The sequence below is a fragment of the Clostridium sp. AF02-29 genome, from assembly GCF_934835585.1.
Lineage (GTDB): Bacteria > Bacillota > Clostridia > Lachnospirales > Lachnospiraceae > Otoolea > Otoolea fessa.
Map to the genome: position 1 here is coordinate 57672 of NZ_CAKVZK010000002.1, position 56376 is coordinate 114047.

Here is a 56376-nt window from a genome sequence, read left to right on the forward strand (position 1 = left end):
GCGTCGATGTGGTGGAGTCCGAAGAGGCAGACGCAGTTGGCGACCTTGGGACCGATGCCATAGAGGCTGGTAAGTGCGGTCATGGCTTTGTCCGGCGGCAGGGCTGCGAGGGATTCTAAGGATACGGTTCCGGCGAGGACATCCTGGATGAGGCGGTGAATGTATTTGGCGCGGTAGCCGAGTTTTAAGGTTAATAGGTCGTCCAGGCTGGCAGATGCCAGTTCTTCGGGCGAGGGAAAAGAATAGTAGGTGCGGATGGAACCGTCGGACAGGGCGGCGGTTCTCTTCGCACCGTATTTTTTTGCCAGAGCTTCGACGGCTTCGCGGATCTTTGGGATGGTTTTCTGCTGGGAGATCAGGAAGGTGATCATCATTTCCCAGAGATCCTGACGGAGAATCCGGATGCCGGAACCGGCGTCTGCCGCCGCTGCGAGGTAGGCATCGTCTGCGCGGATGGAGGCGATGAAAGAACCGTAATCGGTGCCGAGATCGAAGTATTGTTTCCAGAAAGGAAGCGCTTCGTCCGGGCAGTCGAAGAAGAAACCGTCCGGCGTCCCGGAAATTTCCAGATAGTGCGTCCCGCTGATGAGTGACCAGATCCCCGGTTTTTCCGGAACCGGAAGCATACGGAAACATTGACCGGAGGCGGCGATCTGTGCGAGGTTCAGGTTCAGGCAGGAGATGATGTGGGAGTTGGGGAAAGTGTGTGTTTCGATTGCAGGCAGGTTTGTTGTATGTGTGTTCATGGCAGGGCATCCTCTTTTTTTAAAATATTCGTAACTGTTCAGTACCTTCACAGTCACGCGCAAAAATTCATTAAAAATTGCCTACGGCAATGGAATTTTTGCCTGCTGACCCATGTTTTCGTACGGTCAGCGCAGTAAATGCGCAGACCTACTGAAGAGTTACAAATATTCTTTGCTTATATCTATGGAATATCAAGTTATAAAACCTTGAATCATAAAGTATCAAATCATGTAATTCTTATGAGACGTATCATAGCATAGAAGACCTTTGCTTGCAAACGGTTACCTTTTATCAGAAAGGAATTGGTTACTGTACACGCATACGTGCCCAGTAACGGAATTTGCCGTGGCTTCGCATTTCAATACGGCAAATTCCTGCTGCCACCACGTTTTCTTACGGCACTTTCGGTTCCAAAAGTGCCTACCCGTGAACAGAAACGCATCAGAATTGCATCAGAGCGTAAAAAAATCTTGCGAAAGACGCGCTACTTAGGTATGATGTATATATGTGCGCACTCGCGCGAGGAGGAATCATGTCGCAAGCGACCGCGCTCAGCGCGAGAATGTGCCAGGGCACATTCTTTGTTCTATGGCAGGAGGGGAGACGGATGTTTTTTATCGGTGGCATCAGTTTCGGCGTGAAGCCGCTGGAGTACCTGAAAACAGTGATCTGCGGGCGCTGCGGCGCTTATGGGCGGTATCAGGTGTACATGACCTATATGTATTTTAGTTTCTTTTTTATCCCGATTTTTAAATGGAACCGGCGCTTTTTCGTAGAAATGTCGTGCTGCGGTGCGGTCTATGAGCTGGATCCGGAGGTGGGAAAGAGGCTGCTTCGGGGCGAGGAGGTCGAGATCACGGAAAGCGATCTGACACTTCGGCAGGATGGAAATGGAAATCCGTGGACGGGAAGTGATGCATCACACCGTCATAAGGTCTGTCCGTCCTGTGGATTTGAGACGGATGAGGATTTTTCGTACTGTCCAAAGTGCGGCAAACCGCTGTAAGGCGGGGAAGTACAGACGGATACCGCTAAAAGAGTGATGGCGGCTGTGGAAGCAAGGGACGGTTACAAAAATTTGATACAGCGCAGATTTTGGCGCAAAAAAAGAAAGAGAGGCAGACAATATGTTAGAAGCTGGTATCAAGGGAAGACAGGAAGTTATGGTTACGGATGAAAATTCCGCAGCAGCAGTGGGAAGCGGTCTGTTACCGGTGTTTGCAACTCCGGCGATGGTTGCACTGATGGAGAAAACCGCGTGGATGAGCGTGGCTCCGTACTTAAACGACGGTGAGGGAACCGTTGGTACAAAGCTGGAAATTGCCCATAATGCAGCGACCCCGGTCGGCATGCAGGTTTGGTGCGAGAGTGAGCTGGTAGAAGTAGACGGCAGACGTCTCGTATTTAAGGTAGAGGCATTTGATGCGAAAGGTTCCATCGGCGGCGGCACACATGAGCGTTTCATCATCAAAAATGAGAAATTCTTAGCAAAAGCACAGAGCAAGAAAGAAAACTAAAGGTTGCGAAGAGAGCACAGCCGGCTGAAAGCGCTGCGAGTATCGTATGCGGGATACTTTTGGCTGGCTGTTGTTTCGTGTAATAGGAAATTCCTTGAAATTTCCTATTACACAAAAAGGCACTAACGTGCCAATGATGCGCACTCGCGCGAAGCAGAAACATGTCGCAAGAGACTGCGCTCGGCGCGAGAATGTGCCAAGGCACATTCTTTTTCATTATAGAAGGGAATTTATTCGTTTGAAAATCACATATATTCATCACAGCTCGTTTTCAGTTGAGCTTGAAAATGCCGTGATTCTGTTTGATTATTTTAAGGGAACTCTCCCGGAGTTTCCGGCAGGGAAGCCCCTCTTTATCTTTGCGAGCCATTTCCATGCCGATCATTATGCTCCGGTAATCTTTCAGCTGGGAGAGAAACGGGAAAATGTTTTTTATATTCTCTCAAAAGAGATTGGGAAAAAGATACCGGAGGAATATCGTAAACGATATAAAGACAGGATACGGCTGGTAAAGGCAGGAGAAAGATTTTGCCTGAATATTTCTGAAGAAAGCCTTATCGTCGAGACGTTCCATTCCACCGACGAAGGCGTCGCCTTCTGGCTCTCCTGCGAAGGAAAGGAGATTTATCACGCCGGTGACTTAAATAACTGGTGGTGGGAAGGCGAAGATATGGCATGGAACCGGAATATGGCTGCTTCTTATAAACAGGAGATGAAAAAGCTTTCCGGGCGCACGGCGGATCTGGCATTTATCCCGGTCGATCCGAGGCAGGAACAGTGGTTTTATCTGGGCGTTGCCGGTTTTATGGAGCAGGCGGACACAAAATGGATTTTCCCGATGCATTTCTGGGAAGATTATACGATTATACCAAAATTAATCGAACATCCATTCAGTGAAGGCTGGCGGGATCGGATTGTAGAGATTCACAAGGAAGGAGAGGAGTTTATCCGATGAAATTTACATTTGCACACAACAATTTCAATGTCATCGATCTGGACAAGTCACTGAAATTTTATGAGGAAGCACTGGGGCTTAAGGAGGTACGCCGCAAGGAGGCGGCAGACGGAAGTTTTATCCTTGTTTATCTGGGCGACTCCACGACCGGCTACCAGCTGGAGCTGACCTGGCTGCGCGACTGGGAGAAGGACTCCTACAACCTGGGCGACAATGAGTTCCATCTGGCATTTGAGACGGAAGACATGGAGGCGGCACATGCCAAACATAAGGAAATGGGATGCATCTGTTTTGAAAATCCGGCGATGGGTATTTATTTCATTAACGATCCGGATGGATACTGGCTGGAGATCGTGCCGGCGAAGAGGAGTTAAGGGCTGAGTTTGTCTGAAAAAATGTTTTGACGTGACTGTGAAGGTACTGAACAGTTACGTCAAAACATATGAGTTAAAAAGGGGTTAGAATGGTAAAAATAATTAAAAACGGCAGAGTCATCGATCCGGAGAGCAGATTCGACGGAAGGGCAGATTTGTGGATTGAAAATGGGAAAATCCAGAAAATCGTGAAAAAAGATACAAAAGCAGAATCAGATGGGGTATCTGACGCACCGTCCATCCCGGCAGATGCCGAGGTGCTGGACGCAGAAGGGTTGATTGTCGCGCCGGGACTGGTGGACGTCCACGTGCATTTCCGCGATCCGGGTCTGACCTACAAGGAGGACATCGAGACGGGCGCGGCGGCTGCGAAGGCGGGCGGCTTTACGACGGTGGTCTGTATGGCAAACACGAAACCGGTTGCCGATACGCCGGAGATTGTCCGGTATATTCTGGAAAAGGGCGCGAAAACGGGAATCCATGTGGAAACCTGCGCGGCAGTCTCGAAGGGATTTCAGGGAAAAGAACTGACCGATATGGACGCCCTCAAAGAAGCGGGTGCGATCGGATTTACGGATGATGGAATCCCGCTGATGAGCGAAAAATTGGTCAAAGAGGCGATGGAGACGGCGAAACGCCTCAATGTGCCGCTCAGCTTCCATGAGGAGGATCCGGCATTTATTTTCAACAACGGCATCAATCGCGGTCCGGTGTCCGAGCAGCTGGGAATCGGTGGTTCCCCGGCGCTGGCGGAGGATTCGATGGTGGCGCGCGACTGCATGATCGCGCTTCACACGGGCGCAGATGTGGATATCCAGCACATCAGTTCCCGCAATGCGGTGCAGATGGTCGGTCTGGCGAAAAAGCTGGGCGCGCATGTCTGGGCGGAGGTAACACCGCATCATTTTACACTGGACGAGACGGCGGTTCTGGAGTACGGAACACTGGCGAAAATGAATCCGCCGCTGCGGAGTGCTGCGGATCGCGAGGCGTTGATTGAGGCAATCAAGGACGGCACGATTGATATGATTGCGACGGATCATGCACCGCACAGCGCCGAGGAGAAGGCAAAACCGCTGACCGAGGCGCCGAGCGGCATCATCGGGCTGGAAACCTCTCTGCCATTGGCGGTTACCAGGCTGGTAAAAGCTGGTCACATTGATTATCTGACTCTGTTTGAGAAAATGTGCCTGAATCCGGCGAAGCTGTACCGGATGAAGGAGGCGGGGCGCATCCGCGAGGGCGGCGCGGCGGATCTGGTTCTTTTTGACGACCAGACACCATATACCGTAGAAAAATTCCATTCCAAGGCGTCCAACTCCCCGTTTGTGGGAGCGAAGCTCTATGGAAGGGTTCACTATACCATCTGCAGCGGTGAGACAGTATATCGGGCAGAATAGGAGGAAACGAAGCGATGAAGACAATGTTAAAACGCGGCGCAGGCGTACTGATGCCGATTTTCAGCCTGCCGTCGCCGTATGGAATCGGTACGTTCGGACGGGCGGCGTATGAGTTTATTGATCAGTTAAAACGCGGACGCCAGACGTACTGGCAGGTGCTTCCGATGGGACCGACCTGCTACGGGGACAGCCCGTACCAGTCCTACTCTGCATTTGCGGGAAATCCGTATTTTATTGATCTGGATACGCTGAAAGACGAGAAACTTCTGACCCAGGATGAGATAGACGCCTGCTGGTGGTGCGACAAGCAGGATCAGGTCAAATATGACGCGCTGTATTATTACCGTTTTCCGCTTCTGCGCAAGGCGTATGAGCGGAGCAGCCATAAGGAAAGTGTGGAATATCAGGCATTTCTGGAAGAAAATGAAGAATGGCTGGACGACTATGCGCTCTACATGGCAGTCAAGGGTAAATATGAAGGAAAAGGCTGGATGGACTGGGACGAGGACATCCGGTTCCGCCGTTCGGAGGCGCTTTCGGCATGCCGCGAAGAGCTGGCAGAAGAAATAAATTACTGGAAGTTCTTACAGTTTAAGTTTTTTGAACAGTGGAAAAAATTAAAACAGTATGCAAAAGAAAAAGAACTTCAGATCGTCGGCGATATTCCGATTTACGTGGCGCTCGACAGCGCGGATGTCTGGAGCCACCCGGAGCTGTTCCAGCTCGACGAGGAAAATCTGACGCCGCTCAAGGTATCGGGTGTGCCGCCGGATGCATTTTCAGAGGATGGACAGCTCTGGGGCAACCCGCTTTACGACTGGGAGAAAATGGAACAAACCGATTTCGCCTGGTGGCGAAGCCGGATGAAAGCGTCCGCGAAGCTCTACGATGCGGTGCGGATCGACCATTTCATCGGCGTGGTGCAGTATTATGCAATCCCGTATGGCGCTGTGACTGCGAAAGACGGCGAGTGGGAGAAAGGTCCGGGCAAAAAGCTGACCGACGCACTTGACGAGGCGGCAGGCGAGACGAAGATCATCGCGGAGGATCTGGGTGTCTTCTGTCAGGAGGTCAAGGATCTGCTGGCAGAGACGGGCTATCCGGGCATGAAGATCATTGAGTTTGCGTTCAGTGGCGACCGTTTCAACGAGCATCTGCCGCACTGCTATGACCCGAACTCCGTAGTCTACGGTGGAACGCACGACAATGAGACGCTGGCGGGGTATTTTAAACCGGAAAAGCGTCAGTGGTGGGAACTTCAGTACATTGCCGATTACCTCGGTGCAGCACACCAGAGTGAGGTGGTAGACCGCGTGTTCCGCGCGGCATACGGTTCAGTCGCGAGCGTCGCCATTTTCCAGATGCAGGATGTGTTGAAACTCGATAACTGGGCGCGCATGAATACGCCGGGAACCCTCGGGGAAAACTGGCGCTGGCGTCTGGTTCCGGGGCAGTTTACGGATGAGCGGGCGGATTATTTGTCCTGGCTGGTGGATACGTTCGGAAGATTTTAGTTTTTGGCGTATTTAAATGCGAAGCCACGGCAAATTCCGTTACTGGGCACGTATGCGTGAACAGTAACTTGGTTTTTGTCGGATGGGAATAAAAACCCGTAAAATGCTTGCAAATTCGGGAAAAACCTGTAAAATATACATGGATTGCACCCGCCCGGGGCAAAGATGCACCTGGGGAGTATGAACGATTTGAACAGTATGAAAGGAAATTGCCATGATTAGTACAAGCAATGTAACACTGCGAGTAGGAAAGAAGGCGTTATTTGAGGACGTAAGCATTAAATTTATCGAGGGAAACTGCTACGGACTCATCGGTGCCAACGGTGCCGGAAAGTCTACCTTTTTACGAATCCTGTCCGGACAGCTGGAACCGACCAATGGTGAGGTTATCATCACACCGGGACAGAGACTTTCATTCTTACAGCAGGATCACTTTAAATATGACGCATATCCGGTACTTGATACCGTTATTATGGGAAATGCGAGACTCTACGAGATCATGAAAGAGAAGGAAGCCATCTACATGAAGGAAGACTTCTCCGAGGAGGACGGCGTCAAGGCTGCCGAGCTGGAGGGCGAGTTCGCCACGATGAACGGCTGGGAGGCAGAGTCCGACGCGGCGAACCTTTTAAATGGTCTGGGAATCGAGACGGATCTCCACTACAAACAGATGGCAGATCTGACCGGTGCCCAGAAGGTCAAAGTTCTTCTGGCACAGGCACTGTTCGGAAACCCGGACATCCTGCTTCTCGACGAGCCGACAAACCACTTGGATCTCGATGCGATCGCATGGCTCGAGGAGTTCTTGATCAACTTTGAGAATACGGTTATCGTGGTATCCCATGACCGTTACTTCTTAAATAAAGTCTGCACCCAGATCGCAGATATCGACTATGGCAAGATTCAGCTCTATGCCGGAAACTACGATTTCTGGTACGAGTCCAGCCAGCTGATGATCAAGCAGATGAAGGAAGCCAACAAGAAGAAGGAAGAGAAGATCAAGGAGCTGCAGGAGTTCATCCAGCGATTTTCTGCCAATGCTTCCAAGTCTAAGCAGGCAACCTCCAGAAAACGTGCTCTGGAGAAGATTGAGTTAGATGAGATCAAACCGTCCAGCCGTAAGTACCCGTATATCGACTTCCGTCCGGAACGTGAGATCGGTAATGAGGTATTAAGCGTAGAGAACCTGTCTAAGACTATCGATGGTGTGAAGGTTCTTGATAATATTTCCTTCATTCTCGGACGCGAGGACAAGGTAGCATTTGTAGGACCGAACGAGCAGGCAAAGACCGTTCTCTTCAAGATTCTTTCCGGCGAGATGGAGCCGGATGAGGGATCCTATAAATGGGGTCTGACCACCAGTCAGGCATATTTCCCGAAGGACAATTCGAAAGAGTTCGATAACGACGACACGATCGTAGACTGGCTGACCCAGTACTCTCCGGTTAAGGATGTGACCTATGTCCGCGGATTCTTAGGACGTATGCTGTTTGCCGGTGAGGACGGCGTGAAGAAGGTCCGCGTTCTTTCTGGTGGTGAGAAGGTGCGCTGCATGCTTTCTAAGATGATGATCTCCGGTTCCAATGTCCTGATTCTGGACGAGCCGACCGACCATCTGGATATGGAGTCCATTACCGCTCTGAACAACGGTATGATCAAGTTCCCGGGTGTGCTGTTATTCTCATCCCGTGACCACCAGATCGTTGAGACGACCGCAAACCGTATCATGGAAATCGTAAACGGCAAGCTGATCGATAAGATTACTACTTACGATGAGTATCTGGCAAACGATGAGATGGCGAGAAAACGTCAGGTATTTACTGTTACGGATAGTGAGGAAGAGGACGACTAAGAGCTGGAATCAAAGTGATTTAGACAAAAGTCTGAAAGATAAAAGACAGCCCCAGACGCTGCATGTGAGCGATGCCTGGAGCTGTCTTTTGCATATCTATGGTATCAATGTCCCGTTTTCACCGCGATCAATCCTTCTTATGGCGTGATTCCAGATAAACCAGGTAATTGATGTATTCGATCAACTGCTTTTTCGTGGAAGTCTGGAATGATGAGATACGCCCATTGACCTCTCCATAGGTGACATTTTTAAGAAATGGTTTCGCCATTTCGGGCGGATTCTTCGGGTAGGAGGTTCGACCGAGAATATAATCGGCGCTGACCTGGTAATAATCCGCCAGTTTTATCAGATGCCGAAGAGGCAGATCCGTCCGGTTTGTTTCATAGCGGGAATAGATTTGCTGAGTTGTACCCAGCAGACTGGAAATTTCCGCCTGCGTTTTTCCTTTGTCCTCCCGTAAATCACGGAGCCGGTCACCAGCAGCAATCATTTAAAGCACCTCCCGCATACATCAAATATTTGTGAAAACAATCTATCATACAAGTATGCGCAGAACTAAAAGATACAATTAACTGGTGTAGAAACAGTAAAAAATACATTTATAAAAATGTAAACAAAAAAAGAATATCCGCTCTATGGAATAAAACGGCAGCCGGGTTTTTGTTTTACTGTTTACAGTCTGCCCGAATTAGTTTAAAATAAAAGGAAACAGGCAATTCTGCTTTGAATGAAAACGGGCAGGATTGTGGATAAGAAACAGAAAGCGAGGACAATTTTCATGAGTCAGAAGCCAGTTCTGGTAATCATGGCGGCTGGTATGGGCAGCCGGTATGGCGGCTTGAAGCAGATTGATCCGGTCGATCGGGAAGGAGATCTGATCATCGATTTTTCGATCTTCGACGCAGTCGAGGCTGGATTCGAAAAGGTCGTATTTATTATCAAGAAATCGATTGAGAAAGAGTTTAAGGAACATATCGGAAACCGCATGGAAAAGCACGTGCAGGTGGAGTATGTGTATCAGGAAAATGACCGCCTTCCGGATGGATTTGAGGTTCCGGAGGGACGCGTCAAACCATGGGGAACCGGTCATGCGATTCTCTGCTGCAGCGAGGTGATCGACGGACCGTTTGCGGTGATCAACGCGGATGATTACTATGGAAAATCGGCGTTCAAGGCGATCTATGATCGTCTGGCATCCTGCGGTGATGATGACAAATATCAGTATGCGATGGTTGCCTATCATCTCTACAACACATTGACGGAAAACGGGCATGTGGCGCGCGGCGTCTGTACGGTGGATGCGGATGGACATCTGGCGGATATCCACGAGAGAACGCGCATCGAGAAGCACGGCGATCAGGCGGAATATACCGAGGATGACGGCGCAACCTGGGAGCAGCTGGGGGAGGATACGCTTGTATCGATGAACCTCTGGGGCTTTACTTCCAGCATCTTAAAGGAGTTAAAGGCGCGCTTTGTTCCATTTTTGGAGAAAAACCTGTCGGTAAATCCACTCAAATGTGAGTATTTCCTCCCGTTTGTGGTGGATGAACTTCTGAAAGAGGGGAAAGCCGAGGTGACCGTGTTAAAGAGCGTGGACCGCTGGTACGGCGTGACCTACAAGGAAGATAAGAAGATGGTGACAGACGCGATCCAGGGGATGAAGGACGGCGGTCTGTATCCGAAAAAACTTTGGGAAGAGTAAGAATGAAGAGATAGGTATCAGGAAGGAAAAATGGGTATGAGCAAGTTGATGAAAAGCCTGCCGTTTCGGCTGGCGCTGGGTGTAGCGATCGGTATTATTGCCGGTCTTATAGCAAATGAAAGTTTTATGAATCTCGTTGTGACGCTGAATTATATTTTTGGGCAGATTATTTCGTTCTGTGTACCGCTGATCGTCATCGGCTTTATTGCCCCGTCGATCACGAAGCTTGGAAAGAATGCCTCCAGATTGCTTGGAGTAGCGCTGATTCTGGCGTATACATCGTCTCTTGGCGCGGCGCTGTTTTCGATGGCAGCCGGATATACGCTGATTCCGCATATGTCGATTCAGTCGGCAGTCGATGGACTGCGCAGTCTGCCGGAGGTTGTCTTTAAATTGGACATTCCGCCGATCATGGGCGTCATGAGTGCGCTGGTATTTTCCGTTATGATTGGTCTGGCAGCGACCTGGACCAAGGCGGTGACGGTAACGAAACTCTTAGACGAGTTCCAGAAGATCGTTCTGGAGATAGTACAGAAGATTGTCATTCCGATTCTTCCGATTTACATCGCATTTACGTTCTGTTCCCTGGCATATGAGGGAACCATCACAAAACAGGCTCCGATCTTCATTTCGGTTATCCTGATTGTTATGGCAGGCCACTATATCTGGATGGCGCTGCTGTATACACTGGCTGGTATTTACTCTGGCCGTGACCCGAGAGGCGTTATTAAGCATTATGGTCCGGCATATCTGACGGCAGTCGGTACGATGTCTTCTGCGGCGACCCTGGCAGTGGCGCTCAGTTGTGCCAAAAAGGCAGAGCCGCTTCGTGACGATATGGTTGATTTCGGTATTCCGCTGTTTGCGAATATCCATCTGTGCGGTTCGGTTCTGACCGAGGTATTCTTTGTCATGACGGTATCCAAGATTTTGTACGGCGCTCTCCCGGATATGATGACGATGGTTCTGTTCTGTGTTCTTTTAGGTGTATTTGCCGTAGGTGCACCGGGGGTTCCGGGCGGTACGGTTATGGCATCCCTGGGACTGATCACCGGTGTCCTCGGTTTCGATGCGACTGGAACGGCGCTGATGCTGACGATCTTTGCGCTTCAGGACAGTTTTGGTACTGCCTGTAACGTAACGGGTGACGGTGCGCTGACCCTGATGCTGACGGGATATGTGGAGAGACATGGGATTAAACATCAGAATTTACACGTAGATTTATAAAAATGAGAGAGGTGGGGCAGGCAGCAGCCGCCCCGAAACAGGTCTGTGAATGCGCCGCTGGCTCTTCGCACTATCGTTGTCCGCTTGCTTTCACTACACTTGTTCGTCTGTGTCGGACTTGCGTCCGCCCCATTCGGATAAGCGTGTTCAAGATGCGTACAACTGATAGGCGAAAGCCTGCTCTGCATCCACAGACCTGTTTCGGAGCGGCTGCCACCTGCCTGCTGTCTTTTTATGTATCGGAAAAACCTTATTTGATAAAAAGGAGAGATAGAATGAAAAAAATGATTTCCTGGAACGTAAACGGCTTGCGGGCGTGTGTGGGAAAGGGATTTCTGGATGTATTTCATGAGCTGGATGCGGATATTTTCTGTATTCAGGAGAGCAAGCTGCAGGAAGGGCAGATTGATCTGGAGCTTCCGGGGTATTATCAGTATTGGAGCTATGCGGAGAAGAAAGGATATTCGGGAACGGCGTTGTTTTCGAAGGAGGAGCCGCTTAGCGTGAGCTACGGTCTTGGTATTGAGAAGCACGATCATGAAGGGCGCGTTATTACGGCGGAGTACCCGGATTATTATGTGGTGACCTGCTATACGCCGAACTCCCAGAATGAGTTGGCGAGACTTCCGTATCGGATGCAGTGGGAGGATGATTTCCGCCAGTTTTTGAAGAAGCTGGAGGAGAAAAAGCCGGTTATTTTCTGTGGGGATCTGAATGTGGCACACACGGAGATTGACCTGAAAAATCCAAAGACGAACCGGAAAAATGCCGGATTTACGGATGAGGAGAGAAGCAAGTTTACGGAGCTTCTGGACTCTGGATATATCGACACGTACCGCTATTTTTACCCGGATAAAGAGGGCGTTTATTCCTGGTGGTCGTACCGGTTTAAGGCACGCGAGAAGAATGCTGGGTGGCGGATTGATTATTTCTGTGTTTCCAAGAGCCTGAAGGACCGGCTGGCGGGCACGCAGATTCATACGGAGATACTGGGTTCGGATCACTGCCCGGTAGAATTACAGATAAAGGATCGGGATGAGACATGAATTTACTGACAGCAGAACATCTGAAAAAATCATATACGGAACGGCTGCTTTTTGATGACGTGGCATTTTCCATCGGTGAAGGTGATAAGATTGGTCTCATCGGCATCAACGGAACCGGAAAATCTACTCTTCTAAAGATTGTAGCCGGTCTGGAAGAGCCGGATGAGGGTACGGTGGTAAAGGGACGAAATCTCTATATCCGTTATCTGCCTCAGAATCCGGAGTTTGAACCGGGACGGACCGTCTTAGACTGCGTGATCCGGGAAAATATGGCGCATGAGCACGCCTGGGATCTCGAGGGCGATGCGAAATCCATGCTGAATAAGCTTGGAATCACTGATTATAGTGCCAAGGTGGAGACACTTTCGGGCGGACAGAGAAAGCGCGTTGCGCTCGCAGCGGTGCTGTTATCGACGGCGGATCTGTTGATTTTAGACGAGCCGACGAACCATCTGGACAGTGCGATGGCGGACTGGCTGGAAGAGTACCTGAAAAAATTCCGCGGCGCGCTTCTGATGATCACGCACGACCGGTATTTCCTTGATAACGTGACGAACCGCATCGTCGAACTGGACAAGGGAAAGCTGTACAGTTATCAGTCCGGTTATGAGGGCTATCTGGAATTAAAGGCAGAGCGCGAGGCGATGGCGGTGAGCTCGGAGCAGAAACGGCAGAATATCCTGCGGACGGAGCTGGCGTGGATCCGGCGCGGCGCACAGGCACGCAGCACGAAGCAGAAAGGGCGTATTCAGCGCTTCGAGGCGTTGAGTGCGGTGGAAGCGCCGAAAGTAGATGGAAATGTGGAGATGAGCTCGATTTCCAGCCGTCTCGGACGGACCACGGTCGAGGCACACCATCTTCATAAGGCGTATGGTGACCGCCTCCTGATCGATGATTTTTCCTATATCTTCTTGAAGGATGACCGCATCGGCATCATCGGACCGAACGGCAGCGGCAAATCGACGCTGATGAAGATGATTACCGGCTGGGTGAAACCGGATTCGGGCGAGACGATCATCGGCCAGACCGTAAAAATGGGTTATTTTTCACAGGAAAACGAAGATATGGATCAGTCGATGCGCGTGATCGACTACATTAAAAATGTGGCAGAGTACGTGCGGACGGCGGACGGGCTGGTATCGGCATCCCAGATGTTGGAACGGTTCCTGTTCCCGTCCCATATGCAGTACACGCTGATCGGCAAGCTATCGGGCGGCGAGCGGCGCAGGCTCTATCTGCTCCATATCCTGATGGGCGCGCCAAACGTCCTTCTGCTCGACGAGCCGACCAACGACCTCGATATCGGCACGCTGACGATTCTGGAGGATTATCTGGATCATTTCCAGGGGATCGTGATTACGGTATCGCATGACCGGTATTTCCTTGACCGCGTAGTGCGCCGGATCTTCGCCTTTGAGGGCGGCGGCGCGATCCGTCAGTATGAGGGCGGCTATACCGACTATCAGGCAGCCTGCGGGGAACGCATAGCGGCAGAGATGGAGGCATCTGGGACGGCATCCGGTCAGGAACGCGGCAGAGGCCAGAAGGCCGGAGGCGCTTCTGGTGCGGGAACGTCAGATGCAGCGGAGACGGCAAAGGATAAAAACCGCGGCCGCCAGCGCGAGAAAAAGCTCAAATTCAGCTATATGGAGCAGAAAGAGTGGGAGACGATCGAGGATGATATCGCGGCGCTGGAAGAGGCAATCGCGGATCTGGAGCAGCAGATGCAGGACTCTGCCCGCGATTATACGGCTCTGAACGGCATCATAAAGGAAAAAGAGGAAAAAGAAGCTCTTTTGGAAGAAAAGATGGACCGCTGGATGTATCTGAACGATCTGGCGGAGAAAATAGAAGCGCAGGCGGCTGCTCACAAATAGGCACTTTTGGAACCGAAAGTGCCGTATGAAAACGTGGAGGTGGCGGATTTTGCCGATTTGGAATGCGAAGCATCGGCAAAATCCTGTTACAGTCTGCATATGTGTGGACTGTAACAGGCGCAGGCGGCTGCTCACAAATAGGCACTTTTGGAACCGAAAGTGCCGTATGAAAACGTGGAGGTGGCGGATTTTGCCGATTTGGAATGCGAAGCATCGGCAAAATCCTGTTACAGTCTGCATATGTGTGGACTGTAACAGGCGCAGGCGGCTGCTCACAAATAGGCACTTTTGGAACCGAAAGTGCCGTATGAAAACGTGGAGGTGGCGGATTTTGCCGATTTGGAATGCGAAGCATCGGCAAAATCCTGTTACAGTCTGCATATGTGTGGACTGTAACAGGCGCAGGCGGCTGCTCACAAATAGGCACTTTTGGAACCGAAAGTGCCGTATGAAAACGTGGAGGGGATACAGGTGAAAGCAGAAAAAATCGTGAGACAGAAGATAAGAACCCCTGATTTTACACCGGGAATCAAGCGGACAGAGACGGGAATGCACTTGTGCGTCGAGGCACCGGGGACATTCTGCCGTCTGGCAATTTATGAGACAGGTAAAAAACAGGGTGTCCGGATCCCATTTTCCCCGGAAGAACGGGTGGGGGATCTCTGGATGATGGAGCTTGCGGGCGATGATTTTTCAGGACTGGAATACACGATCGAGACTGAGCAGGGGGAGCTGCCGGATCCGTGCGGGCGCATCTATACAGGACATGAGCGCTGGGGCGATTTAAAAGCGGCGCTCCGTCCGGTGCGCTGCCGTTTCCCGGAAGAAACGTATGACTGGGAAATGGATCAGCCGCTGAAACATCCGTATGATGAGACGATCCTGTACCGGCTGCATGTGCGTGGATTTACCCGTCATACTTCTTCCGGCACCGGGGAGCGGGGAACGTTCCGTGCGCTGACGGAGAAAATTCCCTATTTAAAGGAATTGGGTATCACAGCAGTTGAATTAATGATGCCGAATGAATTTCAGGAAGTGATGATGGAGGATGGGGCAGACGGGAATCCGTATGCGACCGGGACACCGACCGGACGGCTCAATTACTGGGGCTATGGGGCGGGATACCTGTTTGCGCCGAAAGCTTCGTACACATCCGGGAAAGAGAAAGAACCGGAGCGGGAATTTAAGGATCTGGTGAAAGAATTTCATAAAAATGATATTGAAGTTCTGGTTGAGCTTTATTTTACCGGCGAGGAGAGCGCGGCACTGGCGCAGGAGGCGGTTCGTTTCTGGGTTTACGAGTATCATGTGGATGGCGTGCACCTGTCCGGGTTTGCGCCGGCCGAACTGCTGGCGTCGGATCCGCTGTTAGCCGATACGAAGCTATTAGCTGGTTCCTGGGATGGCGTGCGTGTGCCAAAAACGGCAGCGGCACCGAAGTCGCGGGAGCGCCGCTGGCATCTGGGCGAGTACAATGAAGGATTTTTGATCGATATGCGCCGGGTATTAAAGGGCGATGAGGATCAGGTCGGCCGTCTCATTTACCAGACACGCCGGAATCCGGACGCGTATGGAGTGATCAACTATATGGCGGCGACAAATGGCTTTACGATGATGGATATGGTTTCCTGTGAGCAGAAGCACAACGAAGCGAACGGGGAGAATAACCGGGACGGAAGCGATTATAATTATACGTGGAACTGCGGCGTCGAGGGCACGACGCGGAAAAAGAAGATTGTGCAGATGCGGAAAAAACAGCTCCGCAACGCATTTTTGTTGCTCTTTCTGAGCCAGGGAACGCCGATGTTTTTAGCGGGCGATGAGTTCGGCAATTCCCAGAACGGCAACAATAATGCTTACTGTCAGGACAATGAGATTTCCTGGCTCAACTGGCATCAGCTGGAGACAAACCGGGATATTTACGAATTTGTAAAATATATGATAGCGTTCCGCAAAGCGCATCCAGTGTTCCATCTGCCGGTGGAGCCGAAAAATATTGATTACCTCGTCTGCGGACACCCGGACGTTTCCTACCACGGCGTCAAAACATGGTGCCCGGAGTTTGAAAACTTCCGCCGCCAGCTCGGCATTCTCTACTGCGGCGAGTACGGGCGAAGAGCGGACGGCACCAGCGATGACTATTTCTTTGTCGCCTACAATATGCACTGGGAGCCGCATGAATTTGATCTTCCGAAACTTCCGAAGGGAATGCAGTGGACTCTGTGCATCAACACAGACGATGCAGACAATAACGGAATCTGTCCGCCGGAAAGCCTGGAGGCAGGGCAGGAGCCGCAGGAAGAGCTTCGTCAGTATATGGTTCCGCCGCGGAGTATTCTGGTATTTCGCAGCTTTAAGCCAATTTCCGGTCCGGCATCCGAAAAGGATGGCAAGAAAGTCGGGAAAGTGGTAAAATCGGTAAAACGGCAGAATGTCAGAAAAGAACCGGCAAAGGAAGCGGAGACTGTGGTTGCGGCAGTGCGCGAACTGTAAGAACGGAATTGAAAGAGGATAAAGCAAGTTGAAAAAGAAACTTTTTAGAGGGCTGGCAGCCGCCCTGTGTGCTGCCATGATGGCAGGGAGCGTGGCGCTTCCGGCATATGCGGCGGGTCCGTCACGGGAGTCGGTTCCCTATGCGGATTCCTATGCCTCCTATCAGTGGGCTTTTTTAAATACAGGTGAACTGCGTCTGGTGCCGAGCCATACGGCGGCAGTGGATGCAGCGATTGGGGCGATTACCGGCAGCCCGGCGCTCTCAGCAGATGGAACGGTCCGTTCTCTGGAAGGGATCGATATGAATATTGTCCCGGCATGGAAGAAATATGACGCGAAAAGTGGAAAACGTCAGGTGATTGTGGCGCTGATTGATACGGGGGTTGACATAACTCACCCGGAGCTTAGCGGTTCGATCTGGACGAATACGGGGGAAATTCCGGGCGATGGCATTGACAATGACGGAAATGGTTATATCGATGACGTTTACGGCTGGAATTTCTATGATAATAATGCCCAGGTATTTACCGGGACGGATGACAATCATGGTACCCACTCGGCGGGCACGATCGCGGCGGCGAGAAATGGAGTCGGAACGGTTGGAATCTGCGATCCGGCGTATGTGAAGGTCATGGTGATCAAGACGCTTGGAACATCGTCCGGTGTCGGAACCGTCAGCAACGTGGTTAAGGCGATCCGGTATGCGCAGGCGAACGGCGCGTCGATCTGCAATCTGAGCTTTGGCACGATGAAATATAGCGAGGAGCTGTATCAGGCGATCAAGGATTCGGGGATGCTGTTTATTGTGGCGGCTGGAAACGGCGACGCCTCCGGCAATGGCTACAGCATCGATGAGCAGCCGATGTACCCGGCAAGCTTTGAACTGGACAATATCATTTCCGTGGCAAACCTGCGCTTTGACGGTCAGCTCGACCGTGCGTCCAATTACGGAGTGAGAAGCGTGGATCTGGCAGCGCCGGGCAATTATATCCTGAGTACGATCACGGGCAATGACTATGCCTACATGAGCGGCACGTCGATGGCGGCACCGATGGTAACCGGAACGGCGGCAATGCTGTACTCCTGCGATGCGTCCCTGTCGCTTATGGATGTGAGAAACCGTATTCTGCAGTCGGCGCGGCCGCTTGAGAGTCTGTCCGGCAAGGTGGCAACCGGAGGTATGCTGGATGCCGGGGCGGCGATGCCGTAGATGAGAAAAACGAAAAGAAAGATTGTTAAAAAAATATTGAAATTCTCGTTTGTATGTGATACTATGACCGGGTGAGATAATTACTCCACAGATTCATATGTTTATATGTATGAAGACGGAGTAATTACCATGATTTCTTCGGGGCAGGGCGAAATTCCCTACCGGCGGTATAGTCCGCGAACCGCGACGGCGGCCGATTCGGTGAGATTCCGAAACCGACAGTATAGTCTGGATGAGAGAAGAGGCAGGAGTCAGAGAGTGTACCGCTTGAGCGTAAGCAGGCTGGTGTACATCGGCTAAGTTGTGATTTATCATCCCAGGTCCCGAACGACCGGGATTTTTTAGTTTTACAAATGCAGCTAGTCCGGCACTTGATTCATACTCCTCCTTCGGAGAAATGAGTTTTAAAACCGAAAGGAGATTTAAGATGAAGACAGGAAAATGGAGTATTCAAAAATTGATTTATACGGCGATGCTGGCAGCGGTTGCTGGCGTGCTGATGTCATTGGAATTTTCGGTTCCGATGATGCCGCCGTTTTATAAGGTGGATTTCAGTGATGTACCGTCTGTGATTGCCGTGTTTCTGATGGGACCGGTATCCGGTATCTGTGTAGAAGTCATCAAGCTGTTAATCAAGCTGATTACTGTCGGAACTAACACGATGTACGTCGGTGAGCTGGCCAATCTGATTGCGGCGTTCCTGTTCGTATGGCCGCTGTGGTTCCTCTATCAGAAGCTGGGCGCTAACCGTAAGGCAGCTGTAGAAGCACTTCTGCTCAGTATCGTGATCCGCACCGCGTGTGCATGCTTTATCAATGCGAATATTACACTTCCGTTATATGCGAAAGCGATGAGCCTGCCGCTGGATGAAGTGATCCGCATGGTAGCGTCGGTCAACCCGGCGATCAAAGACCTGAATGGATTTATCATCCTGGCGACGATCCCATTCAACGTATTGAAAGTGGGACTCAACTATATCGTTGGACAGCTTTTGTTTGTACGCCTGCGTGCGGCGAAGATTGTGCCGAAAGCAGTATAAAATGAAATAAGAGGAATGGTTTGACGGATTTGGCTGTTTGCTGTGAAACGGCAGAACCATTTCATAGAAAGGATTGTCGGGAAACCGCTGGGAAAGCTGCCTGGGGGAGAATCCCGGACAATCCTTTTTGTTTGATGGAACGTGCAAAGACATATCTGTTTTTATAAGAGGAGGAGATACTATGATACGTAACTATAGAGATTTGACAAGATGGGAAATGGAGCAGGTGGACCGTGAGAACACGATTGTCCTGATTCCGCTCGGGGCTCTGGAACAGCACGGCAATCAGGCACCACTGGGAACGGATGATATTATCGCGGAGGCGATGAGTCAGGAGATCAAAAAGGCGCTGGAGGCAGAGGGGGAAGAAGACTTCCCGATGCTGCTGTTTCCGGTGATTCCGGTGGGCTTAAGTACAGAGCATAAGAATTTCTGCGGTTCGGTTACAGTCCGGCCGGACACTTACTATCATCTCTTATATGATATATGCGTCAGCCTGGCGCATCACGGTTTTAAGAAGCTGGCTTTTTTGGTATGCCATGGTGGGAATGCGCCGATTGCGCAGGTTTTAAGCCGGGAACTTCGGAGTGAGCTGGGGATTGCACCGTTTATCCTTTCAGCGGGGGCATTTGGTCATCCGGATGTAAAAGCAACGATTTCAAAGGGGAATATCTGGGATTTCCACGGTGGAGAGATGGAGACATCGATGGTAATGGCGGTCGATGAGAGTCTTGTGAAGCTGGAACTTTCGGAAGCGGGAGAGCCGACGGCGTTTGAGAAGACCCGCGCCCTGAAGCCATACGGTCCGGTTTCGATCGGCTGGGTGTCGGAGGACTGGAAAACAAAAGACGGATCGCCGATTGGAATTGGGGGAGATCCGTCTGGTGCAAGCGCCGAGAAGGGGCGAATTATATTAGAGACGAGTGCGCGGGAACTGGTCCCGGGGCTGTTAGATATCCGGGATTGGAATGAATAGGAATCAAACTTAAAAACGGGGTGCCTATGTCATCCGAATACCAGTGTTATTTACCAGATTCCCAGCGTCCGGATGCACCGCATGGTAATACCAGTCCGGTGCGGGTAACCGGAATTCCCAGCTCGTCCGATTTTACTGTGCCGCCGTGGGTGGAGGCAACTTCGGTTGAGAGCATATAGGTCAGGACGGACGGCGCCAGCCCGGTGGTGTAGGAGTTGATGAGGAAGAAGAGCGGGTTGTCCGATAACAGTTTCGTGCAGAGCTGCACGAACGGGTAAATCGAAGTTTCGATCTTCCAGATCTCGCCTTTCGGTCCGCGGCCGTAGGACGGCGGGTCCATGATGATTCCGTCGTAATGGTTGCCGCGGCGGATCTCACGCTCAACAAATTTCACACAGTCATCGACGATCCAGCGGATGGGTGCATTTTCCAGCCCGGAGGAACGGGAGTTTTCCTTCGCCCAGGCTACCATGCCCTTGGAGGCGTCCACATGGGTCACGCTGGCGCCGGCTGCGGCTGCCGCCAGGGTAGCGCCGCCTGTGTAGGCAAAGAGGTTTAAAACCTTGATTGGGCGTCCGGCATTGCGGATGCGGTCACCGAACCAGTCCCAATTTGCCGCCTGCTCCGGGAAGAGACCTGTGTGCTTGAAGCTGAACGGTTTTAAGTTAAAGGTCAGTTCTTTGTAATGGATCGACCACTGCTCCGGCAGGTCGAAAAATTCCCATTCGCCGCCGCCCTTGGAGCTTCTGTGGTAGTGTCCGTTCATCTTTTTCCAGCCGCGGTGTGTCTTGGGGGTGTTCCAGATAACCTGCGGGTCCGGGCGAACCAGAAGATAGTCGCCCCACCGCTCCAGTTTCTCTCCTTCGGAGCAGTCAATCACTTCATAATCGTTCCATCCATCTGCAATCCACATAAAATTTTATCCTTTCAAAAAAATGAGGCGCAAACCCCGGAAAAGGGTATCTGCCGCCTTTATAATCGGTGTTATCCATAAGCCATTTCTAACCAAAACGCAGTCTGTCTGACCGGAAAACGGTTCAGTTGAAATGCATACCTAATTATATCGGTCATTGATTGGCGTGTCAAACCTTTTGAACGGCTTCCTGCCAAAAAAGTAAATAAATTGAAAGATAAATCTCCTTGAAGATTCCTACATCTCCTGTTAAAATGTATATTAGGTAAATGATAGATTGCACGTATCTGGAACAAAACAAGGCGTTATAAGCATCTGATGCGGTCTCCACACGACGGGAAGTGTGCGAATGCGCAGCAGGTGGGAGAATAGACGTTATCAATCGTGAACTGGGAGGGCTTGTATATGAAGAAACAGAAACTGGCAGTCTGCGTCCTTTCCGCAGCGCTGATGATAGGGGCGGCGACCCTGACATCTTACGCGGCAGAAGGCTGGCAGCAGTCTGGAAACAGCTGGATATATGTGGACAACAATGGCAATAAGGTGACGAATACCTGGAAGAAGGGCGCAGACAATCTCTGGCGCTATCTCGATTCCCAGGGCAACATCGCGTCGAACTGCTGGGTGGACGACGAATACTTTGTCGAGAGTACCGGCATCATGGCGACTGACAAGTGGCTGAAATTGCCGAAGCGCAATCCGGCATGGAACGAGACTTCCGCTACGACGGTCTGGTACTATTTCTCCACCAGCGGAAAGATGGTATCCGACGGCTGGTCCAAGATCGGCGGCAAGTACTATTACTTCGACGGTGATGGAGCGATGCAGACCGGCTGGGTGGATGATGACACCTACTACACGAATGCAGATGGTGTCATGCAGATCGGCTGGGCATATCTGGAAGATCCGGATGATACCAAAAAGGACGATGATGAAGTGAAACCCGGCGACGACGATGAGGATCATCATTGGTACTACTTTCAGAGTTCAGGAAAGAAATATGTGCCTTCTTTAGGCGGTGCCAAATATAAACAGTATAAGATTGACGGAACCTACTACTGCTTCGACGAAAACGGAGCGATGCAGACCGGCTGGGTCGATATGGGAAATTCCTCTGGATTTGCAAATTACCGTTATTATCAGAGCAACGGTCAGGTACAGACTGGCTGGCTCTCCACGACTCCGCCGGAGGATGATGATTACAATCTGGATCTCGGCAGCGATGTACAGTGGTATTATTTTTCAAGCAACGGCGAGCCGAAGGTGGGTCCGAAGATTTCTGACGCTTCGACGAGCAACCTGGTCCGCATCAACAATATTACCTACTTATTTAATGAGAAGGGCAACCCGGTCTATGGTCTGAGACGTCTGGAGGTAGGAACGAGCGGTCAGTATGCCTGCTATTTCTTCGGCGCGGACAAGGCGACCAGCTCAGTCGTAAAAGGCAAGGGAAATGTAGTAGAGGGCGACGGAACGACCGGACAGTTCTATTTCGCTGACAGCGGCAACAAGGCTGGACGCGGCTACTCAGGTGTGGAGGATGGATTCCTGTACTACATGGGTAAGCTTCAGAAGGCAGACAGCGGTACCAAGTATGAAGTCATTGAAGTCAATGACAAAAACTATCTGGTAACGACGAGCGGCAAGGTAGTGAAATCCAGCACCGTGAAGGATGCGAACGGCACAAAGTTTAAGACAAGCTCTGCGGGTGTTGTCACAGAGGTGGACGGCACAAGCGACGATGGCAGCGACGAGGCTAGAACCCCGGTGGAACCGACGTATTGGGAGGATTAATTAAAAAAGCTGGGAGTCTTCTCGACTGAGATAAAATTTCTGCATGGAAATATATTCTTGTGGATAAACAGGAGTTTCTTCTATATAAAAGGTGTAATTACCCACCGGAAGAAGAAACTCCTGTTTTTTCTTGAAAAATATAGATTTTTTCTTAAAAAAACACTTGCATTTCCCAGAAAGCTGTGTTATTATAACGAAGCTGTGGCATGATAGCGATGAAACGAGAGGTTGCTGCTTATGATAAGCAGGTTATTCCGCGGAGCGAATGTCAAGTTAGGAAACTGGCGACAAGTCACTGTACAAGAATAGAGTATCCTGAAGACAAATGACGGATTTGGTGTGTGGACTGCGAGGACACACACGGGTATGTGTACAGTCACCGCTTGTCGTGCTTAATAGTACGAAAAGGAGGCGACTTTTTTTATGGCAAGTCAAGTAATGAGAATCACACTGAAAGCTTATGATCATCAGCTGGTAGATACATCCGCTGCAAAAATCATTGAGACTGTAAAGAAAAACGGATCAAAGGTGAGTGGACCGGTGCCGCTGCCAACTAAGAAAGAGGTAGTAACCATTCTGCGAGCAGTTCATAAGTACAAAGATTCCAGAGAGCAGTTCGAGCAGAGAACTCATAAGAGACTCATCGATATCATTGCTCCGAGCCAGAAGACAGTTGATGCACTGCAGAGACTGGAAATGCCGGCTGGCGTGTCCATCAACGTAAAGATGAAAAACAAATAATTAAGAATCCTATACTAGTTTAGATAGAGACATCTGGACAGTTCTAGGATGAACGCGGGAGTTTGACGAACGCGTTCCGCTGTAGAAAAACAGGAGGTCAGATTAATGAAGAAAGCGATTTTAGCTACCAAAGTCGGAATGACTCAAATCTTCAACGAAGACGGAGTTTTAACTCCAGTAACCGTTCTTCAGGCTGGACCGTGTGTTGTTACACAGGTTAAGACAGAAGAGAACGATGGCTACAAAGCAGTACAGGTTGGTTTTGTAGACAAGAGAGAAAAACTTGTGACAAAGCCGGTTAAGGGTCATTTTGACAAGGCAGGCGTTGCTTACAAGAGATATGTAAGAGAGTTCCGCTTAGAGAATGCTGAAGAGTATTCTGTAAAAGACGAAATCAAGGCAGACATCTTCGCAGCAGGCGATAAAATTGATGCAACTGCTATTTCCAAAGGTAAAGGTTTCCAGGGTGCCATCAAGAGACACGGCCAGCACAGAGGACCGATGGCTCACGGTTCCAAGTTCCATCGTCATCAGGGTTCCAACGGTTCTGCAACCACACCGGGACGCGTATTTAAGGGCAAAGGAATGCCGGGTCACATGGGCAGCGTAAAAGTAACTGTTCAGAACCTGGAGGTTGTTAAGGTTGATACTGAGAACAACTTACTCCTTGTTAAAGGCTCTGTACCGGGACCGAAGAAATCCTTAGTAACAATCAAAGAGACAGTAAAGGTCGCTAGATAAGGCTTTTACGGGAAAGGAGGAACATACAGATGGCAAACGTATCTGTTTTCAATTTAGAAGGCAACGAAGTTGGCACATTAGAACTGAATGATGCTGTATTCGGTGTAGAAGTAAATGAACATCTGGTTCACATGGCAGTTGTAGCACAGCTTGCTAACAAACGTCAGGGAACTCAGAAAGCAAAAACCCGTTCCGAAGTTTCCGGCGGTGGTAAGAAACCGTGGAGACAGAAAGGTACCGGACATGCAAGACAGGGTTCAACAAGAGCTCCGCAGTGGACGGGCGGCGGCGTAGTATTCGCTCCGACACCACGTGATTATACAATCCGTTTAAATAAGAAAGAGAAGAGAGCTGCTCTTAAATCTGCTCTGACAAGCCGTGTAAACGAGAACAAGTTCATCGTAGTTGAGGCTATGAACTTCGACGAGATCAAGACAAAGAAATTTGTTGAGGTTATGAACAACCTGAAAGTAAACAAAGCTTTAGTTGTTCTGGATGAGGCTTGTGACAAGGCTGTATTATCCGCTAGAAACGTGGCAGACGTTAAGACTGCTTCCGTAAGCACCATCAACGTTTACGATATCCTGAAATACAACACAGTAGTAGCAACCAAGGCTGCTGTAGCTTCTATCGAGGAGGTATATGCATAATGGCAAACGTACAGTACTATGACGTAATCCTCAAACCGGTTGTAACTGAGAAGAGTATGAATGCTATGACAGACAAGAAATACACCTTCCTGGTACACACCGAGGCAAACAAAACTATGATCAAAGAAGCCGTTGAGAAGATGTTCCCGGGCACCAAAGTTAAGAGTGTCAACACCATGAACATGGACGGCAAGACAAAGAGAAGAGGCATGACATTCGGTAAGACAGCTGCAACAAAGAAAGCTATCGTTCAGCTGACCGAGGACAGCAAAGAGATCGAGATCTTCGCTGGTTTATAATTCATCCTCAATAGACAATTATACGACGAACACTATGTCGTGAAAAACATGAAGAAACGCCAGGAGGCGTTGAACGAAAGGAGTCAAAGTCATGGGAATTAAATCTTACAGCCCATATACACCTTCCAGAAGACATATGACCGGCTCTGATTTCTCTGAGATTACAAAATCCACACCGGAGAAATCCTTAGTAGTTTCTTTAAAGAAGAACGCAGGTCGTAACAACCAGGGTAAAATCACCGTTCGTCACAGAGGCGGCGGTTCCAGAAGAAAATATAGAATCATCGACTTCAAGAGAAATGCAAAAGACGGTATCGCAGCAACCGTACTTGGTATCGAGTACGATCCGAACCGTACAGCAAACATCGCTCTGATCTGCTACGCAGACGGCGAGAAAGCTTATATCCTTGCTCCGGCTGGTTTACAGGTTGGACAGAAGGTTATGAGCGGTGCAGAGGCTGAGGCAAAAGTTGGTAACTGCTTACCGCTTTCTGAAATCCCGGTTGGTGCACAGATTCACAACATCGAGCTTCTTCCGGGCAAGGGTGGTCAGCTGGTTCGTTCCGCTGGTAACTCTGCTCAGTTAATGGCTAAAGAAGGCAAATATGCAACCCTTAGATTACCGTCCGGAGAGATGAGAATGGTTCCGATCAGCTGCCGCGCTACTATCGGTGTAGTTGGCAACGGCGACCACAACCTGATCAATATCGGTAAGGCTGGTAGAAAACGTCACATGGGTATTCGTCCGACTGTCCGCGGTTCTGTTATGAACCCGAATGACCATCCGCATGGTGGTGGTGAGGGCAAGACCAGTATCGGTCGTCCAGGTCCTTGCACACCTTGGGGCAAACCGGCACTCGGCCTGAAGACCAGAAAGAAAAACAAACAGTCTAATAAGTTAATCGTAAGAAGAAGAAACGGTAAACAGTAATAGGAGGTATACTAATGGGTCGTTCATTAAAAAAAGGACCATTTGCAGATGCTCATCTTTTAAAGAAAGTAGATGAGATGAACGCAGCAGGACAGAAACAGGTTATCAAAACCTGGTCCCGCCGTTCCACAATCTTCCCGCAGATGGTTGGACATACAATCGCAGTTCACGATGGTAGAAAACATGTTCCGGTATACGTGACAGAGGACATGGTTGGACATAAACTCGGTGAGTTCGTAGCCACTAGAACTTACAGAGGCCACGGAAAAGACGAGAAGAAAGCAGGACGTAAGTAAGTTACGCTTGAAAGGAGGTTTCACCAATGGCTAAAGGACATAGATCCCAGATTAAAAGAGAAAGAAATGCTAATAAGGATACGAGACCGTCGGCTAAGCTGTCTTACGCCAGAGTATCCGTTCAGAAAGCATGCTTCGTATTAGATGCCATCAGAGGCAAAGATGTGAAGACAGCGCTTGGTATTGTAACATACAATCCTAGATATGCTTCTACTTTAATTAAAAAATTACTCGAGTCTGCTGTTGCTAACGCAGAGAACAACAACCAGATGAATCCGGAGAACCTGTACGTTGCAGAATGCTTCGCTAACAAGGGACCGACAATGAAGAGAGTAAAACCGAGAGCACAGGGCCGCGCTTACAGAATCGAAAAGAGAATGAGCCACATCACAATCGTGCTTGATGAGAAATAAGAGGAGGCAATTATGGGACAGAAAGTTAATCCGCACGGCTTAAGAGTCGGTGTTATTAAAGACTGGGATTCCAGATGGTATGCGGAAGCTGATTTTGCAGATAACCTGGTAGAGGATCACAAAATCAGAACCTTCCTTAAGAAGAAATTATACAGCGCCGGTGTTTCCAAAATCGAAATCGAGCGCGCTTCTGATAAAGTAAAAATCATTCTTTACACTGCTAAACCGGGCGTTGTTATCGGTAAAGGCGGCGCAGAGATCGAGAAGACAAAAGCTCAGGTTCAGAAATTAACTGACAAGAAAGTTTTTGTAGACATCAAAGAAGTTAAGAGACCAGACAGAGACGCTCAGCTCGTTGCAGAGAACATCGCTCAGCAGCTTGAGAACCGTATTTCCTTCCGTCGTGCGATGAAGTCCGCTATGGGCAGAACCATGAAGGCTGGAGCTAAGGGTATCAAGGCTTCCGTATCCGGACGTCTTGGCGGTGCTGATATGGCTCGTACAGAGTTCTACAGCGAGGGCACTATCCCGCTTCAGACATTAAGAGCAGATATTGACTACGGTTTCGCTGAGGCAAACACAACATACGGCAAGACCGGTGTTAAGGTTTGGATCTACAAAGGCGAGGTACTTCCTGCGAAAGGAAATAAGGAAGGGAGCGATAAATAATGTTAATGCCGAAAAGAGTAAAGCGTCGTAAACAGTTCCGTGGTACCATGGCCGGCAAGGCGCTTAGAGGAAATGTAATCAACTACGGTGAGTACGGTTTAGTCGCTACAGAACCGTGCTGGATCAAATCCAACCAGATCGAGGCAGCCCGTGTTGCCATGACCCGTTACATCAAACGTGGTGGTAAAGTTTGGATTAAGATTTTCCCGGATAAACCAGTAACTGCTAAACCGGCTGAGACTCGTATGGGTTCCGGTAAAGGCGCACTTGAGTACTGGGTAGCAGTAGTAAAACCAGGCCGCGTAATGTTCGAGATCGCGGGTGTACCAGAGGAGACAGCGAGAGAAGCGCTTCGTCTTGCTATGCACAAACTTCCGTGCAAGTGCAAGATTGCTTCTAAAGCAGATTTAGAAGGCGGTGATAACAGTGAAAATTAATAAGTATGTAGAAGATTTAAAAGCTAAGACATCTGCAGAATTAAACGAAGAATTAGTAGCTGCTAAGAAGGAACTCTTCAACTTAAGATTCCAGAACGCTACCAACCAGCTGGATAATACAAGCAGAATTAAAGAGGTTCGCAGAAACATCGCTCGTATTCAGACTGTTATTACAGAGAAAGCGAACTAATTATCATAGATTCCTAAAATAGGAAAGGAGATATCTACCGTGGAAAGAAATCTTAGAAAAACACGTACCGGTAAGGTAGTAAGCAACAAGATGGACAAAACAATCGTAGTTGCTATCGAAAACCACGTAAAACATCCTTTAATCGGTAAGATTGTTAAGAAGACTTATAAATTAAAAGCACACGACGAGAACAACGAGTGCGGTATCGGTGATACTGTAAAGGTAATGGAAACAAGACCGTTATCCAAGGATAAGAGATGGAGACTCGTCGAAATTATCGAGAAAGCGAGATAATTTCTAAATCAGAAAGGAGTATTGGGCATGATTCAGCAGGAGACCAGATTAAAGGTTGCCGACAATACCGGTGCGAAAGAATTACTCTGTATCCGCGTTATGGGCGGCTCTACTAGAAGATATGCAAATATTGGCGATGTAATCGTTGCCAGCGTTAAAGATGCAACACCAGGCGGTGTTGTAAAGAAAGGCGATGTAGTGAAGGCCGTTGTTGTACGTACCGTTAAGGGCGCACGCCGTAAAGACGGTTCCTATATCAAATTTGATGAGAACGCAGCCGTTATCATCAAAGACGACAAGAACCCGAGAGGAACCCGTATTTTTGGGCCGGTTGCCAGAGAGCTTCGTGAGAAACAGTTTATGAAGATTGTTTCCCTGGCTCCGGAAGTACTGTAGGAGGTGTCAGCTGTGCATAAAATTAAAAAAGGCGACCTGGTAAAGGTTATCACAGGTAAAGACAAAGACAAAACCGGAAAAGTTCTTTCCGTTAATGTAAAGAAGAATACAGTCCTGGTTGAGGGATGCAACATGGTAACAAAGCATACCAAACCGTCTGCAGCTAATCAGCAGGGCGGCATCATCCATCAGGAAGGCGCGCTTGACATTTCCAACGTTATGCTGGTAGTGGACGGCAAGGCTACGAGAGTTGGCTTCAAAGTAGAAGACGGCAAGAAAGTCCGTGTTGCTAAGGCAACCGGTAAAGTAATTGACTAATACAGAGAGGAGGAACGTTAAAATTGGCTAGATTAAAAGAAATGTATCAGAGCGAAATCGTAGACGCTATGATCAAAAAATTCGGATATAAAAATATCATGGAAGTGCCGAAGCTGGACAAGATTGTTATCAACATGGGCGTTGGCGAGGCAAAAGAAAATGCTAAAGTTCTGGACTCTGCTGTAAGAGATATGGAAATCATCACTGGCCAGAAGGCAGTTCTTACAAAAGCGAAAAAATCAGTCGCTAACTTCAAACTTAGAGAGGGTATGGCTATCGGCTGTAAAGTTACCCTGCGTGGCGAGAAGATGTATGAGTTCGCTGATCGTCTGATCAACCTGGCTCTTCCGCGAGTAAGAGACTTCCGCGGTGTAAATCCGAACGCATTTGACGGCAGAGGCAACTACGCTCTGGGTATCAAAGAGCAGCTTATCTTCCCGGAGATCGAGTACGATAAAGTAGATAAGGTAAGAGGTATGGATATCATCTTCGTTACCACTGCTAAGACCGACGAAGAAGCACGTGAGCTGTTAACTCAGTTCAACATGCCATTTGCTAAATAATAGGAGGATTTATCATGGCTAAAACTTCAATGAAGATTAAACAGCAGCGTCCGGCAAAATTCTCCACCAGAGAATATAACCGCTGCAGAATCTGCGGTCGTCCGCATGCATATTTAAGAAAATACGGCATCTGCAGAGTTTGCTTCCGTGAATTAGCTTACAAGGGCGAAATTCCGGGCGTAAAGAAAGCAAGCTGGTAGGCATTGAGCACTTGATGAGGTAGTTTCGAATCTAGTGCGAAAGCCCGTCCCGAGACTTAGTGAGTCAAAGTCGAAGACGATAGACGAGCTTAGTCGAGTGGACGATGCCTATATTATAGAGGACACATCCTAGTGTTCCCACACCCCACCGAAACCCACTTACAGTAAGTGGTAGTCAAATTATAAGGAGGCACACTCAAAATGACAATGAGCGATCCGATTGCAGATATGCTTACAAGAATCCGTAATGCTAACACTGCAAAACATGATACAGTAGATGTTCCGTCTTCCAAGATGAAATTAGCAATCGCTGACATCCTGGTAAAGGAAGGTTTCATCAAGAAATATGACGTTGTTGAGGACGGCAATTTCAAGACTATCCGTATTACCTTAAAGTACGGTAAAGACAAAAACGAGAAAATCATCTCCGGCATCAAGAGAATTTCCAAACCGGGTCTGCGTATCTACGCAAACAAGGAAGATATGCCGAAGGTACTGGGCGGTTTAGGTGTAGCTATCATCTCCACCAACCAGGGCGTTATCACTGACAAGCAGGCAAGAGAACTCGGCGTAGGCGGAGAAGTTCTTGCATTTGTTTGGTAGGCATTGAGCACTTTACGAGGTCTTTTCGAGTTTAGTGCGAAAGCCCGTCCCGAGACTTAGTGAGTCAGAGTCGAAGACGATAGACGAACTTAGTCGAGTGGACGAAACATTATAGATACAACTGAAAACAGAGAAGCCGCTCAGGCTTCTCCGAAAATCTAAGTAGGAGGTAAAAGGCATGTCACGTATCGGAAGAATGCCAGTTGCGATTCCGGCGGGCGTAACCGTAACAATCGCAGAGAACAATTTAGTGACTGTAAAAGGTCCGAAGGGAACTCTTGAGAGAGAACTCCCGGTTGAGATGAACATCAAAGAAGAGGATGGTCATATCGTAGTTACCAGACCGAACGACTTAAAGAAAATGAAATCTTTACACGGTCTGACAAGAACCTTAATTAACAACATGATTCATGGTGTAACAGAAGGCTATGAGAAAGTGCTGGAAGTTAACGGTGTTGGTTACAGAGCAGCGAAGCAGGGCAAGAAACTGGTTCTCAGCCTTGGTTACTCCCATCCGGTAGAGATGGAAGATCCGGAAGGCATTGAGACTGTTCTGGAAGGACAGAACAAGATCACTGTTAAAGGTATCAGCAAAGAAAAAGTTGGCCAGTATGCAGCTGAGATTCGGGATAAGAGAAGACCTGAGCCGTACAAGGGCAAAGGTATTAAGTATGCCGATGAGGTTATCAGACGTAAAGTTGGTAAGACTGGTAAGAAATAATTAAGGAGAGTGTGAAGATGGTTAGCAAACAGTCAAGAAGCGAAATTCGCGTTAAAAAACACGTTAGATTACGCAACCGTTTTTCTGGCACAGCCGAGAGACCGCGTTTAGCAGTGTTTAGAAGTAATAATCATATGTATGCTCAGATCATTGATGATACAGTTGGAAAAACTTTAGTAGCAGCTTCCACTGCCGAGAAGGAAGTTAAAGCTGAACTGGAGAAGACGAACGATGTTGCAGCAGCAGCTCACGTTGGAACTGTAATCGCTAAGAGAGCGCTTGAAAAAGGTATTAAAGAAGTTGTCTTCGATAGAGGCGGATTTATTTACCACGGAAAAGTTCAGGCATTAGCAGATGCAGCCCGCGAGGCTGGTCTGGAATTCTAGTAGGAAGGAGAACATACACATGAAACGTACAAAAATTGATGCCAACCAGTTCGAGTTAGAGGATACTGTAGTGGCAATCAAACGTGTATCCAAGACCGTTAAGGGCGGACGTACAATGCGTTTTTCCGCTTTAGTAGTAGTTGGAGATAAAAACGGCCACGTTGGTGCTGGTATGGGAAAAGCTGCTGAGGTTCCGGAAGCAATCCGCAAGGGCAAAGAGGCAGCTGCCAGAAACCTGATGGAGGTTCCGTTCGATGAGAACAATAGCATCCCGCACGATTTCCTCGGCAAATTCGGAAGCGCTAACGTACTTCTGAAGAAGGCTCCGGAAGGTACCGGTATTATCGCTGGTGGTCCGGCTCGTGCCGTACTGGATTTGGCTGGTTACAAGAACATCCGTACAAAATCCCTTGGTTCCAACAACAAGGCAAACGTAGTTCTTGCTACCCTGGCAGGCTTAGGTTCTTTAAAGACTCCGGAAGAGGTTGCAAAACTTCGCGGTAAGTCTGTAGAAGAAATTCTGAACTAATAGGAGGAGATAAAAATGGCAGAGAAATTAAAAATCACATTGGTTAAGTCTCCTATTGGCGCTATCCCGAAGCAGAAAGCAACGGTTGCAGCTCTTGGTTTAAACAAGACTGGCAAGACAGTTGAGCAGCCGGACAACGCCGCTATCAGAGGCATGATCCAGAATGTTAGACATTTAGTTAAAGTAGAGGAAATCTAAGATATTTGCAAGGAGGTGCAGTCATGGATTTATCCAATTTAAAGCCGGCGGTAGGCTCTAAGCACAGCGACAGCTTCAGAAGAGGTCGTGGTCACGCATCAGGCAACGGTAAGACTGCTGGTAAGGGACATAAGGGACAGAAAGCTCGTTCCGGCGCTCCGAGACCAGGATTTGAAGGCGGTCAGATGCCGTTATATAGACGTCTCCCGAAGAGAGGCTTCACAAACAGAAATTCTAAAACCATCGTTGGTATCAACGTAAGCGCTCTTGAGAGATTCGAGAACGACACAGTTGTTACGGTTGAAACATTAATCGAAGCAGGCATCGTAAAGAACCCGCGTGACGGCGTTAAGATCCTCGGCAATGGCGAGCTGACCAAAAAGCTGAACGTAAAGGTTGATGCGGTAAGTGAAGGCGCGAAAGCTAAGATCGAGGCCGTTGGCGGAACCTGCGAGGTGATCTAATATGTTAAAAACGCTCCAGAATGCATTTAAGATAAAAGAGGTCAGAGAAAAACTCCTCTATACGTTCTTTATGCTGGTTGTGACCCGTATCGGATCGCAGCTGCCGATTCCCGGAGTTAATACAACATTTTTCCAGGAACTGTTTACAAGACAGTCCAATGATGCGTTTGGTTTCTTCAATACGATTACCGGCGGTTCGTTCACGAACATGTCGGTATTCGCATTGAGTATTACCCCGTACATCACTTCTTCCATTATCATGCAGCTTCTGACAATTGCAATTCCGAAATTAGAGGAAATGCAGCAGGAGGGCGAGGACGGAAGAAAGAAGATTGCGGAATATACGCGTTACCTTACGGTTGCACTGGCGCTGATGCAGTCCGTCGCTATGTCGATCGGTTTCGGCGGTAAGGGACTTTTAGTTGAGTTTACTGCCCTGAATGTGATTGTCGCTATTGTGACAATGACAGCCGGAAGTGCCATGCTGATGTGGATCGGTGAGCGAATCACCGAGAACGGCGTCGGAAACGGTATTTCTATCGTGCTTCTGTTCAATATCATTTCAACCATGCCAAGCGATATGATTACGCTCTATGAGCGTTTCCTGCAGGGCAAGATCGTGGCGGTTGCAGTTGTAACAGCCGTGATTATCGTAGCGGTTATCGTAGCGATGGTTGTATTTGTTATCATTTTACAGGATGCAGAGCGGAGAATTCCGGTTCAGTATTCTAAAAAGATGCAGGGACGTAAGATGGTTGGCGGTCAGTCCACAAGCATCCCGTTAAAAGTAAATACAGCAGGTGTTATTCCTGTTATCTTTGCTTCATCCCTGATGTCTTTCCCGGTGGTAATTGCTGGATTTTTCCAGGTTAATTATGACACCATTGGAGGAAAGATTCTTCTGGCTCTGAATTCCAGCTCCTGGTTTAATCCAGAGCGTCCGGCTTATTCAGTTGGTTTAATTGTCTACATCGCGTTGATTATTGTGTTTGCGTATTTCTACACATCCATTACATTCAACCCGCTTGAAGTAGCAAACAACATGAAGAAATCCGGCGGCTTCATCCCGGGCATTCGTCCAGGAAAGCCAACATCCGATTACCTGGATGGAATTCTGGAGTATATTATACTGATTGGTGCCTGCGGACTGATCATTGTCTGCCTGGTTCCGATTATTGTCTCTGGACTGTTCTCAGTGAGCCGTCTCTCCTTCGGAGGTACTTCTCTTATCATTATCGTAGGTGTAGTACTTGAGACAATCAAAGCAGTCGAATCACAGATGCTGGTTCGCAACTATAAAGGATTCTTAAACGACTAAGACAACTCGCTTTCTGGGCGGGAGCTTGCTTACTTTACGGCTGGAGGTGGCCGGAGACAGCTCCTGCCTGGAGGCGATTCTGTTGTATATAGGGAGATTGTAACCATTATGAAGATTGTTATGTTAGGAGCACCGGGAGCCGGAAAAGGAACACAGGCTCAGAGAATTGCAGAAAAATACGGCATTCCGCACATTTCTACCGGAGATATTTTCCGTTCCAATATCAAGGCAGGCACAGAGCTTGGTAAAAAAGCAAAATCGTTCATCGATCAGGGGCTTTTAGTACCGGACGAGGTAACGATCGGCATGCTTCTTGACCGGATCCATGAGGCTGACTGCAAGAACGGCTATATTCTGGATGGATTCCCAAGAACGATCCCGCAGGCTGAGAGTCTGACAGAGGCGCTGGCAGCAAACGGCGAGGCGATTGATTTCGCGCTCAACGTAGATGTGCCGGATGCAAACATCGTAAACCGCATGGCAGGACGCCGTGCGTGCTTAAAGTGCGGCGCTACCTACCACATCCAGTTCGCAGCACCGAAAAAAGAAGGAATCTGCGACAAGTGCGGTTCTGAGCTGGTGCTTCGTGATGATGACAAGCCGGAGACTGTACAGAAACGTCTGGAAATATACCATGACCAGACACACCCGCTGATCGAGTACTATGAGAAGAAGGGCGTTCTTCATACGGTAGACGGTACACAGACCATGGAAGACGTATTCAAGAACATTACGGATATTTTGGGAGCTTAAAACATGGCAGTGACGATAAAATCTCCCAGGGAGATTGAACTGATGCGTGAGGCGGGAAGAATTCTCGCCAAAACGCATGAGAAACTGGCGAAGAATCTTCGGCCGGGCATGTCCACCTGGGATATTGATCATATGGGAGAGGAAATCATCCGGAGTTACGGCTGCATTCCCTCGTTCAAAAATTACAACGGCTATCCCGCATCGATCTGCGTCTCTGTCAATGATGAGGTTGTACATGGAATCCCGCACAAGGAACATTTCCTCGATGAGGGAGACATCGTCAGTCTGGATGCAGGAGTGATCTACAAAGGATACCACTCAGACGCAGCCCGGACTTACGGCATCGGAGAGATCGACGATGATGCCAAAAAACTGATTGAAGTTACCAGACAGAGCTTCTTTGAGGGAATTAAATTTGCCAAAGCTGGCAATCATCTCAATGACATCTCTGTAGCGATCCAGAAATATGCCGAAAGTTTCGGTTTTGGTGTTGTCAGGGATCTGGTTGGTCATGGAATCGGTTCCCATCTGCATGAGGATCCGGAGATTCCGAATTTTGCAAGAAAAAGAAAAGGAATTCTCTTACAGCCCGGTATGACGCTCGCGATTGAGCCGATGATTACCGAGGGCAGCTACGAAGTAGTCTGGCTCGATGATGACTGGACCGTCATGACGGAAGATGGCGGCTGGGCTGCTCATTATGAAAATACGATTCTTATTACAGAGGGCGAACCTGAGATCCTTTCCTTATAAAGAAGAAGTAAGCTGGGGAAGTTTTTACGAATACCTAAGCAGACTTTCCGATTACAGTATGTACGCATCTTGAGGCAGATGTCCGAGCCGATCAATAAGGCGGGCAATGGCAAAAATTCTTTGTCGAAGACAAATCTGCATGAATTTTTGCCCTGTTTGCGAGCTAAGTGAGCAAATAGGCAAGCGAACAAACTGTAATCTGAGAAGCCTGCGGCGGGAGCGGAAACACCTGTCTACAGAAACGGAGATCAGAATGACGGAATATGGAACTGGCTGTCTGGTCCGCTCACTTGCGGGCCACGACAAAGGCACTTATTATATTATAGTCAGAGAAGATGCACGCTACGTGTATCTGGCAGACGGACGCACTAAAACCGCCGCCAAGCCGAAACGCAAGAAGAGAAAGCACGTGCAGTTCTCCCACAAATGGGACGAGGCGCTGGCAGCCCAGTTTGCGGACAGCGCGGCAGTCCAGGATGAAGCGATCCGCTATTTCATTCAGAAATCATTGCAGGGAGGTATATAGAATGTCGAAAGCAGATGTAATTGAGATTGAGGGCGTAGTAGCAGAGAAGCTGCCGAACGCTATGTTTAAGGTAGAACTGGAAAACGGACACATCGTACTTGCTACGATCAGCGGAAAACTCCGTATGAACTACATCCGTATTCTGCCGGGCGATAAGGTTACAATGGAAATGTCGCCATACGATCTCTCTAAGGGAAGAATCATTTGGAGAGATAAATAAAGACCAATCCATTTTTCTCAATAAAAATATTGAGAGAAGTGTAAATTTCGCTTGCATTATAGGATTTTAAATGTTATAATGCTTTAGCGAACTTTGTTGAAGCATCAGGTAAGATCCGCCCTTTTGTCCTCTCACGGCAGGGGGATGGAACGAGTCTGTTGTACCTGTAAGTCCGACACAGGACTGCAATAGGTTATAAAAAATTGTATGTCCGAGATTGGACGGACTATTACGGAAAGGAGAATTGCTGTGAAGGTTAGATCATCGGTTAAACCAATTTGCGAAAAGTGCAAGATCATCAAGAGAAAAGGCAGTATCAGAGTAATCTGTGAGAATCCGAAGCACAAACAAAGACAGGGCTAATTTAATTTAGCACCTATTTTTTCGCGCGGCTTTCTATTATGAACCACTCGGATGAGTTGTTCAGTAGTTTAAGCAAATTTATACATTATCAACGAAGAAGTAAGAAAAACTAATGGAGGTGTACTACACACATGGCTCGTATTTCAGGTGTCGATTTACCAAGAGAGAAACGCGTAGAGATCGGCTTGACTTACATCTACGGTATCGGTAGAGCAAGTGCAGCCCGTATCCTGGCCGAAGCTGAAGTTAATCCTGACACTCGTGTTAAGGACTTAACTGACGACGAAGTTAAGAAGCTTGCGGCAATCATCGCTGACAGTCAGGTGGTTGAGGGTGATCTGAGAAGAGAGATCGCTATGAACATCAAGAGACTGCAGGAGATTGGATGCTACAGAGGCATCCGTCATAGAAAGAGCCTTCCGGTTCGTGGTCAGAAGACAAAGACCAACGCTAGAACTCGTAAGGGTCCGAGAAAGACAGTAGCAAACAAGAAGAAATAATTAAGTAACAAGGAAACTGAATCAGGTTAGGTTTAGCAACAGGATTCAATATTTGAGAAAGTAGGTTAGTTTAAAATGGCTAAAAAAGTGTCCACTGGCAAGAAAGTGACAAAAAAGCGTGTAAAGAAAAACGTTGAACGCGGACAGGCGCACATCCAGTCATCTTTTAACAACACAATCGTGACATTAACAGATGCACAGGGTAATGCCTTATCTTGGGCAAGTGCAGGCGGTCTGGGATTTAGAGGTTCAAGGAAATCTACTCCATATGCAGCTCAGATGGCTGCAGAAACTGCAACGAAGGCAGCTCTTATCCATGGCTTAAAGTCTGTAGACGTTATGGTAAAAGGTCCGGGATCAGGTCGTGAAGCAGCAATCCGTGCTCTTCAGGCATGTGGTCTGGAAGTAACAAGCATTAAGGACGTAACTCCGGTTCCGCATAACGGATGCCGTCCGCCGAAACGTAGAAGAGTCTAATTAGGAGGTGCAAGTAAAGTGGCAGTAGATAGAGTTCCTGTACTTAAAAGATGTAGATCTCTTGACCTTGATCCGGTTTATTTAGGAATCGACAAGAAATCAACGAGAAAATTAACGAGAGCCAACAGAAAGATGAGCGAGTATGCACTCCAGCTGAGAGAAAAGCAGAAAGCAAAATTCATCTACGGTGTGTTAGAGAAACCGTTTAGAAATTACTATGCAAAAGCATCCAGAATGAATGGTCAGGTCGGTGCTAACCTGATGATCCTTCTGGAGTGCAGACTGGATAATGTATTATTCAGAATGGGCTTTGGCCGTACAAGAAAAGAGACACGTCAGATCGTAGATCACAAGCACGTTCTCGTAAACGGCAAGAGCGTAAACATCCCGTCCTACTTAGTTAAGGCTGGCGATGTAATCGAGATCAAAGAGAAGTACAAATCTTCACAGAGATATAAAGATATCGTTGAGGTAACCGGCGGAAGAATGGTACCGGCATGGCTGGAAGTTGACGCTGAGAACCTGAAAGGTACTGTTAAAGAGTTACCGAGCAGAGACGAAATTGACGTTCCTGTAAACGAAGTGCTTATCGTCGAGCTGTACTCCAAATAATAAGAAGTATTACTATTATGTTAGTCCAGAATCTCCCATGTATCTGCTTTGGCAGCTGCTTGGGAGATTCCGAGACTACAAGAGTATGGCAGACCCTCAAAAATGTTCCCAAAAGGAGGGGCTATCGTGTTCGATTTTGAAAAACCAAAAATTGAAATTGCTGAGATTTCCGAAGACAAAAGATATGGCAAATTTGTGGTTGAACCGCTGGAAAGAGGCTATGGTACCACATTAGGCAATTCTTTAAGAAGAATTATGCTTTCCTCTTTGCCTGGTGCAGCAGTAAGTCAAGTGAAAATCGACGGCGTTTTGCATGAGTTCAGTTCTATCCCTGGTGTAAAAGAGGATGTAACTGAAATTATCATGAACATCAAGAGTCTGGCGATCAAAAACAGCAGCGAGACGAATGAGCCGAAGACGGCTTATATCGAGTTCGAGGGCGAAGGCGTCATCACAGCAGCTGACATTCACGCTGATTCTGACATTGAGATTTTGAATCCGGACCAGGTCATCGCTACATTAAGCGGCGGCGCGGACAGCAAATTCTACATGGAGCTGACGATCACGAAGGGCCGCGGCTACATCAGCGCAGATAAGAACAAGAGTGAAGATCTTCCGATCGGAGTTCTGGCTGTTGATTCTATCTACACACCGGTGGAGCGTGTCAATATGACCGTTGAGAACACCCGTGTGGGTCAGGTGACAGATTATGATAAGCTGACATTAGATGTATACACAAATGGAACGCTGGCACCAGACGAAGCTGTCAGCCTGGCAGCAAAGGTTCTGAGCGAGCATCTGAACCTCTTCATTGACCTTTCCGAGAATGCCAAGACCGCAGAGGTTATGGTAGAGAAGGAAGACAACGAGAAAGAGAAAGTGCTTGAGATGAACATCGACGAGCTGGAGTTATCCGTTCGTTCTTACAACTGTTTAAAGAGAGCCGGAATCAATACAGTGGAGGAGCTGTGCAACCGCACACCGGAAGATATGATGAAAGTCAGAAATCTGGGCCGCAAATCCCTGGAAGAGGTTCTTGCAAAACTGAAAGAATTAGGCCTGCAGCTCAATCCGAGCGAAGAGGCTTAAGATACCGCGTGGGTGGACGTGCTTTGCAGTGCATCCCTTTCATGCAGATACGGGGACGGGTAAGTCCGAATGGCACAGGTCCCTGCATAACCATCAAACAATTATATTTTATATAGCAGACATTCAGTAAGTCCAAAGGGCATGAGTGTCGGCTTCCGCAAATGGAGGAGAAAGAATCATGGCAGGATATAGAAAACTTGGAAGAACTTCCAGTCAGAGAAAAGCAATGCTGCGCAGCCTGGTAACCGCACTGTTATTCAACGGCAAGATCGTTACCACTGAGGCAAGAGCAAAAGAAGTGAAGAAGATCGCTGAGGGTCTGATCGCTCTGGCAGTAAAAGAGAAAGATAACTTCGAGACCGTTAAAGTTACCGCTAAGGTAGCTCGCAAAGACGAGAACGGCAAGAGAGTAAAAGAAGTTGTTGACGGCAAGAAAGTTACCGTTTACGACGAAGTAGAGAAAGAGATCAAGAAAGATAAAGCTTCCAGACTTCACGCTAGAAGACAGATGCTGAAGGTTCTCTACGATGTAACAGACGTTCCGACTGCAAGAGCAGGCAAGAAGAAAAACACTAAGAAGGTAGATATGCCGGCTAAGCTGTTTGATGAGCTTGCACCGAAGTACGCTAACCGCAATGGTGGTTACAGCCGTATCGTTAAGATCGGTCAGCGTAAGGGCGATGGCGCTATGGAAGTTCTGTTAGAGCTGGTATAATTTAGATAGATTCGTTTGTTTAAGTTGTATCAAATCTTCGTTCTTTTACGCAAGTTTTGAATCGTAAGATGATTTTATACCCCCGGTTTGGGAGACAGAGAAATCTGTCTTCTGAACCGGGTTTTTTGACGTTAGAAAGGAATTTTTCAGGTTTTCCATTTACCTTGAGAAAAAGTCAGGGTTTTAATAACACTTGAATGAAAAAAATAGAAAGAATGGCGCAAAAATAGCAGACTGAATTTTACGGTTTTCCGCATACTAGGATTAAACGATTTTATCGAACAAGTTCTTGGATTCAAACAGAGTGTACATCTGCATTTCGTTGAGATTCGCCGCAGTGCGGAATCTACGGAACGGGGGAGGTACATAGGAGTAGAAGGAGGAAAAACCGTGCGAAAAAACTCTGGTATGTGGAAAACAAAAAGTCGGAAGGAAAAACTTCGCCGTGTTCTGCTGATAATCTTTGGTGCGGGGGTCATTGCGCTTGCCGGCGTGTCTTATCAATATGTGAAGAACGCGGTTCCCGACCGCATTAATGTGGTGGTGGACCGGCAGGAGCAAGTTCGCTTTGGGCTGCCGTTTCGGGCATTGCTGGAAAGTGAGAGCGAGGAGGTGCTTCTAAACGGCAGCTCTAAAATTCCGTCCGACCAGATCCATCTGCAGCTCAACCAGCCCTTTTCCATCTATTCTGAACAGGAGGGAACGTACCGTTTAAGTCTCAAACTCTTTGGAATATGGAAATTAAAGGATATCGAGGTAGATGTGTCGGACGTCCAGTATGCGGTTCCCTGTGGGCTGCCGGTGGGTATTTACATGAAATCCGATGGACTGATGGTGATTGGAACCGGAAGGGTGACGGCACAGACGGGGGAAGTGATAGATCCGGCGGACGGGATCCTGCGTTCTGGAGATTATATCGAGGCAATCAACGGGACGCCGGCGACGGACAAGAAAGATATGATACGGGCGGTCAAGGAAGCAGGAAATATGGCTCTGACACTTTCAGTGCGCCGCGAGGGAGAGACGATGGATGTACAGATGACGCCGGTACAGACGCAGGAGGGAGACTATAAGCTGGGGCTGTGGATCCGCGACGATACGCAGGGCATCGGTACGATGACCTATGTATGTGCTAACGGCGCGTTTGGAGCGCTGGGACACGGTATCAGCGACGGCGACACGGGACTTCTGGTGCAGACCTCCGGCGGCGAACTATACGATACGGAGATTCTGGGCGTGGAGAAGGGAAGTTTCGGAAAGCCGGGCGTGATGTCGGGCGTTATTTACTATGGAAATCAGTCGCGGCTGGGAAGTGTGGAGGCTAATACGGATCAGGGCATTTTCGGGACGGCAAATCCGCGCTTTTTAAGCCGGGTAAAGAACCCTGCAATTCCGATCGGTTACCGTCAGGACGTCAAAAAAGGCCGTGCCTGCATCCGCAGCAGCGTGTCCGGGGAATTGAAAGACTACGAGATTGAGATTCAGAAAATAGACCACTCCTCCAACCGCCACAACAAGGATATGGTCATCCGCGTAACCGATCCGGAACTTCTGTCCCTGACCGGCGGGATCGTCCAGGGCATGAGCGGTAGCCCCATCATCCAGAACGGAAAACTCATCGGAGCAGTCACGCACGTTTTTATTCAGGATTCGACGCGTGGGTATGGGATTCTGGTGGAGAATATGCTGGGACATTGAATCTGGATGCAAAGTAACTGTTTACAGGTGGGAATTTTCTGGACTGAAAATTCCATATGATACAGTTCTGGCAGCAGATTTTGCCGATTTGGAATGCGCAGAATCGGCAAAATCCTGTTGCTGGGCACACGTGTCTGAACAGTAATATGCAAAGTGCAAAGTTTTGGCTCTCTTTATTGACAGAATATAAAAAAGCGTATATAATGGAGCAAATTACATATATTTGGCAAAACAGTTGAAAAGCTGCGACGCAAAGCTATAGGGCCTGTAAAATGGCAGCCAGTTGCATTAACACGGTAACAGAGTATGTTATAGTTGTATGGCTATGGTGTATCTCTGTTTTTTTGTTGGAATTTATCGAAAACCGATCTGCAAAGATGGAATTTCCATGTTCGGAAACCGGTCATGGAGGTTTTATAATTGCGTGTATTTTGTCTATCTTTCGACTGGAATCGGTAAAACGCGGTGATAAGGGATCGTCAGATAAACGTATGGCGGCTGGGCGGCAGAAGGTTTATAGCGGAATCTTAACAGATACGGTCAGCTACAATATATGCTTATATATAATTTGCATTTTGCGTAATTTATTTTGCATCAAAAAGAATTGATAGACAGAATAAGTGTCAAGTGTCGAATTGCGCGATCAAAACGAGTTGAAACTTGTTAAAAAAAGAATTTATAATTATCTTAATCATCACAGGTGCCGAGGAGGAGAATTTTATGGCAGAAATGAAGATTGCGATCGCAGAGGATAATCGTCAGGCATTGGATATGCTTGGAAATATACTGGAAAGTGATAAGGAGATTCAGGTGGTCGGAAAAGCGGAAAACGGAACCGATGCCTATAATATGATCGTAAAGACAAAGCCGGATATTGTATTTCTGGATGTAGTGATGCCGGGAATGGATGGAATTTCGGTTATGGAGCGCATCAAGACAAATCAGGACTGTTCAGCTGACACTTCCTTTGTTATGATTACAGCTGCGAGCAGCGAGAATCTGACTGCGGATGCTTTTCGGATGGGCGCCTGTTATTACATAGTAAAGCCATTTTCGAAGGAGGCGGTCTTAGACAAGGTGCATCGCCTGAAGAATTACAGGAACCGCGCTTCGACCCTGGCGGGCAGCCGGAAGGTGGAACCGTATATGGTGTCGGCGGAGTATGAAAGACAAAATCTGGAGAGCGATGTGACGCAGATTCTGCATGAGATTGGGATTCCGGCTCATATTAAGGGATATCAGTACCTGCGGGATGCGATTATTTTGTCAGTCAGTGATAAAGAAATGCTCGGTTCTGTGACGAAAATCCTGTACCCGACCATCGCCAAGAAGCGCCAGACCACTTCAAGCCGTGTCGAGCGGGCAATCCGCCACGCGATTGAGGTCGCATGGAGCCGCGGCAAGATGGACACGATCAATGATCTATTTGGATATACCGTCAGCACAGGGAAAGGAAAGCCGACCAATTCGGAATTTATCGCATTGATTGTTGATAAGATTTGCCTGGATTATAAGCGGGTTGTATAAAATCGTGCGGTGCTTTTTGGAGCCGAAAGTGCTGTAAGCCTTTTTAACACGATTGTAACACATTTATGAAAGTGACTGATTGCATGGGTAAATGTGTGTATGATAAGATAAAGGGGAAATAAAAGATGCAGGACTGAAAAACTGCCCCTGTATAAAACAGCTGGACAGAGAGGTCAGGAAAGCAGCTAAAAGAACGGAGAATTGCCTATGAAAAAAAAAGTACCGGCGTACAATGGAACCCTGCGGGATCACACGATTATGTGTCCGTATTGTATCAGTGAATGTTCAGGAATCCGCATCTTTGGAAAGCGTATCAAATCGATCGCCTTCTCAACGGATGTGGCAATCATCAAAAATATCAACGCGGATGCGATCATCGCAGTTTATCCGTTTACTCCGCAGGCAGCTATCTCACAGTCGATCATCAGCATCTCGGATGTGCCGGTGTTTGTCGGGGTCGGCGGCGGTCTGACCGGAGGAAAGCGTTCCGTCCGTCTGGCGCTTCAGGCAGAACATCAGGGAGCCTACGGTGTAGTGGTCAACGCGCCGATCGCGGATGAGGTCATCACGGAGATCAAGCAGGTGGTCGATATTCCGGTCATTGCGACGATTGCTTCGGTTCACACGGATGTCCGCCGCAAACTGGAGGCGGGAGCCGATATTTTAAATGTATCAGGCGCTGCCGCCACCGCATCGATGGTAGCCGAGATCCGGAAGGAGTATCCGGACGTTGCCATTATCGCGACCGGAGGACCGACAAACGAATCGATTTTGGAGACGATCGAGGCAGGAGCCAATGCGATCACGTACACGCCGCCGTCCAACGGCGAGCTGTTTGCGCGGACGATGAGGAAATACAGGGAGATCAATCCCTGATTATACAAAAGGCGGGGCCGAAGAGAAAACATAATTTTCTTTTCGGCCCCGTCTTTTATTTCATGCGGTAAAATTTATAATTCATCCGGTACTATGCCAAATATCCAATTCAGAAAATACAGTCTGCAAATCAGAACTATTTGTCATATATTTCCCGATTTTTTTCTCTGTCGCCTACTTTCTAATTCCCTGATTCTATTGTATAATAATTTTAATAGGGTGCCAGATCGCGAGCGGGCACGGTTGGGAGGTAGTAGCTATGAAGAATATTCTGTTTATTGCATCGGAGGCGGTTCCATTTATCAAAACAGGAGGTTTGGCAGACGTTGTCGGATCCCTTCCAAAATGTTTTGATAAGCAGTATTTTGATGTGCGTGTCATGATCCCGAAGTATCTGTGCATCAAAGAGTCATTCCGCAATGAAATGAAGTATGTGAACCATTTTTATATGGATTATCTGGGACAGAACCGGTATGTGGGCATCCTGGAATATGAATATGAGGGCGTGACCTTCTATTTTATTGATAATGAGAGTTATTTCTGGGGTGACCGCCCGTATGGGGACTGGTATTACGATCTGGAGAAGTTTTCCTTCTTCTGCAAGGCGGCTCTCTCATCCCTGCCGGTGATCGGCTTCAAGCCGGATGTCATCCACTGCCACGACTGGCAGACGGGACTTATCCCGGTGCATCTCAAGGACAAATTCCACGGCGGCGAGTTCTTCCGGGATATCAAGTCCGTCATGACGATCCACAACCTGAAATTCCAGGGTGTGTGGGATGTGAAGACAATCCAGCATTTCTCTGAGCTGCCGGACTACTATTTTACACCGGATAAGCTGGAAGCTTACAAAGACGGCAATATGTTAAAAGGCGGCATCGTATACGCGGATGCGATCACGACGGTCAGCAACACCTACGCGGAGGAGATCAAGACTCCGTTCTACGGCGAGGGACTGGACGGTCTGATGCGTGCGAGAAGCAACAGTCTGCGCGGTATCTTAAATGGTATCGATTACGATGAATTTAATCCGGAGACAGATAAACGGATCGTACAAAATTATAACGCAAAGACATTCCGCAAGGAGAAATCCAAGAATAAAAAGGCGCTGCAGGCGGAGCTGGGACTGGCGCAGGACGAGAAAAAGTTCATGATCGGTATCGTCTCCCGTCTGACCGACCAGAAGGGACTTGACCTGGTACAGTGTGTGATGGATGAGATCTGTACGGAAGATGTACAGCTGGTTGTGCTGGGAACCGGAGATGAACGGTATGAAAATATGTTCCGCCACTATGACTGGAAGTACAATGATCGTGTTTCCGCTAATATTTATTATTCGGAAGATATGTCGCATAAGGTATATGCAGCCTGTGACGCATTCCTGATGCCGTCGCTGTTTGAACCATGTGGGCTGAGCCAGCTCATGGCGCTTCGCTACGGAACCGTGCCGATCGTGCGTGAGACGGGTGGTCTCAAGGATACTGTATGGCCATACAATGAATACGATGGAACCGGAACAGGATTTTCCTTTGCTAACTACAATGCACATGAGATGCTCGACTGCATCCGCTATGCAAAATACATCTATTATAATAAGAAGCGCGAGTGGAACAAGATCGTAGACCGCGGCATGGCGGCTGATTTTTCCTGGCAGACATCGGCTGGAAAATATCAGGAATTGTATGACTGGCTGATAGGATATTAATGACGGACCGAGTGATTTAGAGACAGTGGCATATGTGTGGAAGAAAACAGAGGAATTAAGATAGTACAGGAGAGAAACATGACTTTTTTTCAGGAATTGACATCAAACCAGACGCTGATGACCGGCGTGACCGGGTGGGTGGTCGCCCAGGTGCTCAAGACGATTCTGGACATCGGGCTGAACCATTCGTTCAACCCGGAGCGTCTGGTTGGCTCCGGCGGTATGCCGAGTTCCCACTCATCCACTGTATGTTCGCTGGCAACGGCGGCGGCGCTGCGGTACGGAGTGGGAAGCTTTGAATTTTCCATCAGCTTTATTCTGGCGATGGTTGTTATGTATGACGCGATCGGTGTCCGGCAGGAGACAGGAAAGCAGGCAAGAGTTCTGAACCGCCTGCTTTTCGAGGATTTCCTCAAGCTGGACGGCGTGGTGTTACAGGAAAAATTGAAGGAATACGTGGGGCATACGCCGATACAGGTGGCAGCAGGCGCGATTTTAGGCATTTTGATTGCATTTATTCTCGATCCGATGTTCATATAACGAACATCGGATCTTTTCATTTTGGCTGATAGATGGTATAAATATAGGGATAACGTGTATCTAAGCGTTAAATGAAACTGAGGAAATGAGAACAGAACAATGGAACAGAGAAGAGACATAGAAAATACCAAACCTGCCTGCCGGTTAATTCTGGCGAGTGCGTCTCCGCGCCGCAGGGAGCTTTTGGAGCGGATTGGGCTGAAACCGGAGATTCATCCGAGCACTTTGGAGGAAAATCCGCTCTGTACGGAACCGGCGCAGGTTGTGATGGAACTGGCGGGACAGAAGGCGCGCGATGTGATGGCGCAGGTGCGTGAGGAGGCACGGACGACGGGAATCCCATTTTCCGGGATTATCATTGGTTCCGATACCGTTGTCAGTGTGGATGACGAGATTTTAGGAAAACCGGCGGATCGGGATGAGGCGCTTGAGATGATCGGACGGATCCAGGGGCGCAGCCACCGTGTATACACGGGCGTGGCGATCCTGACTGAGGATCGGGAGAGCTGCTTTGCGGTTGAGACGCGGGTGGATGTATATCCGATGAGCGATGCGGAGATTGAGGCGTATGTAGACTGCGGCGAGTCGATGGACAAGGCGGGCGCATACGGCATTCAGGGAAGCTTTGCCGCGCATATCCGCGGAATCGACGGTTCTTACACGAATGTGATGGGGCTGCCGGTCGGAAGACTCTATCAGGAATTGAAGCGGATCTGCCCGGAGAAGATAGAAGATCTGCTCAAGCATACGGTCTGAGGTGGGAGTCTTCTCGACTGAGATAAATCAGCCGCTCAGAGAGAATATGTGACAGAAATTGCTAAAATATGCAGGAGAAAGGGAGTATCCATGCAGAAACAGAAAAGGAAGACAAACCATATCCACCGGGCGGCGTGTGCCCTGCTTGCGGGGCTGGCGCTCAGCCTGGGGCTTTTGACTGGATGCGGCTCGGACGGCAGCACGATCGTGGTGGGAAAGAAGAATGAAAAAGGTTATTCCCGCGCGGAAGTGATGGTGATCGCCATGACGGAGAAAAAACGCTATGAGGAGGTCTGTACGGATCAGATCTGGGGCGTTTCAGTTGGAGAAAAGGGCGATGATTTTGAAACGTATCTAAAAAAACAGATCCGTTCGTTTATGGATGAGCTGAAAGTCATGAACCTGCTGGCAGCCGACCGGGGGATTTCCCTGACTTCAGAGGAGCGGGCGGCGATGGACCGGGCAGCAGCCGAGTATTTTGGGCGTCTGCCGCAGTCGGCGATTGACTCGATGGGCGTGACGGAGGCGGATGTCCAGCATATCTATGAGGATTATGGTCTGGCGGAGAAGCTGGCGGGACAGCTCACGGACAATGTGGCGCTGGAGGTCAGCGACAGTGAGGCAAAGGTGATCCATGTCAGTCAGATAAAGACATCGGATGAGAGCGAGGCAGACGCCTTCCAGCGGGCGGCATCGCAGGAAGATGCCGATTTCCAGTCCTGTGCCGAGGAGGCGGGGCTGACGGTGAGTGACCGGGTGCTGGGGCGCGGCGATGAGTCGGATGCCTATGAGAAAGAGGCATTTTCCCTTGCTGAGGGCGCAGTCAGCCAGGTGATCCATGCGGACGACGCGTACTATGTGCTCAAATGTACGGACGATTACGACGAGGACGAGACGGCGGCGCGCAAGGAGCGCATCTACGAGGAGCGGAAAAAACGCGCCTTTCAGGAGATCTACGATCGGTTCAGCAATACGATCTCCGTTTCTTACAGCAGCGGGCTCTGGGACAGTCTGGATCTGACCTCGGAGTTCGAGAAAAATGACGCGGATTTCTTTGAGATTTATGCGGAATATGCGATCAAATAGGTAGTCTGTACCTGGGGCGGGCAGGCAAAAAGTAAACTTATTTTTAAAAAAGGATAACAATTCGGAACAACCGCTTGACTACCGGGGAAAATTCTTCTACAATGAACGGTAATGTCCGGTCAGGCGGACATACTGTGGAGGAAAAATACATGAATATCATAAAAGCGGTCAATCTTGTATTTGATTATATAAGACGCGATGAAGAGGGGCAGGTAGAGGAAGTAAAGCGCGCCCTGGATCATGTGAATCTGGAGATTGAGAAAGGCAGCTTTGTGGCGATCCTGGGACACAATGGTTCCGGCAAGTCCACATTTGCCAAGCAGATCAATGGCATTTTGAGCCCGACCGACGGTACGCTTTTTGTATCGGAGATGGATACGAGGGACGAGGCGCATCTGTGGGATATCCGCAAAAATGCGGGCATGGTCTTTCAGAACCCGGATAACCAGATCATAGGAAATATAGTGGAAGAGGACGTCGGATTCGGTCCGGAAAATATCGGAGTTCCGACCGAGGAGATCTGGAAGCGAGTGGATGAGAGCTTAAAGGCAGTCGGGATGACGATGTACCGCAAGCAGTCCCCGAACCATCTGTCCGGCGGACAGAAGCAGCGTGTGGCGATCGCGGGCGTCATGGCGATGAAACCAGAATGTATCGTGCTCGATGAGCCGACGGCGATGCTCGATCCGAACGGACGCAAGGAGGTTATCCGCACCGTCCATGAGTTAAACCGGGCGGAAGGAATCACGATGGTGCTGATCACCCATTATATGGAAGAGGTGGTCGATGCAGACCGCGTGATCGTCATGGATGACGGTCATATCGTGATGGACGGCACGCCGAAGGAGATTTTCTCCCGCGTGGAGGAACTAAAACAATACCGGATGGATGTGCCGCAGGTGACGGAGCTTGCGTGGGAGCTGCAGAAAAAGGGAATTCCGCTTCCGGATGGAATCCTTCGTAAATCGGAGCTTCTGGATGCACTGGTACCGCTTTTGAAAGAGGAATAGAGATGGCAATACAGGTAGAAGATTTGTGCTACACCTACGGCGAGGGCACGGCGTTAGAGCGCCAGGCATTAAAGCACGTAAGTTTTGAGATTCAGGACGGCGAATTTGTCGGTCTGATTGGTCATACCGGATCGGGAAAATCGACCCTGATCCAGCATTTAAACGGTCTGATCAAGCCGACCAGCGGCGACATTAAGTATCAGGGTGTCAGCATTTACAGCCAGGGTTATAAATTAAAGGATCTGCGGAGTAAAGTGGGGCTGGTGTTCCAGTATCCGGAGTACCAGCTCTTTGAGGCAGATATTTTTACAGACGTCTGTTTCGGACCGAAAAATCTGGGGCTTCCGCAGGAAGAGGTGGAAAAACGTGCCCGCCATGCCTTAAAGCTGGTCGGCATGGATGAAAAATTTTATAAGCAGTCCCCGTTTGAACTTTCCGGCGGACAGAAACGCCGCGTCGCGATCGCGGGTGTACTGGCGATGCGTCCGGAGATGATGATCCTCGACGAGCCGACGGCGGGACTCGATCCGCAGGGGCGCGATGAGATTTTAGGTCAGATCGAGCGCCTGAACCGGGAGCACGGGCTGACGATTTTGGTGGTTTCCCACAGCATGGAGGACATGGCGCGTTACGTGGACCGCATCATGGTCATGAACGACGGCGTGAAGATGTTTGACGATACGCCGAAGGAGGTATTCCGCCATTACAAGGAGTTAGAGGCGATCGGTCTTGCCGCGCCGCAGATCACTTATGTGGTGCAGGGACTTCGGGAGCGCGGGATTCCGATCGACGACGCGATCACGACGGTAGAAGAAGCGCGGGAGGCGATTCTGGCGCTGTATAACAAGCGGAGGGAGAAACAATGATACGGGATATCACAATCGGACAGTATTATCCGGTCGAATCAGTGGTTCACCGGCTGGATCCGCGTACCAAGCTGTTTGGAACGCTGATCTACATTATTTCATTATTTTTCGCGGATAACCTGCTCTGCTATGCGGTAGCGACCGTATTTCTGGCGATGGCGGTCCGTGCCTCACGCGTACCATTTAAATTTATCGTGCGGGGACTCAAGGCGATCGTGTTCCTGTTACTTATCAGTATCAGCTTTAACCTGTTTCTGACAAATGGACGGGTGATTTTCCGGATAGGATTCTTAAAAGTGACGCATGAGGGCTTGCGGCTGGCAGTTTTCATGGGTCTGCGCCTGATGTATCTGGTGATTGGTTCCTCTGTCATGACGCTGACGACGACCCCGAACCAGCTGACGGACGGTTTGGAGAAAAGCCTTGGATGTCTGAACCGCATCCATGTGCCGGTGCATGAGATCTCGATGATGATGTCGATCGCGCTGCGCTTTATCCCAATCCTGATTGAGGAGACGGATAAGATCATGAAGGCACAGATGGCGAGAGGCGCTGATTTTGAATCTGGTAATCTCGTACAGCGGGCAAAGAGCATGATCCCGATTCTGGTACCGCTTTTCGTATCGGCGTTCCGCCGCGCGACGGATCTGGCGATGGCGATGGAGGCGCGCTGCTACCGGGGCGGAAGTGGGCGGACCAAGATGAAGCCGCTGCATTATGAGGCAAGAGACAGGGTTACTTACCTGATCCTTCTGGTTTATTTAGGAATCGTGATCGCGCTTCGAATTTTGTTTTAAAAGAGTGATTGCTTGAATGTGCCAGAGCGCATCTTTTATTCAAAAGGCGCATTTGAAAAAGATAGTTTAAAAGTTTAGAAGTTAGAGGATAGATACCATGAGACGAATTAAACTGGTGGTCTCCTACGATGGAACCGCCTACTGCGGGTGGCAGCTTCAGCCTAACGGAGTGACCATCGAGGAGGTGCTGAATCAGGCGCTTTCTTCTCTTTTAAAAGAGGATATCCAGGTCATCGGGGCGAGCCGGACGGATTCGGGTGTCCATGCGATGGGAAATGTGGCTGTTTTCGATACCGAGAGCCGGATTCCGGGTGATAAGATCTGCTTTGCGCTCAACCAGCGCCTGCCGGACGATGTGCGGATCCAGGCGTCGGAGGAGGTGCCGCTTACCTTTCATCCACGCAAGGCAAACTGCGTGAAAACGTATGAATACAAGATTTTGAACCGCAAGATCGATATGCCGCTGCAACGCTTATACAGCCATTTCTGCTATTTTAATCTGGATTTAGAGAAAATGCAGAAGGCGGCATCCTATCTCATCGGCGAGCACGATTTCAAGAGTTTCTGTACGGTGCGGACGCAGGCGGAGGAGACGGTGCGGACGATCTACAGCCTGACCGTGACGAAGGCAGACGACCTGATTACGATCCGCATCAGCGGCAGCGGTTTCCTCTACAACATGGTCCGGATCATCGCCGGGACGCTGGTTAAGATCGGTATGGGCGTTTACCCGCCGGAGAAGATGGAGGAGATTCTGGAGGAGAAAAACCGGGCGGCAGCAGGTCCTACGATCCCGGCACGCGGGCTGACGCTCGTAAGTCTGGAGTACGAAAAAGAGCTGGCACCGTACCTGGAGGGCGAAAATAAGCACTGGCACTATGTGCTCGATCAGAGAAATGTCCCGGAGAAGGGGCTTGCCTACCTCACGATCAAGCGCTGTGAGCCGGAAGAGCTTGACGGTGTGCTCCGTCGCGTGATCCATCAGGCATACCGAAATGGTGCGAAACAGGTATTTGTGCGGGATACGTTTGGAGAAGAGGGGAGCATCTACGGATATTACCGGCTGAGACGGCAGCCGGAGGTGGAAGAAGGCTGGCTGGAAGCCATCTACGAGGGTGAACATCAGTAAGTATGAGTAGAACATTTGATTATCTGGTCTGTTTCAGCGTCTATTCGCTGATTATCCTGATCATAGGAAAATCATCGTTCGGTGAGAGCGATTCGATTGGAAAATTTTTTATCGGAGAACGGAAATGCGGGTTCTGGCGGCTGTTTTGCACCTTCGTCGGAACCTGGGTGTCCGCTGCGACCATTCTGGGATATACGGGCAATGTTTTTGAAAATGGAACCTCAGTGATCGCCGTGACAGTTATCCCGTGGTTCATCGGCGCGGGGCTCTTGTATCTTATCAGCGGGCGTATCTATGACTGCGACCTGCTCACGATCCCGCAGTTCATCGGGGATCGCTATCATTCCCGCCTCCTGCGGACCTGCTGTGCCCTGCTGCTCTCGAGCGGTTACGTTTTTTATCTGGTGATCCAGATCAAGGGATTTGGAATCGCGGCGGCGACGCTCTTAAATATTGATTATAAAGTTGCAATTTTTCTGGTTTATCTGTTTATTCTGTATTCTACCTTTGGAGGATTCAATTCGGTTACCAAGACGGACGGCGGCAACCTCATCATGCTCACGATCAGCATAGTGGTTGTCTATTTTGTCGTGGTCGGAGGAATAGAGGGAAGCGGATTTCTGACGAACGCGGAGGTGTTTAACCGAAATGCGGCTGGCAGCGGGACGGGCAGTTTTGGAAATCTGATGAAGGATTACAGCCTTACCATGTATCTCACGATGTTTTTTGGCTGGGGTATGGGGCTGGCAACGAATCCTCAGTATCTGATCCGGATTGTGGCGGCAAAGAGCTGTGAGACGGCGCGGAAAGTCCTGATCTGGTCGCTGGTGTTCTTGACATTTTTTTATTTCTGTCTGACCCAGATCGGTCTGGGACTTCGGATTCTGTTTCCTTATCTGCACTCTTACTTCGGTTCAGACGATATTTTTGTCTACGCGATTAATTATTTGATCCGCTCGCGGTTCAGCGGATTTTTCCTGATCAGCGTGATCGGCGCGTGCATGTCTACGGCGAACTCGCAGCTGCTTCTGATTGGCTCGATGATGTCCTACGATGTGGTGGCGCAGTATGGAAAATGGAAGAAAACAGAGGACCACATCCTGGGGCTGACGCAGCTCTTTATCTTTCTTGGCGGAACGCTGGCGCTTCTGCTCTCCTTAAATCCACCGTCCAACAGCCTGTTTTTCGGCGCGGATATCTGGGGATTGTTTTCAGCAATTCTGACACCGCTTCTCTACGGTACGCTTTATTATAAGCGGGCGACGAGGACGGGCGCATGGGCGGCATTTGTGACAGGGGTAGCCGGGACGGTGCTGCTTCAGCCGCGTGAGCTGCCGGTTTACTGGGGATTTCCGGTGACGCTGTGTTCGACCCTGGTTTTTGTCCTTGTCCCGGTGCTGGAGAGTATATGGAAAAAACGTGCTTGCTAAAGGCGGGCATTTGGAAACATGAAGGTGGCAGACAACAGCGAGAAGGAGGCGAAAACGAGCGATGAATAAATGGCTGAAACGTCTTTCAAATTGGTTTTTACAAATTGAAAATGAGGTCATGGTTCCATTTGTGCTGGTCGGAATCCTGGTAATCGGCAGTTTCAGTATGATTTCCTATTATAATGGCTACACGATGCAGAAAAACAGTGAGCTTGAGCTGGCTGATACGCTGTTTGAGGATGTAAACCGCGATTTGAACTTCCTGGAAAAGCGTCTGCCGGAGGAGGAGATCGCGGAAAAATACCGGAATTTTGAGCGCGGGCGGATCCGGATTCTGAACCGTGACGGTGAGGAGATCACGGCCGGAAGCCGTTGGAAAAATACATCGGTGCTGGCAGTCAGCGAGGGGGGCAATCCATTTGGCTGGAGGCTGGAGTACCGGATAAATGAGAGAATATTCGGGGAGCGCATCTTAGAGCAGCAGAGCTATCTGGTAGTCGGCGCGATCGCGGCGCTGATTCTCATCTGCCAGGCAAGCATTTTCATTTCCCACAGTATCACGCGCCCCATCCGCCGGATGAGCCATACCTGTAAAGAAATCGAGGAAAACAAGGGCAGTTATCAGAAATACCGGTTTGAGGCGGTCAGCCGCCACGACGAGATCGGGCAGCTGGCGGTTACCTTTGAGGGACTGCTCAAAAACATGGATAATTATACGAAAATGGAATATACCAGCCGGATGGCAGCGACGCTGGCGCATGAGATCAAGAACCCGATCGCGGGCATCCGCTCCGGGATTCAGCTTTTAAAGGGCAGGGCAGTCAAGGACGGCGATAAGATGCTCTGTGACAGCATGATCCATGAGATCGACCGCGTCACGGCGCTGATCATGAATCTTCTGACTTTGTCAATCCGGCGTGAATCACTGAAAACGGAGGTTTCTGTGACCGGTGTTTTAAAGGAGATCGGAATGATCTATGCGAAAGGACCGGACAGCCGCCGCGCATCGCTTTTGGTGGAGGCAGAAGAGGGACTGAGGGCGAGTCTCAATGAAAATGAGTTCCGTCAGATCATCCACAACCTGATCAGCAACAGCCTGAAGGCGCTGGTACCGGACCGCGAGGGACAGATCAAGCTCATGGCAGCCGCGCAGGAGAAAGAAGTGCTTGTGACGGTGCGGGACAACGGAAAAGGCATGACGGAGGAAGAAGTCTCCAAGGCGCTGGAACCATTTTATACAAAGAGCATCAACGGAACCGGGCTTGGGCTCTCAATCGTGAGCCGCCTGGTGGAGTCAAATGGAGGAACGATGGAGATCGTGAGCAAGCCGGGGGTAGGGACAGACGTGGTTTTAAGATTTCCGGGGAAAATGGTATAGTGTGATCATTTAATGAGGTATTTCACGAATTTAGTATTTAGGGTATAATGTTATGAAACAGGGAGGAGGATGCACATGGATCGAATTTTGATTGTGGACGATGAATTTCTGATTCGCTATACACTGGAGGAAGGACTGAAAGACAGGGGGTATGACGCCTATTCAGCCGCAACCGTCGAGGAAGGGCTGGAGTTTGTCAGGAAATATCATCCGGGGGTGCTCCTTCTCGACAATCTCCTCGAAAACAGTGTCGGGATGGATGAGATTGTCAATTTCAAAAATGCAGATGAGGAACTGCAGGTCATCATGATGACGGCGTACGGTTCCGTCTCCCAGGCGGTTGAGGCGACGAAGCGCGGCGCATATGATTATATTTTAAAGCCGTTTGATGTGGATGAGATCGATATGCTGATCAAGCGGTGTCTGGAGCAGAAGCGCAACCGGGATTCACTCGTCTTCCTGAAAGGCGATGTGCCGCAGTTTTTAGGTGTTAGTGAGGCAGCTGCCCGGATCCGGCACCTTATTCAGGTGCTTGGGGAAAATTTGTCGGTCAATGTACTCCTGCGCGGGGAGACGGGAACGGGCAAGGAAGTTGTGGCGCGGCAGATTCATGCGAACAGCGCCCGCAAGGATAACCTGATGGTACGCATTAACTGCGGTGCGATTCCGGAAAATCTGATGGAGAGCGAGCTCTTTGGCTACGAGCGCGGCGCGTTTGCGGGGGCGCTCAAGACGAAAAAGGGCTTGATTGAGCTGGCGGACGGCGGTACGGTCTTTTTGGACGAGATCGGCGAATTGCCGATGGCGATGCAGACGAAACTTCTGACCTTCCTGGATGACCGGAAATTTAAGCGGATCGGCGCGCTGGAGGACACGGCGGTCGATGTTCGGATCATTGCGGCGACGAACAGAAATCTCGAGGAGGCGATCAAGGCGGGGCAATTCCGGGAGGATCTGTTCTATCGGCTGAATGTCATGCAGATCGAGATTCCGCCGCTTCGTGACCGGCGCGAGGATATCCCGGTGCTCTGTGACTATTACCTTGACTATTATAATAAAGCCTTTGCCCGCAATATCGAAAAGGTGGATCCGGATTTCATGCGGGAGCTGCTCTTGTACGACTGGAAGGGAAATGTCAGGGAGCTTAAAAATATTTTTGAGCGCTGTTTTCTCTTCAGCCAGGGAAATATCCTGGAAAAACACGTGGAGCTGGCGCCGGTCGAGCGGGAGGCAAGGCCGGAGAGCGGGGACTGCATCTATCTGAAAGATCTGAAAAAAGGACCGATCGACCTTGAGCAGGAGGTCGCGGCGCTGGAGAAACGATATATGTCGGAGGCGTTGAAACTTTCCGGCAATAACCTGACGCGGGCGGCGGCGCTGCTCGGCGTCACCCGGTTCTCGATGAAACGGAAGATGGAGCGGGAAGACGGGGAGAAGTAGAAAAAGCAGAAAAACTGTATCAGGAGGAAGGACGAAAACGGTTGTCTGGTAAACCGGGTGCAGGAATGAATGGTAAAAGAGTGCAAAAAATCACATCGTGCAAAAACGCACGCCTAAAACGTGCGTTTTTGCAC

At 49.2% G+C, this 56376-nt stretch carries 65 protein-coding genes and 2 riboswitches (1 of these 67 cut by a window edge); of the genes, 62 read left to right on the forward strand and 3 right to left on the reverse strand.

From position 1 onward, the window contains the following. Window positions 1-746 carry the 5' portion of a DNA glycosylase gene (locus PUQ60_RS01005; RefSeq protein ID WP_273378991.1) on the reverse strand. Its footprint begins 202 nt before the window's first position, so 746 of the gene's 948 nt are visible here — the first part of the coding sequence; its start codon is at window positions 744-746; the stop codon falls past the left edge of the window. Window positions 747-1279: 533 nt separating this feature from the next. On the opposite strand from PUQ60_RS01005, the gene PUQ60_RS01010 reads away from it, so the two are divergent. From PUQ60_RS01010 to PUQ60_RS01040, 7 genes are all read left to right on the forward strand, one after another. Then, complete coding sequence (locus PUQ60_RS01010) at window positions 1280-1753, forward strand: zinc ribbon domain-containing protein (protein WP_337955614.1); 474 nt, start codon at window positions 1280-1282, stop codon at window positions 1751-1753. Window positions 1754-1874: 121 nt separating this feature from the next. Further along, window positions 1875-2264 (forward strand): thioesterase family protein, encoded by a 390-nt coding sequence (locus tag PUQ60_RS01015; protein WP_022360593.1) that lies wholly within the window; start codon window positions 1875-1877, stop codon window positions 2262-2264. A 238-nt stretch (window positions 2265-2502) separates the two neighbouring features. Continuing rightward, entirely contained in the window at window positions 2503-3219 is a 717-nt protein-coding gene (locus PUQ60_RS01020; RefSeq protein ID WP_273378996.1) for an MBL fold metallo-hydrolase, read from the forward strand. After that, entirely contained in the window at window positions 3216-3593 is a 378-nt protein-coding gene (locus tag PUQ60_RS01025; RefSeq protein ID WP_273378999.1) for a VOC family protein, read from the forward strand. The genes PUQ60_RS01020 and PUQ60_RS01025 overlap by 4 nt, the downstream gene beginning before the upstream one ends. Window positions 3594-3682: 89 nt before the next feature. After that, the gene (locus PUQ60_RS01030; RefSeq protein WP_273379002.1) at window positions 3683-4993 is read left to right on the forward strand and encodes a dihydroorotase; all 1311 of its coding nucleotides are present in this window, start codon (window positions 3683-3685) and stop codon (window positions 4991-4993) included. A gap of 14 nt (window positions 4994-5007) precedes the next feature. After that, on the forward strand, window positions 5008-6507 hold the full coding sequence (malQ, locus tag PUQ60_RS01035; RefSeq protein ID WP_273379005.1) for a 4-alpha-glucanotransferase: 1500 nt from the start codon (window positions 5008-5010) through the stop codon (window positions 6505-6507). A 214-nt stretch (window positions 6508-6721) separates the two neighbouring features. Then, window positions 6722-8359 carry an ATP-binding cassette domain-containing protein gene (locus tag PUQ60_RS01040; protein ID WP_022360588.1) on the forward strand — a complete coding sequence of 546 codons (1638 nt, stop codon included), beginning with the start codon at window positions 6722-6724 and terminating at the stop codon, window positions 8357-8359. Window positions 8360-8486: 127 nt separating this feature from the next. Here PUQ60_RS01040 and PUQ60_RS01045 read toward each other — a convergent pair whose 3' ends face one another. Then, complete coding sequence (locus PUQ60_RS01045; protein WP_022360587.1) at window positions 8487-8849, reverse strand: helix-turn-helix transcriptional regulator; 363 nt, start codon at window positions 8847-8849, stop codon at window positions 8487-8489. A gap of 288 nt (window positions 8850-9137) precedes the next feature. Between PUQ60_RS01045 and PUQ60_RS01050 the strand changes: the two genes are divergently transcribed. From PUQ60_RS01050 to PUQ60_RS01085, 8 genes are all read left to right on the forward strand, one after another. After that, complete coding sequence (locus tag PUQ60_RS01050) at window positions 9138-10064, forward strand: sugar phosphate nucleotidyltransferase (RefSeq protein WP_107001017.1); 927 nt, start codon at window positions 9138-9140, stop codon at window positions 10062-10064. 36 nt (window positions 10065-10100) lie between these two features. After that, on the forward strand, window positions 10101-11291 hold the full coding sequence (locus PUQ60_RS01055) for a dicarboxylate/amino acid:cation symporter (RefSeq protein WP_273379010.1): 1191 nt from the start codon (window positions 10101-10103) through the stop codon (window positions 11289-11291). A gap of 275 nt (window positions 11292-11566) precedes the next feature. Beyond that, a complete protein-coding gene (locus PUQ60_RS01060; protein ID WP_022360584.1) occupies window positions 11567-12337 on the forward strand; it encodes an exodeoxyribonuclease III in 771 nt (256 codons plus the stop codon). Beyond that, a complete protein-coding gene (locus PUQ60_RS01065; RefSeq protein ID WP_273379013.1) occupies window positions 12334-14214 on the forward strand; it encodes an ABC-F family ATP-binding cassette domain-containing protein in 1881 nt (626 codons plus the stop codon). The genes PUQ60_RS01060 and PUQ60_RS01065 overlap by 4 nt, the downstream gene beginning before the upstream one ends. A gap of 471 nt (window positions 14215-14685) precedes the next feature. Further along, on the forward strand, window positions 14686-16707 hold the full coding sequence (locus PUQ60_RS01070; protein ID WP_273379015.1) for an alpha amylase C-terminal domain-containing protein: 2022 nt from the start codon (window positions 14686-14688) through the stop codon (window positions 16705-16707). 28 nt (window positions 16708-16735) lie between these two features. After that, a complete protein-coding gene (locus tag PUQ60_RS01075; protein ID WP_273379018.1) occupies window positions 16736-17917 on the forward strand; it encodes a S8 family peptidase in 1182 nt (393 codons plus the stop codon). 130 nt (window positions 17918-18047) lie between these two features. Then, window positions 18048-18165: riboswitch (FMN riboswitch) on the forward strand. 179 nt (window positions 18166-18344) lie between these two features. Continuing rightward, window positions 18345-18956 carry an ECF transporter S component gene (locus PUQ60_RS01080; RefSeq protein WP_022360580.1) on the forward strand — a complete coding sequence of 204 codons (612 nt, stop codon included), beginning with the start codon at window positions 18345-18347 and terminating at the stop codon, window positions 18954-18956. Window positions 18957-19137: 181 nt separating this feature from the next. Then, complete coding sequence (locus tag PUQ60_RS01085; protein ID WP_118523456.1) at window positions 19138-19932, forward strand: creatininase family protein; 795 nt, start codon at window positions 19138-19140, stop codon at window positions 19930-19932. 46 nt (window positions 19933-19978) lie between these two features. Here the strand turns inward: PUQ60_RS01085 and PUQ60_RS01090 are convergent, their stop codons facing one another. Further along, window positions 19979-20845: a class I SAM-dependent methyltransferase gene (locus PUQ60_RS01090; protein WP_273379024.1), complete on the reverse strand. Its 867-nt coding sequence runs from the start codon at window positions 20843-20845 to the stop codon at window positions 19979-19981. Between the two features lie 405 nt (window positions 20846-21250). Between PUQ60_RS01090 and PUQ60_RS01095 the strand changes: the two genes are divergently transcribed. The 47 genes from PUQ60_RS01095 (at window position 21251) to PUQ60_RS01325 (ending at window position 56242) form a co-directional block, all read left to right on the forward strand. Next, the gene (locus PUQ60_RS01095) at window positions 21251-22639 is read left to right on the forward strand and encodes a cell wall-binding protein (protein ID WP_118471548.1); all 1389 of its coding nucleotides are present in this window, start codon (window positions 21251-21253) and stop codon (window positions 22637-22639) included. A gap of 423 nt (window positions 22640-23062) precedes the next feature. After that, the gene (rpsJ, locus tag PUQ60_RS01100) at window positions 23063-23380 is read left to right on the forward strand and encodes a 30S ribosomal protein S10 (RefSeq protein WP_022360576.1); all 318 of its coding nucleotides are present in this window, start codon (window positions 23063-23065) and stop codon (window positions 23378-23380) included. A gap of 105 nt (window positions 23381-23485) precedes the next feature. Then, the gene (rplC, locus tag PUQ60_RS01105; protein ID WP_022360575.1) at window positions 23486-24121 is read left to right on the forward strand and encodes a 50S ribosomal protein L3; all 636 of its coding nucleotides are present in this window, start codon (window positions 23486-23488) and stop codon (window positions 24119-24121) included. A gap of 29 nt (window positions 24122-24150) precedes the next feature. Continuing rightward, window positions 24151-24771 (forward strand): 50S ribosomal protein L4, encoded by a 621-nt coding sequence (gene rplD, locus PUQ60_RS01110; protein WP_022360574.1) that lies wholly within the window; start codon window positions 24151-24153, stop codon window positions 24769-24771. Then, window positions 24771-25070, forward strand: coding sequence for a 50S ribosomal protein L23 (rplW, locus tag PUQ60_RS01115; protein WP_022360573.1), 300 nt, complete (start codon window positions 24771-24773; stop codon window positions 25068-25070). Before rplD ends, rplW begins: the two co-directional genes overlap by 1 nt. A 91-nt stretch (window positions 25071-25161) precedes the next feature. Further along, window positions 25162-26001, forward strand: a complete 840-nt coding sequence (gene rplB / locus PUQ60_RS01120; RefSeq protein ID WP_022360572.1) for a 50S ribosomal protein L2 — start codon at window positions 25162-25164, stop codon at window positions 25999-26001. 14 nt (window positions 26002-26015) lie between these two features. Further along, entirely contained in the window at window positions 26016-26297 is a 282-nt protein-coding gene (rpsS, locus tag PUQ60_RS01125) for a 30S ribosomal protein S19 (protein WP_022360571.1), read from the forward strand. A gap of 26 nt (window positions 26298-26323) precedes the next feature. Next, entirely contained in the window at window positions 26324-26710 is a 387-nt protein-coding gene (gene rplV, locus PUQ60_RS01130) for a 50S ribosomal protein L22 (RefSeq protein WP_022360570.1), read from the forward strand. A 12-nt stretch (window positions 26711-26722) separates the two neighbouring features. Continuing rightward, complete coding sequence (gene rpsC, locus PUQ60_RS01135; protein ID WP_022360569.1) at window positions 26723-27379, forward strand: 30S ribosomal protein S3; 657 nt, start codon at window positions 26723-26725, stop codon at window positions 27377-27379. Beyond that, window positions 27379-27816 carry a 50S ribosomal protein L16 gene (gene rplP / locus PUQ60_RS01140; protein WP_022360568.1) on the forward strand — a complete coding sequence of 146 codons (438 nt, stop codon included), beginning with the start codon at window positions 27379-27381 and terminating at the stop codon, window positions 27814-27816. Before rpsC ends, rplP begins: the two co-directional genes overlap by 1 nt. Beyond that, complete coding sequence (gene rpmC, locus PUQ60_RS01145; protein ID WP_022360567.1) at window positions 27806-28006, forward strand: 50S ribosomal protein L29; 201 nt, start codon at window positions 27806-27808, stop codon at window positions 28004-28006. Before rplP ends, rpmC begins: the two co-directional genes overlap by 11 nt. Before the next feature lie 39 nt (window positions 28007-28045). Further along, window positions 28046-28300, forward strand: a complete 255-nt coding sequence (rpsQ, locus tag PUQ60_RS01150) for a 30S ribosomal protein S17 (protein ID WP_273401098.1) — start codon at window positions 28046-28048, stop codon at window positions 28298-28300. Between the two features lie 27 nt (window positions 28301-28327). Then, on the forward strand, window positions 28328-28696 hold the full coding sequence (gene rplN, locus PUQ60_RS01155; RefSeq protein ID WP_022360565.1) for a 50S ribosomal protein L14: 369 nt from the start codon (window positions 28328-28330) through the stop codon (window positions 28694-28696). Between the two features lie 12 nt (window positions 28697-28708). Then, window positions 28709-29014, forward strand: a complete 306-nt coding sequence (gene rplX / locus PUQ60_RS01160; RefSeq protein ID WP_022360564.1) for a 50S ribosomal protein L24 — start codon at window positions 28709-28711, stop codon at window positions 29012-29014. Window positions 29015-29037: 23 nt separating this feature from the next. Further along, window positions 29038-29577, forward strand: a complete 540-nt coding sequence (gene rplE, locus PUQ60_RS01165; RefSeq protein WP_022360563.1) for a 50S ribosomal protein L5 — start codon at window positions 29038-29040, stop codon at window positions 29575-29577. Between the two features lie 14 nt (window positions 29578-29591). Further along, entirely contained in the window at window positions 29592-29777 is a 186-nt protein-coding gene (locus PUQ60_RS01170) for a type Z 30S ribosomal protein S14 (RefSeq protein ID WP_022345134.1), read from the forward strand. A gap of 201 nt (window positions 29778-29978) precedes the next feature. Continuing rightward, window positions 29979-30380, forward strand: coding sequence for a 30S ribosomal protein S8 (gene rpsH, locus PUQ60_RS01175; protein WP_022360562.1), 402 nt, complete (start codon window positions 29979-29981; stop codon window positions 30378-30380). Between the two features lie 178 nt (window positions 30381-30558). After that, a complete protein-coding gene (rplF, locus tag PUQ60_RS01180) occupies window positions 30559-31101 on the forward strand; it encodes a 50S ribosomal protein L6 (RefSeq protein WP_022360561.1) in 543 nt (180 codons plus the stop codon). Window positions 31102-31118: 17 nt separating this feature from the next. Beyond that, complete coding sequence (rplR, locus tag PUQ60_RS01185) at window positions 31119-31487, forward strand: 50S ribosomal protein L18 (protein ID WP_022360560.1); 369 nt, start codon at window positions 31119-31121, stop codon at window positions 31485-31487. A 19-nt stretch (window positions 31488-31506) separates the two neighbouring features. Beyond that, the gene (gene rpsE / locus PUQ60_RS01190) at window positions 31507-32016 is read left to right on the forward strand and encodes a 30S ribosomal protein S5 (RefSeq protein WP_022360559.1); all 510 of its coding nucleotides are present in this window, start codon (window positions 31507-31509) and stop codon (window positions 32014-32016) included. Between the two features lie 15 nt (window positions 32017-32031). Beyond that, window positions 32032-32214, forward strand: coding sequence for a 50S ribosomal protein L30 (gene rpmD / locus PUQ60_RS01195; RefSeq protein WP_022360558.1), 183 nt, complete (start codon window positions 32032-32034; stop codon window positions 32212-32214). A gap of 23 nt (window positions 32215-32237) precedes the next feature. Beyond that, on the forward strand, window positions 32238-32678 hold the full coding sequence (rplO, locus tag PUQ60_RS01200; protein WP_022360557.1) for a 50S ribosomal protein L15: 441 nt from the start codon (window positions 32238-32240) through the stop codon (window positions 32676-32678). A 1-nt stretch (window position 32679) separates the two neighbouring features. Further along, window positions 32680-33996, forward strand: coding sequence for a preprotein translocase subunit SecY (gene secY / locus PUQ60_RS01205; RefSeq protein WP_022360556.1), 1317 nt, complete (start codon window positions 32680-32682; stop codon window positions 33994-33996). Window positions 33997-34104: 108 nt separating this feature from the next. After that, on the forward strand, window positions 34105-34749 hold the full coding sequence (locus tag PUQ60_RS01210; RefSeq protein WP_022360555.1) for an adenylate kinase: 645 nt from the start codon (window positions 34105-34107) through the stop codon (window positions 34747-34749). A 3-nt stretch (window positions 34750-34752) separates the two neighbouring features. Further along, on the forward strand, window positions 34753-35502 hold the full coding sequence (gene map / locus PUQ60_RS01215; protein ID WP_273417128.1) for a type I methionyl aminopeptidase: 750 nt from the start codon (window positions 34753-34755) through the stop codon (window positions 35500-35502). Between the two features lie 253 nt (window positions 35503-35755). Beyond that, window positions 35756-36028, forward strand: a complete 273-nt coding sequence (locus PUQ60_RS01220; RefSeq protein ID WP_273417129.1) for a hypothetical protein — start codon at window positions 35756-35758, stop codon at window positions 36026-36028. Between the two features lies 1 nt (window position 36029). Continuing rightward, entirely contained in the window at window positions 36030-36248 is a 219-nt protein-coding gene (gene infA / locus PUQ60_RS01225; protein ID WP_022360552.1) for a translation initiation factor IF-1, read from the forward strand. A gap of 249 nt (window positions 36249-36497) precedes the next feature. Further along, the gene (gene rpmJ / locus PUQ60_RS01230; RefSeq protein ID WP_003497809.1) at window positions 36498-36611 is read left to right on the forward strand and encodes a 50S ribosomal protein L36; all 114 of its coding nucleotides are present in this window, start codon (window positions 36498-36500) and stop codon (window positions 36609-36611) included. A gap of 131 nt (window positions 36612-36742) precedes the next feature. Further along, on the forward strand, window positions 36743-37111 hold the full coding sequence (gene rpsM, locus PUQ60_RS01235) for a 30S ribosomal protein S13 (RefSeq protein WP_022360551.1): 369 nt from the start codon (window positions 36743-36745) through the stop codon (window positions 37109-37111). A 75-nt stretch (window positions 37112-37186) separates the two neighbouring features. Beyond that, window positions 37187-37588, forward strand: coding sequence for a 30S ribosomal protein S11 (gene rpsK, locus PUQ60_RS01240; RefSeq protein ID WP_022360550.1), 402 nt, complete (start codon window positions 37187-37189; stop codon window positions 37586-37588). Window positions 37589-37606: 18 nt separating this feature from the next. Then, window positions 37607-38200 (forward strand): 30S ribosomal protein S4, encoded by a 594-nt coding sequence (gene rpsD, locus PUQ60_RS01245; protein WP_022360549.1) that lies wholly within the window; start codon window positions 37607-37609, stop codon window positions 38198-38200. A 126-nt stretch (window positions 38201-38326) separates the two neighbouring features. Further along, on the forward strand, window positions 38327-39289 hold the full coding sequence (locus tag PUQ60_RS01250) for a DNA-directed RNA polymerase subunit alpha (protein ID WP_107000788.1): 963 nt from the start codon (window positions 38327-38329) through the stop codon (window positions 39287-39289). Window positions 39290-39467: 178 nt separating this feature from the next. Next, window positions 39468-40004, forward strand: a complete 537-nt coding sequence (locus tag PUQ60_RS01255) for a L17 family ribosomal protein (protein ID WP_022360547.1) — start codon at window positions 39468-39470, stop codon at window positions 40002-40004. Window positions 40005-40394: 390 nt separating this feature from the next. Then, on the forward strand, window positions 40395-41702 hold the full coding sequence (gene spoIVB / locus PUQ60_RS01260; RefSeq protein ID WP_337955606.1) for a SpoIVB peptidase: 1308 nt from the start codon (window positions 40395-40397) through the stop codon (window positions 41700-41702). Window positions 41703-41917: 215 nt separating this feature from the next. Next, window positions 41918-41993, forward strand: a riboswitch (cyclic di-GMP riboswitch). A gap of 429 nt (window positions 41994-42422) precedes the next feature. Beyond that, window positions 42423-43229 carry a sporulation transcription factor Spo0A gene (spo0A, locus tag PUQ60_RS01265; RefSeq protein ID WP_022360545.1) on the forward strand — a complete coding sequence of 269 codons (807 nt, stop codon included), beginning with the start codon at window positions 42423-42425 and terminating at the stop codon, window positions 43227-43229. Between the two features lie 207 nt (window positions 43230-43436). Beyond that, window positions 43437-44105 carry a hydrolase gene (locus tag PUQ60_RS01270; RefSeq protein WP_273381166.1) on the forward strand — a complete coding sequence of 223 codons (669 nt, stop codon included), beginning with the start codon at window positions 43437-43439 and terminating at the stop codon, window positions 44103-44105. Between the two features lie 259 nt (window positions 44106-44364). Then, complete coding sequence (gene glgA / locus PUQ60_RS01275; protein ID WP_022358456.1) at window positions 44365-45810, forward strand: glycogen synthase GlgA; 1446 nt, start codon at window positions 44365-44367, stop codon at window positions 45808-45810. 78 nt (window positions 45811-45888) lie between these two features. Beyond that, window positions 45889-46350, forward strand: a complete 462-nt coding sequence (locus tag PUQ60_RS01280; protein ID WP_273401042.1) for a divergent PAP2 family protein — start codon at window positions 45889-45891, stop codon at window positions 46348-46350. A gap of 99 nt (window positions 46351-46449) precedes the next feature. After that, the gene (locus tag PUQ60_RS01285; RefSeq protein ID WP_118523462.1) at window positions 46450-47106 is read left to right on the forward strand and encodes a Maf family protein; all 657 of its coding nucleotides are present in this window, start codon (window positions 46450-46452) and stop codon (window positions 47104-47106) included. 90 nt (window positions 47107-47196) lie between these two features. Then, window positions 47197-48192: a peptidylprolyl isomerase gene (locus tag PUQ60_RS01290; RefSeq protein ID WP_273380623.1), complete on the forward strand. Its 996-nt coding sequence runs from the start codon at window positions 47197-47199 to the stop codon at window positions 48190-48192. Between the two features lie 149 nt (window positions 48193-48341). Next, window positions 48342-49202 (forward strand): energy-coupling factor transporter ATPase, encoded by an 861-nt coding sequence (locus PUQ60_RS01295; RefSeq protein ID WP_022359383.1) that lies wholly within the window; start codon window positions 48342-48344, stop codon window positions 49200-49202. A 2-nt stretch (window positions 49203-49204) separates the two neighbouring features. Beyond that, a complete protein-coding gene (locus PUQ60_RS01300; RefSeq protein ID WP_118651651.1) occupies window positions 49205-50068 on the forward strand; it encodes an energy-coupling factor transporter ATPase in 864 nt (287 codons plus the stop codon). Continuing rightward, window positions 50065-50865, forward strand: coding sequence for an energy-coupling factor transporter transmembrane component T (locus tag PUQ60_RS01305; protein WP_273380620.1), 801 nt, complete (start codon window positions 50065-50067; stop codon window positions 50863-50865). Before PUQ60_RS01300 ends, PUQ60_RS01305 begins: the two co-directional genes overlap by 4 nt. 97 nt (window positions 50866-50962) lie before the next feature. Beyond that, window positions 50963-51994, forward strand: coding sequence for a tRNA pseudouridine(38-40) synthase TruA (gene truA / locus PUQ60_RS01310; protein ID WP_273380619.1), 1032 nt, complete (start codon window positions 50963-50965; stop codon window positions 51992-51994). Between the two features lie 2 nt (window positions 51995-51996). After that, entirely contained in the window at window positions 51997-53424 is a 1428-nt protein-coding gene (locus PUQ60_RS01315; RefSeq protein WP_022359388.1) for a sodium:solute symporter family protein, read from the forward strand. Window positions 53425-53485: 61 nt separating this feature from the next. After that, window positions 53486-54802 carry a HAMP domain-containing sensor histidine kinase gene (locus PUQ60_RS01320; protein WP_273380617.1) on the forward strand — a complete coding sequence of 439 codons (1317 nt, stop codon included), beginning with the start codon at window positions 53486-53488 and terminating at the stop codon, window positions 54800-54802. 75 nt (window positions 54803-54877) lie between these two features. Next, window positions 54878-56242 carry a sigma-54 dependent transcriptional regulator gene (locus tag PUQ60_RS01325; RefSeq protein WP_107000771.1) on the forward strand — a complete coding sequence of 455 codons (1365 nt, stop codon included), beginning with the start codon at window positions 54878-54880 and terminating at the stop codon, window positions 56240-56242. Window positions 56243-56376: the final 134 nt, after the last annotated feature.

Bases quoted from the DNA above. Each gene is read 5' to 3' on its own strand.
- PUQ60_RS01010 (WP_337955614.1), top strand. From the start codon at position 1,280: ATGTCGCAAGCGACCGCGCTCAGCGCGAGAATGTGCCAGGGCACATTC.
- PUQ60_RS01015 (WP_022360593.1), top strand. From the start codon at position 1,875: ATGTTAGAAGCTGGTATCAAGGGAAGACAGGAAGTTATGGTTACGGAT.
- PUQ60_RS01025 (WP_273378999.1), top strand. From the start codon at position 3,216: ATGAAATTTACATTTGCACACAACAATTTCAATGTCATCGATCTGGAC.
- PUQ60_RS01030 (WP_273379002.1), top strand. From the start codon at position 3,683: ATGGTAAAAATAATTAAAAACGGCAGAGTCATCGATCCGGAGAGCAGA.
- malQ (WP_273379005.1), top strand. From the start codon at position 5,008: ATGAAGACAATGTTAAAACGCGGCGCAGGCGTACTGATGCCGATTTTC.
- PUQ60_RS01040 (WP_022360588.1), top strand. From the start codon at position 6,722: ATGATTAGTACAAGCAATGTAACACTGCGAGTAGGAAAGAAGGCGTTA.
- PUQ60_RS01045 (WP_022360587.1), bottom strand. From the start codon at position 8,849: ATGATTGCTGCTGGTGACCGGCTCCGTGATTTACGGGAGGACAAAGGA.
- PUQ60_RS01050 (WP_107001017.1), top strand. From the start codon at position 9,138: ATGAGTCAGAAGCCAGTTCTGGTAATCATGGCGGCTGGTATGGGCAGC.
- PUQ60_RS01055 (WP_273379010.1), top strand. From the start codon at position 10,101: ATGAGCAAGTTGATGAAAAGCCTGCCGTTTCGGCTGGCGCTGGGTGTA.
- PUQ60_RS01060 (WP_022360584.1), top strand. From the start codon at position 11,567: ATGAAAAAAATGATTTCCTGGAACGTAAACGGCTTGCGGGCGTGTGTG.
- PUQ60_RS01065 (WP_273379013.1), top strand. From the start codon at position 12,334: ATGAATTTACTGACAGCAGAACATCTGAAAAAATCATATACGGAACGG.
- PUQ60_RS01080 (WP_022360580.1), top strand. From the start codon at position 18,345: ATGAAGACAGGAAAATGGAGTATTCAAAAATTGATTTATACGGCGATG.
- PUQ60_RS01085 (WP_118523456.1), top strand. From the start codon at position 19,138: ATGATACGTAACTATAGAGATTTGACAAGATGGGAAATGGAGCAGGTG.
- PUQ60_RS01090 (WP_273379024.1), bottom strand. From the start codon at position 20,845: ATGTGGATTGCAGATGGATGGAACGATTATGAAGTGATTGACTGCTCC.
- PUQ60_RS01095 (WP_118471548.1), top strand. From the start codon at position 21,251: ATGAAGAAACAGAAACTGGCAGTCTGCGTCCTTTCCGCAGCGCTGATG.
- rpsJ (WP_022360576.1), top strand. From the start codon at position 23,063: ATGGCAAGTCAAGTAATGAGAATCACACTGAAAGCTTATGATCATCAG.
- rplC (WP_022360575.1), top strand. From the start codon at position 23,486: ATGAAGAAAGCGATTTTAGCTACCAAAGTCGGAATGACTCAAATCTTC.
- rplD (WP_022360574.1), top strand. From the start codon at position 24,151: ATGGCAAACGTATCTGTTTTCAATTTAGAAGGCAACGAAGTTGGCACA.
- rplW (WP_022360573.1), top strand. From the start codon at position 24,771: ATGGCAAACGTACAGTACTATGACGTAATCCTCAAACCGGTTGTAACT.
- rplB (WP_022360572.1), top strand. From the start codon at position 25,162: ATGGGAATTAAATCTTACAGCCCATATACACCTTCCAGAAGACATATG.
- rpsS (WP_022360571.1), top strand. From the start codon at position 26,016: ATGGGTCGTTCATTAAAAAAAGGACCATTTGCAGATGCTCATCTTTTA.
- rplV (WP_022360570.1), top strand. From the start codon at position 26,324: ATGGCTAAAGGACATAGATCCCAGATTAAAAGAGAAAGAAATGCTAAT.
- rpsC (WP_022360569.1), top strand. From the start codon at position 26,723: ATGGGACAGAAAGTTAATCCGCACGGCTTAAGAGTCGGTGTTATTAAA.
- rplP (WP_022360568.1), top strand. From the start codon at position 27,379: ATGTTAATGCCGAAAAGAGTAAAGCGTCGTAAACAGTTCCGTGGTACC.
- rplN (WP_022360565.1), top strand. From the start codon at position 28,328: ATGATTCAGCAGGAGACCAGATTAAAGGTTGCCGACAATACCGGTGCG.
- PUQ60_RS01170 (WP_022345134.1), top strand. From the start codon at position 29,592: ATGGCTAAAACTTCAATGAAGATTAAACAGCAGCGTCCGGCAAAATTC.
- rpsH (WP_022360562.1), top strand. From the start codon at position 29,979: ATGACAATGAGCGATCCGATTGCAGATATGCTTACAAGAATCCGTAAT.
- rplF (WP_022360561.1), top strand. From the start codon at position 30,559: ATGTCACGTATCGGAAGAATGCCAGTTGCGATTCCGGCGGGCGTAACC.
- rplR (WP_022360560.1), top strand. From the start codon at position 31,119: ATGGTTAGCAAACAGTCAAGAAGCGAAATTCGCGTTAAAAAACACGTT.
- rpsE (WP_022360559.1), top strand. From the start codon at position 31,507: ATGAAACGTACAAAAATTGATGCCAACCAGTTCGAGTTAGAGGATACT.
- rpmD (WP_022360558.1), top strand. From the start codon at position 32,032: ATGGCAGAGAAATTAAAAATCACATTGGTTAAGTCTCCTATTGGCGCT.
- rplO (WP_022360557.1), top strand. From the start codon at position 32,238: ATGGATTTATCCAATTTAAAGCCGGCGGTAGGCTCTAAGCACAGCGAC.
- secY (WP_022360556.1), top strand. From the start codon at position 32,680: ATGTTAAAAACGCTCCAGAATGCATTTAAGATAAAAGAGGTCAGAGAA.
- PUQ60_RS01210 (WP_022360555.1), top strand. From the start codon at position 34,105: ATGAAGATTGTTATGTTAGGAGCACCGGGAGCCGGAAAAGGAACACAG.
- map (WP_273417128.1), top strand. From the start codon at position 34,753: ATGGCAGTGACGATAAAATCTCCCAGGGAGATTGAACTGATGCGTGAG.
- PUQ60_RS01220 (WP_273417129.1), top strand. From the start codon at position 35,756: ATGACGGAATATGGAACTGGCTGTCTGGTCCGCTCACTTGCGGGCCAC.
- infA (WP_022360552.1), top strand. From the start codon at position 36,030: ATGTCGAAAGCAGATGTAATTGAGATTGAGGGCGTAGTAGCAGAGAAG.
- rpsM (WP_022360551.1), top strand. From the start codon at position 36,743: ATGGCTCGTATTTCAGGTGTCGATTTACCAAGAGAGAAACGCGTAGAG.
- rpsK (WP_022360550.1), top strand. From the start codon at position 37,187: ATGGCTAAAAAAGTGTCCACTGGCAAGAAAGTGACAAAAAAGCGTGTA.
- PUQ60_RS01255 (WP_022360547.1), top strand. From the start codon at position 39,468: ATGGCAGGATATAGAAAACTTGGAAGAACTTCCAGTCAGAGAAAAGCA.
- spo0A (WP_022360545.1), top strand. From the start codon at position 42,423: ATGGCAGAAATGAAGATTGCGATCGCAGAGGATAATCGTCAGGCATTG.
- PUQ60_RS01270 (WP_273381166.1), top strand. From the start codon at position 43,437: ATGAAAAAAAAAGTACCGGCGTACAATGGAACCCTGCGGGATCACACG.
- glgA (WP_022358456.1), top strand. From the start codon at position 44,365: ATGAAGAATATTCTGTTTATTGCATCGGAGGCGGTTCCATTTATCAAA.
- PUQ60_RS01280 (WP_273401042.1), top strand. From the start codon at position 45,889: ATGACTTTTTTTCAGGAATTGACATCAAACCAGACGCTGATGACCGGC.
- PUQ60_RS01285 (WP_118523462.1), top strand. From the start codon at position 46,450: ATGGAACAGAGAAGAGACATAGAAAATACCAAACCTGCCTGCCGGTTA.
- PUQ60_RS01290 (WP_273380623.1), top strand. From the start codon at position 47,197: ATGCAGAAACAGAAAAGGAAGACAAACCATATCCACCGGGCGGCGTGT.
- PUQ60_RS01295 (WP_022359383.1), top strand. From the start codon at position 48,342: ATGAATATCATAAAAGCGGTCAATCTTGTATTTGATTATATAAGACGC.
- PUQ60_RS01300 (WP_118651651.1), top strand. From the start codon at position 49,205: ATGGCAATACAGGTAGAAGATTTGTGCTACACCTACGGCGAGGGCACG.
- PUQ60_RS01305 (WP_273380620.1), top strand. From the start codon at position 50,065: ATGATACGGGATATCACAATCGGACAGTATTATCCGGTCGAATCAGTG.
- truA (WP_273380619.1), top strand. From the start codon at position 50,963: ATGAGACGAATTAAACTGGTGGTCTCCTACGATGGAACCGCCTACTGC.
- PUQ60_RS01315 (WP_022359388.1), top strand. From the start codon at position 51,997: ATGAGTAGAACATTTGATTATCTGGTCTGTTTCAGCGTCTATTCGCTG.
- PUQ60_RS01320 (WP_273380617.1), top strand. From the start codon at position 53,486: ATGAATAAATGGCTGAAACGTCTTTCAAATTGGTTTTTACAAATTGAA.
- PUQ60_RS01325 (WP_107000771.1), top strand. From the start codon at position 54,878: ATGGATCGAATTTTGATTGTGGACGATGAATTTCTGATTCGCTATACA.